General features: G+C 62.1%; 50 protein-coding genes and 1 pseudogene. 30 read left to right on the forward strand and 21 right to left on the reverse strand.

Annotation, left to right across the window (positions count from 1 at the left end; all coding sequences use genetic code 11):
- Positions 1-428: 428 nt before the first annotated feature.
- The gene (locus HBO11_RS27145; protein WP_169955141.1) at positions 429-1,376 is read right to left on the reverse strand and encodes a LysR family transcriptional regulator; all 948 of its coding nucleotides are present in this window, start codon (positions 1,374-1,376) and stop codon (positions 429-431) included.
- A gap of 131 nt (positions 1,377-1,507) precedes the next feature.
- Between HBO11_RS27145 and HBO11_RS27150 the strand changes: the two genes are divergently transcribed.
- Positions 1,508-3,034, forward strand: coding sequence for a CoA-acylating methylmalonate-semialdehyde dehydrogenase (locus tag HBO11_RS27150; RefSeq protein WP_170043672.1), 1,527 nt, complete (start codon positions 1,508-1,510; stop codon positions 3,032-3,034).
- A 14-nt stretch (positions 3,035-3,048) separates the two neighbouring features.
- The gene (mmsB, locus tag HBO11_RS27155) at positions 3,049-3,936 is read left to right on the forward strand and encodes a 3-hydroxyisobutyrate dehydrogenase (protein ID WP_169955139.1); all 888 of its coding nucleotides are present in this window, start codon (positions 3,049-3,051) and stop codon (positions 3,934-3,936) included.
- Between the two features lie 48 nt (positions 3,937-3,984).
- Here mmsB and HBO11_RS27160 read toward each other — a convergent pair whose 3' ends face one another.
- Positions 3,985-4,329, reverse strand: coding sequence for a cupin domain-containing protein (locus tag HBO11_RS27160; RefSeq protein WP_076962673.1), 345 nt, complete (start codon positions 4,327-4,329; stop codon positions 3,985-3,987).
- A gap of 363 nt (positions 4,330-4,692) precedes the next feature.
- On the opposite strand from HBO11_RS27160, the gene kynB reads away from it, so the two are divergent.
- Positions 4,693-5,343, forward strand: a complete 651-nt coding sequence (kynB, locus tag HBO11_RS27165; RefSeq protein ID WP_169955138.1) for an arylformamidase — start codon at positions 4,693-4,695, stop codon at positions 5,341-5,343.
- Positions 5,340-6,197, forward strand: a complete 858-nt coding sequence (gene kynA / locus HBO11_RS27170; protein ID WP_032862811.1) for a tryptophan 2,3-dioxygenase — start codon at positions 5,340-5,342, stop codon at positions 6,195-6,197. Before kynB ends, kynA begins: the two co-directional genes overlap by 4 nt.
- A 218-nt stretch (positions 6,198-6,415) precedes the next feature.
- Here the strand turns inward: kynA and HBO11_RS27175 are convergent, their stop codons facing one another.
- A complete protein-coding gene (locus HBO11_RS27175; protein ID WP_169955137.1) occupies positions 6,416-7,819 on the reverse strand; it encodes an amino acid permease in 1,404 nt (467 codons plus the stop codon).
- 71 nt (positions 7,820-7,890) lie between these two features.
- Positions 7,891-8,898 (reverse strand): anthranilate 1,2-dioxygenase electron transfer component AntC, encoded by a 1,008-nt coding sequence (antC, locus tag HBO11_RS27180; RefSeq protein ID WP_099169834.1) that lies wholly within the window; start codon positions 8,896-8,898, stop codon positions 7,891-7,893.
- A gap of 12 nt (positions 8,899-8,910) precedes the next feature.
- On the opposite strand from antC, the pseudogene HBO11_RS28750 reads away from it, so the two are divergent.
- Positions 8,911-9,030, forward strand: a pseudogene (locus HBO11_RS28750) (outer membrane lipoprotein carrier protein LolA); the annotation flags it as partial.
- Positions 9,031-9,048: 18 nt separating this feature from the next.
- Here HBO11_RS28750 and antB read toward each other — a convergent pair.
- Positions 9,049-9,540 carry an anthranilate 1,2-dioxygenase small subunit gene (antB, locus tag HBO11_RS27185; protein WP_169955136.1) on the reverse strand — a complete coding sequence of 164 codons (492 nt, stop codon included), beginning with the start codon at positions 9,538-9,540 and terminating at the stop codon, positions 9,049-9,051.
- Entirely contained in the window at positions 9,540-10,931 is a 1,392-nt protein-coding gene (gene antA, locus HBO11_RS27190; RefSeq protein WP_169955135.1) for an anthranilate 1,2-dioxygenase large subunit, read from the reverse strand. Before antA ends, antB begins: the two co-directional genes overlap by 1 nt.
- A gap of 309 nt (positions 10,932-11,240) precedes the next feature.
- Here antA and HBO11_RS27195 point away from each other — a divergent pair, with 309 nt between their 5' ends.
- Positions 11,241-12,242, forward strand: coding sequence for a helix-turn-helix domain-containing protein (locus HBO11_RS27195; protein ID WP_169955134.1), 1,002 nt, complete (start codon positions 11,241-11,243; stop codon positions 12,240-12,242).
- 133 nt (positions 12,243-12,375) lie between these two features.
- Here HBO11_RS27195 and HBO11_RS27200 read toward each other — a convergent pair whose 3' ends face one another.
- Positions 12,376-13,251: a LysR family transcriptional regulator gene (locus HBO11_RS27200; protein ID WP_169955133.1), complete on the reverse strand. Its 876-nt coding sequence runs from the start codon at positions 13,249-13,251 to the stop codon at positions 12,376-12,378.
- Between the two features lie 114 nt (positions 13,252-13,365).
- On the opposite strand from HBO11_RS27200, the gene HBO11_RS27205 reads away from it, so the two are divergent.
- Genes HBO11_RS27205 through catA form a run of 3 tightly spaced genes read left to right on the forward strand, consistent with a single transcriptional unit; the run spans position 13,366 to position 15,769 of the window.
- Complete coding sequence (locus HBO11_RS27205; protein WP_169955132.1) at positions 13,366-14,493, forward strand: muconate cycloisomerase family protein; 1,128 nt, start codon at positions 13,366-13,368, stop codon at positions 14,491-14,493.
- A gap of 13 nt (positions 14,494-14,506) precedes the next feature.
- A complete protein-coding gene (catC, locus tag HBO11_RS27210; protein ID WP_029299901.1) occupies positions 14,507-14,797 on the forward strand; it encodes a muconolactone Delta-isomerase in 291 nt (96 codons plus the stop codon).
- A 42-nt stretch (positions 14,798-14,839) separates the two neighbouring features.
- Positions 14,840-15,769, forward strand: a complete 930-nt coding sequence (gene catA, locus HBO11_RS27215; RefSeq protein WP_169955131.1) for a catechol 1,2-dioxygenase — start codon at positions 14,840-14,842, stop codon at positions 15,767-15,769.
- 153 nt (positions 15,770-15,922) lie between these two features.
- Here the strand turns inward: catA and HBO11_RS27220 are convergent, their stop codons facing one another.
- Positions 15,923-16,396, reverse strand: a complete 474-nt coding sequence (locus tag HBO11_RS27220) for an Lrp/AsnC family transcriptional regulator (RefSeq protein ID WP_017531067.1) — start codon at positions 16,394-16,396, stop codon at positions 15,923-15,925.
- A 143-nt stretch (positions 16,397-16,539) separates the two neighbouring features.
- Here HBO11_RS27220 and kynU point away from each other — a divergent pair, with 143 nt between their 5' ends.
- Positions 16,540-17,790 (forward strand): kynureninase, encoded by a 1,251-nt coding sequence (kynU, locus tag HBO11_RS27225; protein ID WP_169955130.1) that lies wholly within the window; start codon positions 16,540-16,542, stop codon positions 17,788-17,790.
- 151 nt (positions 17,791-17,941) lie between these two features.
- Entirely contained in the window at positions 17,942-19,348 is a 1,407-nt protein-coding gene (locus tag HBO11_RS27230) for an amino acid permease (protein ID WP_169955129.1), read from the forward strand.
- Here the strand turns inward: HBO11_RS27230 and HBO11_RS27235 are convergent.
- The gene (locus tag HBO11_RS27235) at positions 19,294-20,190 is read right to left on the reverse strand and encodes a LysR substrate-binding domain-containing protein (RefSeq protein WP_169955128.1); all 897 of its coding nucleotides are present in this window, start codon (positions 20,188-20,190) and stop codon (positions 19,294-19,296) included. The genes HBO11_RS27230 and HBO11_RS27235 overlap by 55 nt on opposite strands.
- A gap of 190 nt (positions 20,191-20,380) precedes the next feature.
- Between HBO11_RS27235 and HBO11_RS27240 the strand changes: the two genes are divergently transcribed.
- The 4 genes from HBO11_RS27240 to HBO11_RS27255 all read left to right on the forward strand — a co-directional run bounded on the left by HBO11_RS27240 (position 20,381) and on the right by HBO11_RS27255 (position 24,401).
- Entirely contained in the window at positions 20,381-21,145 is a 765-nt protein-coding gene (locus tag HBO11_RS27240) for a sulfite exporter TauE/SafE family protein (protein WP_169955127.1), read from the forward strand.
- 123 nt (positions 21,146-21,268) lie between these two features.
- Positions 21,269-21,859 (forward strand): NAD(P)H-dependent oxidoreductase, encoded by a 591-nt coding sequence (locus HBO11_RS27245; RefSeq protein ID WP_169955126.1) that lies wholly within the window; start codon positions 21,269-21,271, stop codon positions 21,857-21,859.
- Between the two features lie 41 nt (positions 21,860-21,900).
- Positions 21,901-22,797, forward strand: coding sequence for a LysR family transcriptional regulator (locus tag HBO11_RS27250; protein ID WP_169955125.1), 897 nt, complete (start codon positions 21,901-21,903; stop codon positions 22,795-22,797).
- A 158-nt stretch (positions 22,798-22,955) separates the two neighbouring features.
- A complete protein-coding gene (locus HBO11_RS27255) occupies positions 22,956-24,401 on the forward strand; it encodes a SulP family inorganic anion transporter (protein ID WP_169955124.1) in 1,446 nt (481 codons plus the stop codon).
- Between the two features lie 23 nt (positions 24,402-24,424).
- On the opposite strand, the gene HBO11_RS27260 is transcribed toward HBO11_RS27255, so the two are convergent.
- On the reverse strand, positions 24,425-24,805 hold the full coding sequence (locus tag HBO11_RS27260) for a lysozyme inhibitor LprI family protein (protein ID WP_169955123.1): 381 nt from the start codon (positions 24,803-24,805) through the stop codon (positions 24,425-24,427).
- 186 nt (positions 24,806-24,991) lie between these two features.
- Between HBO11_RS27260 and HBO11_RS27265 the strand changes: the two genes are divergently transcribed.
- From HBO11_RS27265 to HBO11_RS27285, 5 genes are all read left to right on the forward strand, one after another.
- Positions 24,992-26,395, forward strand: coding sequence for a gluconate:H+ symporter (locus HBO11_RS27265; RefSeq protein WP_169955122.1), 1,404 nt, complete (start codon positions 24,992-24,994; stop codon positions 26,393-26,395).
- A 26-nt stretch (positions 26,396-26,421) separates the two neighbouring features.
- On the forward strand, positions 26,422-27,282 hold the full coding sequence (locus tag HBO11_RS27270) for a MurR/RpiR family transcriptional regulator (RefSeq protein ID WP_169955121.1): 861 nt from the start codon (positions 26,422-26,424) through the stop codon (positions 27,280-27,282).
- 1 nt (position 27,283) lies between these two features.
- Entirely contained in the window at positions 27,284-28,747 is a 1,464-nt protein-coding gene (locus HBO11_RS27275) for a D-aminoacylase (RefSeq protein ID WP_169955120.1), read from the forward strand.
- Between the two features lie 107 nt (positions 28,748-28,854).
- Complete coding sequence (locus tag HBO11_RS27280) at positions 28,855-31,311, forward strand: DUF6543 domain-containing protein (protein WP_169955119.1); 2,457 nt, start codon at positions 28,855-28,857, stop codon at positions 31,309-31,311.
- An 89-nt stretch (positions 31,312-31,400) separates the two neighbouring features.
- The gene (locus HBO11_RS27285; protein WP_169955118.1) at positions 31,401-31,769 is read left to right on the forward strand and encodes a glyoxalase superfamily protein; all 369 of its coding nucleotides are present in this window, start codon (positions 31,401-31,403) and stop codon (positions 31,767-31,769) included.
- 638 nt (positions 31,770-32,407) lie between these two features.
- On the opposite strand, the gene HBO11_RS27290 is transcribed toward HBO11_RS27285, so the two are convergent.
- The 4 genes from HBO11_RS27290 to HBO11_RS27305 form a co-directional block, all read right to left on the reverse strand.
- Entirely contained in the window at positions 32,408-34,327 is a 1,920-nt protein-coding gene (locus HBO11_RS27290) for a methyl-accepting chemotaxis protein (RefSeq protein WP_169955117.1), read from the reverse strand.
- Between the two features lie 162 nt (positions 34,328-34,489).
- The gene (locus HBO11_RS27295) at positions 34,490-36,310 is read right to left on the reverse strand and encodes a CocE/NonD family hydrolase (protein ID WP_169955149.1); all 1,821 of its coding nucleotides are present in this window, start codon (positions 36,308-36,310) and stop codon (positions 34,490-34,492) included.
- Between the two features lie 19 nt (positions 36,311-36,329).
- The gene (locus HBO11_RS27300) at positions 36,330-37,769 is read right to left on the reverse strand and encodes a Na+/H+ antiporter NhaC family protein (RefSeq protein ID WP_169955116.1); all 1,440 of its coding nucleotides are present in this window, start codon (positions 37,767-37,769) and stop codon (positions 36,330-36,332) included.
- A gap of 211 nt (positions 37,770-37,980) precedes the next feature.
- A complete protein-coding gene (locus HBO11_RS27305; protein ID WP_169955115.1) occupies positions 37,981-38,874 on the reverse strand; it encodes a LysR family transcriptional regulator in 894 nt (297 codons plus the stop codon).
- Positions 38,875-39,115: 241 nt separating this feature from the next.
- Between HBO11_RS27305 and HBO11_RS27310 the strand changes: the two genes are divergently transcribed.
- Positions 39,116-40,270 (forward strand): OprD family porin, encoded by a 1,155-nt coding sequence (locus HBO11_RS27310; protein ID WP_262381132.1) that lies wholly within the window; start codon positions 39,116-39,118, stop codon positions 40,268-40,270.
- A gap of 3 nt (positions 40,271-40,273) precedes the next feature.
- Here the strand turns inward: HBO11_RS27310 and HBO11_RS27315 are convergent, their stop codons facing one another.
- Positions 40,274-41,689, reverse strand: a complete 1,416-nt coding sequence (locus HBO11_RS27315; protein ID WP_169955113.1) for a glycosyltransferase family 39 protein — start codon at positions 41,687-41,689, stop codon at positions 40,274-40,276.
- Between the two features lie 195 nt (positions 41,690-41,884).
- Between HBO11_RS27315 and HBO11_RS27320 the strand changes: the two genes are divergently transcribed.
- The 3 genes from HBO11_RS27320 to HBO11_RS27330 all read left to right on the forward strand — a co-directional run bounded on the left by HBO11_RS27320 (position 41,885) and on the right by HBO11_RS27330 (position 45,189).
- A complete protein-coding gene (locus HBO11_RS27320; RefSeq protein WP_169955112.1) occupies positions 41,885-42,343 on the forward strand; it encodes a GNAT family N-acetyltransferase in 459 nt (152 codons plus the stop codon).
- A 90-nt stretch (positions 42,344-42,433) separates the two neighbouring features.
- Positions 42,434-43,933: a PLP-dependent aminotransferase family protein gene (locus HBO11_RS27325; protein WP_169955111.1), complete on the forward strand. Its 1,500-nt coding sequence runs from the start codon at positions 42,434-42,436 to the stop codon at positions 43,931-43,933.
- A gap of 53 nt (positions 43,934-43,986) precedes the next feature.
- On the forward strand, positions 43,987-45,189 hold the full coding sequence (locus HBO11_RS27330) for a benzoate/H(+) symporter BenE family transporter (protein WP_169955110.1): 1,203 nt from the start codon (positions 43,987-43,989) through the stop codon (positions 45,187-45,189).
- On the opposite strand, the gene HBO11_RS27335 is transcribed toward HBO11_RS27330, so the two are convergent.
- Positions 45,186-45,689 (reverse strand): hypothetical protein, encoded by a 504-nt coding sequence (locus HBO11_RS27335; RefSeq protein ID WP_169955109.1) that lies wholly within the window; start codon positions 45,687-45,689, stop codon positions 45,186-45,188. The two genes, HBO11_RS27330 and HBO11_RS27335, sit on opposite strands and share 4 nt — an antisense overlap.
- A gap of 157 nt (positions 45,690-45,846) precedes the next feature.
- Between HBO11_RS27335 and HBO11_RS27340 the strand changes: the two genes are divergently transcribed.
- From HBO11_RS27340 to HBO11_RS27350, 3 genes are all read left to right on the forward strand, one after another.
- Positions 45,847-46,356, forward strand: coding sequence for a sigma-70 family RNA polymerase sigma factor (locus tag HBO11_RS27340; RefSeq protein WP_057440199.1), 510 nt, complete (start codon positions 45,847-45,849; stop codon positions 46,354-46,356).
- Between the two features lie 2 nt (positions 46,357-46,358).
- The gene (locus HBO11_RS27345; RefSeq protein ID WP_346266883.1) at positions 46,359-47,321 is read left to right on the forward strand and encodes a DUF4880 domain-containing protein; all 963 of its coding nucleotides are present in this window, start codon (positions 46,359-46,361) and stop codon (positions 47,319-47,321) included.
- Positions 47,322-47,426: 105 nt separating this feature from the next.
- Positions 47,427-49,835 carry a TonB-dependent siderophore receptor gene (locus tag HBO11_RS27350; RefSeq protein ID WP_169955107.1) on the forward strand — a complete coding sequence of 803 codons (2,409 nt, stop codon included), beginning with the start codon at positions 47,427-47,429 and terminating at the stop codon, positions 49,833-49,835.
- On the opposite strand, the gene dapF is transcribed toward HBO11_RS27350, so the two are convergent.
- From dapF to HBO11_RS27370, 4 genes are read right to left on the reverse strand one after another with little or no spacing between them, the layout of a single operon-like run.
- Positions 49,832-50,632, reverse strand: coding sequence for a diaminopimelate epimerase (gene dapF, locus HBO11_RS27355; protein WP_169955106.1), 801 nt, complete (start codon positions 50,630-50,632; stop codon positions 49,832-49,834). The genes HBO11_RS27350 and dapF overlap by 4 nt on opposite strands.
- Before the next feature lie 44 nt (positions 50,633-50,676).
- Positions 50,677-51,612, reverse strand: coding sequence for a DNA-binding transcriptional regulator DsdC (gene dsdC, locus HBO11_RS27360; RefSeq protein WP_169955105.1), 936 nt, complete (start codon positions 51,610-51,612; stop codon positions 50,677-50,679).
- A gap of 33 nt (positions 51,613-51,645) precedes the next feature.
- Positions 51,646-53,001 carry a D-serine ammonia-lyase gene (locus tag HBO11_RS27365; protein ID WP_169955104.1) on the reverse strand — a complete coding sequence of 452 codons (1,356 nt, stop codon included), beginning with the start codon at positions 52,999-53,001 and terminating at the stop codon, positions 51,646-51,648.
- A gap of 26 nt (positions 53,002-53,027) precedes the next feature.
- Positions 53,028-54,371: a gluconate:H+ symporter gene (locus tag HBO11_RS27370; RefSeq protein WP_169955103.1), complete on the reverse strand. Its 1,344-nt coding sequence runs from the start codon at positions 54,369-54,371 to the stop codon at positions 53,028-53,030.
- 189 nt (positions 54,372-54,560) lie between these two features.
- Here HBO11_RS27370 and HBO11_RS27375 point away from each other — a divergent pair, with 189 nt between their 5' ends.
- Positions 54,561-54,860, forward strand: a complete 300-nt coding sequence (locus HBO11_RS27375; RefSeq protein ID WP_169955102.1) for a hypothetical protein — start codon at positions 54,561-54,563, stop codon at positions 54,858-54,860.
- Here the strand turns inward: HBO11_RS27375 and HBO11_RS27380 are convergent.
- Entirely contained in the window at positions 54,854-55,507 is a 654-nt protein-coding gene (locus HBO11_RS27380; RefSeq protein ID WP_169955101.1) for a TetR/AcrR family transcriptional regulator, read from the reverse strand. The genes HBO11_RS27375 and HBO11_RS27380 overlap by 7 nt on opposite strands.
- Positions 55,508-55,623: 116 nt before the next feature.
- Between HBO11_RS27380 and HBO11_RS27385 the strand changes: the two genes are divergently transcribed.
- Complete coding sequence (locus tag HBO11_RS27385) at positions 55,624-55,977, forward strand: gamma-glutamylcyclotransferase family protein (protein ID WP_169955100.1); 354 nt, start codon at positions 55,624-55,626, stop codon at positions 55,975-55,977.
- Between the two features lie 94 nt (positions 55,978-56,071).
- On the forward strand, positions 56,072-56,500 hold the full coding sequence (locus tag HBO11_RS27390; RefSeq protein WP_169955099.1) for a TOBE domain-containing protein: 429 nt from the start codon (positions 56,072-56,074) through the stop codon (positions 56,498-56,500).
- Positions 56,501-56,746: the final 246 nt, after the last annotated feature.

The raw sequence follows: 56,746 nt of genomic DNA on the forward strand, positions 1-56,746 counted from the left end.
CTGTGGGAGCGGGCTTGCTCGCGAAGGCGGTGGTTCAGCCGGGTATGTATTGACTGACCCAGCGCTATCGCTGGCAAGCCAGCTCCTACAGTTTTTTGTGGCGCCCCAAAATTCTGCGCCCGACGCCACTCAACTGTGGGAGCGGGCTTGCTCGCGAAGGCGGTGGTTCAGTCGGGTATGTATTGACTGACCCAGCGCTATCGCTGGCAAGCCAGCTCCTACAGTTTTTGTGTCGCCCCAAAATTCTGCGCCCGACGCCACTCAACTGTGGGAGCGGGCTTGCTCGCGAAGGCGGTGGTTCAGCCGGGTATGTATTGACTGACCCAGCGCTATCGCTGGCAAGCCAGCTCCTACAGTTTTTGTGTCGCCCCAAAATTCTGCGCCCGCCGCTACTCACTTGTGGGAGCGGGCTTGCCCGCGATAGCGGTTCAGTCGGCAAACACCATCTCTCGCGTCTCACCCATCAAAAGCCCCTGGTTCTGCTCCGTCACCTCACGGATGTAATCCCACAACAACGTAATCCGTTTCAACTTGCGCAAATCCTCCCGGCAGTACATCCAGAACTGCCGCGTAATATTGATCTCCTCCCCCAACACCGGCAGCAGTCGCGAGTCCTGTGCCGCCAGGAAGCACGGCAAGATCGCCAGCGAACGCCCCTGCTGCGCCGCTACGTACTGCGCGATCACGCTGGTGCTGCGCAGGCTGGCGCTGGCGCCCGGGACGACATTGGCCAGGTACAGCAGCTCTGAGCTGAACGCCAGGTCATCCACATAGCTGATAAACGGATGGTCGGCCAGGTCGGCGGGGCGGCGGATGGGTGGGTGTTGGTCGAGGTAGTCCTGGGTCGCGTACAGCTGCAACTTGTAGTCGCACAGTTTGCAGCACACGTAGGGCCCGTGCTCCGGGCGCTCCAGGGCGATGACGATGTCGGCTTCGCGCTTGGACAGGCTGATGAAGTGGGGCAGGGGCAAGATATCCACCGAGATCGCCGGGTAGGTATCGACGAAGTGGCTCAGTTGCGGGGTGACGAAAAAGCTGCCGAAACCTTCGGTGCAACCCATGCGCACATGCCCCGACAGCGCCACGCCGGAGCCGGAGACTTGCTCGCAGGCCATGTGCAAGGTGCTTTCGATGGACTCGGCGTAACCCAGCAAACGCTGGCCTTCGTTGGTCAGGACGAAGCCGCTGGTCCGGGATTTCTCGAACAGCAGGGTGCCCAACGAGCCTTCCAGCGAGTTGATGCGCCGCGACACGGTGGTGTAGTCCACCGCCAGGCGCTTGGCGGCGACGCTGGCCTTGCGGGTGCGCGCCACTTCGAGGAAAAACTTCAGGTCATCCCAGTTCAGCGACCCTAAGGAGGTGATGTTTTTTTGCATGTTGGACCGGCTTTTATGTGGGTTCTTATTGGAAGTTTGCACATCTATACTCCAAAAATCGTCCGAACGCCTCATCCTCAAGGCGCTTCACGCCTTGGCTCTCTGCATAACTACAAGATCTGGAGACCACAATGAACGCATCGCTTACGTCTGCCGATACCACCGTGAAACAGGCCAAACTGTTGATCAACGGTGAATGGGTCGAGTCCAAGACCACCGAGTGGCAAGACATCGTCAACCCGGCGACCCAACAAGTCCTGGCCCGTGTGCCCTTCGCCACGGCCGATGAAGTCAACGCGGCCATCGACGCTGCCCATCGCGCCTTCCAGACCTGGAAGCTGACGCCGATCGGCGCGCGCATGCGCATCATGCTCAAGCTGCAGGCGCTGATCCGCGAGCACTCCAAGCGCATTGCCGTCGTCCTCAGTGCCGAGCAAGGCAAGACCATTGCCGATGCCGAGGGCGATATTTTCCGTGGCCTGGAAGTGGTCGAGCACGCCTGTTCCATCGGCACCCTGCAAATGGGCGAGTTCGCCGAGAACGTTGCCGGTGGCGTCGATACCTACACCCTGCGCCAACCCATCGGCGTCTGCGCCGGCATCACCCCGTTCAACTTCCCGGCGATGATCCCGCTGTGGATGTTCCCGATGGCCATCGCCTGCGGTAACACCTTCGTGCTCAAGCCTTCGGAACAGGATCCGCTGTCGACCCTGATGCTGGTGGAGCTGGCGCTGGAGGCTGGCGTGCCAGCGGGCGTGCTGAACGTGGTCCACGGTGGCAAGGATGTGGTGGATGCCCTGTGCACCCACAAAGATATCAAGGCCGTGTCCTTCGTTGGCTCGACCGCCGTTGGCACCCACGTCTACGACCTGGCGGGCAAGCACGGCAAGCGCGTGCAGTCGATGATGGGCGCGAAGAACCATGCGGTGGTGCTGCCCGATGCCAACCGCGAACAGACCCTCAACGCGCTGGTTGGCGCCGGTTTCGGGGCGGCTGGCCAGCGCTGCATGGCCACCTCGGTGGTGGTGCTGGTGGGCGCGGCCAAGCAGTGGCTGCCGGACCTCAAGGCCCTGGCGCTGAAGCTTAAAGTCAACGCCGGCAGCGAAGCCGGGACCGACGTGGGCCCGGTGATTTCCAAGCGCGCCAAGGCACGCATTCTCGACCTGATCGCAAGCGGCGTGAAAGAAGGCGCCAAGCTGGAGCTGGACGGCCGCGACATCCAGGTGCCGGGCTTCGAGCAAGGCAACTTCGTCGGCCCGACCCTGTTCTCGGGCGTGACCACCGACATGCAGATCTACACCCAGGAAATCTTCGGCCCGGTGCTGGTGGTGCTGGAAGTCGATACCCTCGACGAAGCCATCGCCCTGGTCAACGCCAACCCGTTTGGCAACGGCACCGGCCTGTTCACCCAGAGCGGTGCGGCGGCGCGCAAGTTCCAGAGCGAAATCGACGTCGGCCAGGTGGGCATCAACATCCCGATCCCAGTGCCAGTGCCGATCTTCAGCTTCACCGGTTCCCGTGGCTCGAAACTCGGCGACCTGGGCCCGTACGGCAAGCAAGTGGTGCAGTTCTACACCCAGACCAAAACCGTCACCAGCCGCTGGTTCGACGACGACAGCGTCAATGATGGCGTCAACACCACCATCAACCTGCGTTGATCAAGGAGACGACCATGAAGATTGCATTTATCGGCCTGGGCAACATGGGCGCCCCCATGGCCCGCAACCTGATCAAGGCTGGCCACGCGCTGAACCTGTTCGACCTGAACCAGACCGCGCTCAAGGAGCTGGCCGAATTGGGCGGCACCATCAGCGCCTCACCGCGCGCGGCAGCAGAAGGCGCCGAACTGGTGTTGACCATGCTGCCCGCTGCCGCCCATGTGCGCAGCGTCTGGCTGAACGAAGACGGCGTGCTCGCCGGCATCGGCAAAGGCGTGCCCGCGGTAGATTGCAGCACCATCGACCCGCAGACCGCGCGTGACGTGGCGGCTGCGGCAGCCAAGCACGGTGTGGCGATGGCTGATGCGCCGGTCTCTGGCGGCACGGGCGGGGCGCAGGCCGGGACGCTGACGTTTATGGTCGGCGCCACCCCGGAACTGTTCGCCACCCTGCAACCGGTGCTGGCGCAGATGGGCCGCAACATCGTGCATTGCGGTGAAGTCGGCACCGGGCAGATCGCCAAGATCTGCAACAACCTGCTGCTGGGGATCAGCATGGTCGGCGTCAGCGAGGCCATGGCCCTGGGCGATGCGCTGGGCATCGACACCCAGGTGCTGGCCGGCATCATCAACAGCTCCACCGGGCGTTGCTGGAGTTCGGACACCTACAACCCATGGCCGGGCGTGATCGAGACCGCGCCGTCGTCCCGGGGCTATACCGGTGGATTTGGCGCTGATCTGATGCTCAAGGACCTGGGCCTGGCGACCGAAGCAGCACGCCAGGCGCACCAGCCAGTGATCCTGGGGGCGGTCGCGCAGCAGTTGTATCAAGCCATGAGCCAGCGTGGGGAAGGAGGCAAGGACTTCTCGGCGATCATCAACAGCTATCGCAAGCCTCAATAGGGGATTTTCCGGGAGCCCGCGTCGGGTGGGCTCCCGGGTTTTTCGTGCTCAGGCAAACACGAAGTACTTACGCACTGTCTCGACCACTTCCCACGTGCCCTTCATGCCGGGCTCCACCACAAAGATATCCCCCGCGCGCAAATGGATCGGCTCCAGGCCGTCCGGGGTGATCACGCAGTAGCCTTCCTGGAAATGGCAGTATTCCCACTTCACGTATTCCACGTACCACTTGCCCGGGGTGCAGATCCAGGTGCCCATGATCTTGCTGCCGTCTTCGCTGGTGTAGGCGTTGAGGTTGACGGTGTGCGGGTCGCCCTCGAGTTTCTGCCATTTGCAGGCATCCAGGACCGGCAGGGGATGGGTATCGCGCAGTACGGTGATCGGCTGGGACATGATGGCTCCAAGGCAGGGAAGTGAAGCCCAACCCTATAGCCCCGGGCCGGATGCCAGTGGTCTGAACTCGACACTGGGATGCCCAGAAGCGCATTGGCATACGATCTTAAAACCTACGCCGACCCTGTGGGAGCGGGCTTGCCCGCGATGGCGGTGTGTCAGGTGCCGCATTTTTCACTGGTCCACTGCCATCGCGGGCAAGCCCGCTCCCACATTTGATCTGGGGTGGCTGATGGATCCATTCACTAATCAGACGATTCTTCGCAGTAACTACGAAAGAAATCAGCCTTTGCGCTGGAATTCGCAAGAATATTTACCGCTGGCCCTCGTATCATTCACTTTAGAAACAACCGAGAGCCTCGTATGAATCCAATAAAAACGTGGTGGGATATCAGCCCGCCCTTGAGCACCGCCACCCCGACCTGGCCGGGCGATACGCCCTTCCAGGAAGAACGCGTCTGGCAGTTCGGCCCCGAATGCCCGGTGAACGTCGGGCGCATCACCCTGTCGCCCCACACCGGCGCCCATGTCGATGCGCCGTTGCACTACAGCGCCGACGGTGCGCCCATCGGCGAAGTGTCGCTGGATGTTTACCTGGGCCCGTGCCGGGTCCTGTATTGCCTGGGCAGCGGCGCGCTGGTGCAGCCCGAGCAGTTGCAAGGTCGCCTGGATAACCTGCCGGAACGGGTGCTGCTGCGCACTTATCAACAGGCGCCGCTGACCACCTGGGATTCGAACTTCACCGCCGTCGCCCACGAAACCGTCGAGCTGCTGGCCAGCCTCGGCGTGCGCCTGATCGGCATCGACACGCCGTCCCTGGACCCGCAACAGTCCAAGACCATGGATGCCCACAACGCCGTCGCCCGGCATGGCATGGCGATTCTCGAAGGTATTGTGCTCGACGACGTGCCGGAGGGCGATTACGAGTTGATCGCGCTGCCGCTGCGTTTTGCCAACCTCGATGCCAGCCCGGTACGAGCAATCCTGCGCCCGCTCAAGGAGCCCACGCGATGAGCCAGTGTCCTTTTTCCCCTGATTACCAGCCGCCTGAAGAGTGGCATAACGCCGAGCTGAATTTTTCCGAGTCCATGAGCTACGGCGATTACCTGGACCTGGGCAAAGTGCTCACGGCCCAGCACCCGCTGTCGCCGGACCACAACGAGATGCTGTTCATCATCCAGCACCAGACCTCCGAGTTGTGGATGAAGCTGATGCTCCACGAACTCAAGGCCGCCCGTGAGCACGTGCGCCTGGGTGAGCTGGCGCCGGCGTTCAAGATGCTGGCGCGGGTGTCGCGGATTTTCGACCAACTGGTGCATGCCTGGGCCGTGCTGGCGACCATGACGCCATCGGAGTACAAGGCGATCCGCCCGTACCTGGGGCAGTCGTCGGGTTTCCAGTCGTTCCAGTACCGGGAAATCGAGTTCATCCTTGGCAATAAAAGCGCGGCGCTGTTGCGGCCCCACGCCCATCGCCCGGAGTTGCTCAAGGAGCTGCAAGTGGCGATTGCCACGCCGTCGCTGTATGACGAGGCGATCAACCTGATGATCAAGGCGGGCCTGGCGATTGACCCGCAGCGTGCGCAACGCGACCCGACGGCGCCCACGGTTCACGACGAATCCGTGGAGGCGGCATGGCGCGAGGTGTATCGCGATCCGAACCGTTACTGGGACTTGTATCAGTTGGCCGAGAAGTTTATCGACCTGGAAGACTCGTTCCGCCAATGGCGTTTCCGCCATGTGACCACGGTGGAGCGGATCATCGGCTTCCAGCCGGGCACCGGTGGCACTGAGGGCGTGGGGTACTTGCGCAAGATGCTCGATACGGTGCTGTTCCCCGAGCTGTGGCGGGTGCGCTCGACGCTCTGATTGAAACCCAACAAAAAGCCCCGGCACTCATTGAGTACCGGGGCTTTTTGTTGGCAATGCATTCCTATTGTGACCCTGTTCATGTGGGAGCCGGGCCCTAATGCCCGTCAGTCAAGCGCAGATCCCCTGTAGGAGCGGGCTTGCCCGCGATGCAGGCGGCGCGGTCATTCAGTTAGACCGAGTCGATGCCATCGCAGGCAAGCCAGCTCCTACACAGGTTATTGTGCGACGGCGACGGCCTTGGCCTTCTTCGAACGCAGCCAGTACGCCGCAAAGAGAATCCCCACCCACACCGGCATCGCATACACCGAGGGGCGCATGTCCGGGATGGCCAGCATCACGCCAACGATCACCAGCATGAACGCCAGGCACAGGTAGTTGCTGAACGGGAACCAGAAGGTCTTGAACGACGGCACCACGCCTTGCTCGCCCATGGCCTTGCGGAACTTGATGTGCGTCAGGCTGATCAGCGCCCAGTTGATCATCAGCGAAGCAACCACCAGGGCAAACAACAGTACCAGTGCATCCTTGGGTGCCACGTAGTTGATCACCACGCACAGCAACGTCACCAAGGCCGAAATGCCCAGGGCGCGCAACGGTACGCCTTGTTTGTTGAGCTTCATCAGCGCCTTGGGCGCGTCGCCTTGCTCGGCCAGGCCGAACAGCATGCGGCTGTTGCAGTACACGCCGCTGTTGTACACCGACAGTGCGGCGGTCAGCACCACGAAGTTGAGGATGTGCGCGGCGGTGTCGTTACCGATCAACGAGAAGATCTGCACGAACGGGCTGGCACTGTAGGCATCGCCGGACGCGCCGAGGGTTTGCAGCAGTTGATCCCATGGGTACAACGACAGCAGCACGGTCAGGGCGCCGACGTAGAAAATCAGGATCCGGTACACCACCTGGTTGATCGCCTTGGGGATCACCTTGCGCGGCTCGCTGGCTTCGGCAGCCGTAATACCCACCAGCTCCAGGCCGCCGAACGAGAACATGATGAACGCCATCGCCATCAGCAGGCCCATGCCGCCGTTGGGGAAGAAGCCGCCGTGGTCCCACAGGTTGCTGATCGAGGCCTGCGGGCCGCCGGTACCGCTGAACAGCAGGTAGCAGCCGAGCACGATCATGCCGATGATCGCCACTACCTTGATGATCGCGAACCAGAACTCGGTCTCACCGAAGAACTTCACGTTCAGGGTGTTGATCAGGTTCACGGCGATAAAGAACACCACCGCGCTGACCCAGGTCGGTATTTCCGGCCACCAGAACTGGATGTACTTGCCCACCGCCGTTAATTCGGCCATGCCCACCAGCACATACAGCACCCAGTAGTTCCAGCCGGCGAGGAAGCCTGCATAGCCGCCCCAGTACTTGTGGGCGAAGTGGCTGAAGGAGCCGGCGACCGGTTCCTCGACGATCATCTCGCCCAGCTGGCGCATGATCAGGAACGCGATAAACCCGGCTATCGCATAGCCCAGGATCATCGACGGCCCCGCCGACTTCAGCACCCCGGCCGAACCGAGGAACAAGCCCGTACCAATCGCCCCGCCCAGGGCAATCAGCTGAATATGCCGGTTTTTCAGGCCACGCTTGAGGCCCACCGGGTTAACCATGTCATCCGCCATTAACATTCCCTTCTACTTGTTTTTTTCAGGGTTGATCCTGCACGCCAGACCCGCCCCTCACTGCTGAGGGGTCAGATATTACTCTCGGTAAACTTTTCGTAATACAGCTGAACGCCATCAAGTGCCTGTTCTTGCAGCCACTTCTTGATCGATTCGACCATTGGAGGGGGGCCGCAGACGTACATATCGGCCGATCTATCCCGCAATTCGGCCAGGTCGAAATGCTCGGTCAAATAGCCGCGCTTGCCAGGCCACTGCGGCGATGGGTCGCTGAGCACTTCGGTGTAGCGAAAACCGCGCAAGGTTTGGGCATACGCCTTGATGCGCTCGGCCTCGCACAAATCCTCGGCCCCGCGCACCCCGTAATACAGGTGCACCGGTTGCTCGCAGCCGCGCTCGGCTAATTCATCGAGCATCCCCAAGAGTGCCGACAACCCGGTGCCGCCGGCCACCAGCACCAGTGGCTGGGTGACGTGCCGCAGATAAAACGCACCCAGCGGTGCTTCCAGGGTGATTTCATCGCCGACCTGGCAGCGCTCGCGTATGTAATTGCTCATCACCCCGTCCGGCAGCAAGCGGATCAAAAACTGCAAGCGGTTGCCCGGGCGGTTGGCGAAGGAGTAGGAGCGCTGGTGCTCGGTGCCGGGGATCGACAGGCGCGCATATTGCCCCGGCAGAAAGTCCAGGGCCTGCTCCAGTTGCACCGCCAGAATCGCGGTGCTGGCCGACACCTGTTGCACCTCGCAGACCCTGGCGCTGACCTGCACCGGCCCTGGCGCATTGCACAGGCTCGAATCGAAATCGAAGTAAAACGCCGCATCCGATTGGACTCGGGTCTGGCAACTGAGCATCTTGCGCTGTTGCAGGTCGAGGCTGGACAAGGCCTCGTCATCCACATAATCCTGGCTGTAGTCGCCGGACTCGCAACGCCCCTGGCAGGTGCCGCACACGCCTTCGCGGCAATCGAGGGGGATCTTGATGCCACTGCGCAATGCTGCATCCAGCAGGATTTCGTTGCTGCCCACCGCAAAGAACAAGGTCTTGCCATCGGCAAAACTGAAGGCCACTTTGTGATTCATCCACCGTTCTCCATGGATTGGGTAATACCTGTAGGCGCGAGCTTGCTCGCGAAAAACGTTAACGATGGCGCGGGCATCCTGAATGCACGCGCAGCCCTTGGTTTTTTCGCGAGCAAGCTCGCTCCTACAGTTGAAGGGAGGGCGTCAACGTCAGAGGTGGTAGAAATCCAGCACCGAGTTGATCGTGTCATTGAGCAGCAGCGCATGCTTGCGCGTGATCAGCCAGCTGTCGCCGTGGGGCTTGAGGGTGTAGGTGGCGTGACCATAGAACTGCTCCGACATCGCCAGCCGATAAAACAGCGTGTGCCAGTTCAACCGCACCTGCAGGCAGCCATCAGCCTGCTCGGCGATCCGCACGTTATTGATCAGGTGCAAGGTGCGCGGCATTGGCGTGGCGGATGCGGCCTTGCCGGTGCGCAGGCGGAACACCCGGTCTTCCAGGCCCGAACGGTTGGCGTAGTAGATCAGCGACATCTCGCGCTTGGGATCGCGGGTGTAGACGTGCTCCGAGTCCCACTGCGGCAGGTGGAACTCACTCTGCGGGTCGAACAACTGCACGTAGGCGTCCCAGTCCTGGGCGTCGCACAGCTCGGATTTGCGGTAGAAAAACTGCTCGATCTGATACTGCAATTGCGCGCTCATCATTTCACCTCGTGCAGTTTCAACGATTGTGCGTCCAGACCGTCCAGCAGGAAGGTCTGCCAGTTGCGGTGCTGGTTGACGTACAGCCCTTCGTGGGTGAATTCGGTACCGGTCATGGCCGGTTGGATGCCGATGGCTTCGCTGTTGGGCGTCGGCCCGGTTTCCCAGCGATGGCTGCCCCGGGAGATATCGCTCCAGCGTTCCAGGCGGCCCTGGAAGCCGCGCTGGGCTTCGCGAAATTCCACCAGGTCATCCGGGGTGCCCATGCCGGACACGTTGAAGAAGTCTTCAAACTGGCGGATGCGGTTTTCGCGGTCGGCGTCGGACTCGTGCTTGACCCCCAGGCACTGGCTGATGATCTCGGTCTTGTTCCACGCCACCGGGCGGATGATGCGCAGTTGCGAGCTGATCTGGTCGAGAAAGAACAGGCTCGGGTAGACGTTCAGGTTGCGCAGGCGGTGCATCATCCACTCGGCCTTTTGCTGGCCGTGTTCTGCCACCAGGCGCGGCATGATGGTGGCGTAGCCGGAGCGCACGCTGGGGTTGGGCATGTCGCTGAACAACACGCTGTGGCCGTTGTTGAAGGCAAACCAGCCGTCATCGGTATTGGCATCGCCGGCGCCGAGTTTGCTGTAGTCCAGGGTGCTGCCGCAGGCGCTGCCGTTCTCTGTGTTGACCTGCTGGCGATGCTGCACCGTGGCCACGTAGTTATAGTGCACGGTGCTGACGTGGTAGCCGTCCAGGCCGTTTTCGTTCTGCAGCTTCCAGTTGCCGTCGTAGGTGTAGGCCGACTTGCCGGGCAGCACTTCCAGCTCACCGGTGGCGGACTGCGCGACCATCATGTCGAAGAACACTTTGGAATCGCCGAGGAAGTCTTGCAGGCTGTCGGTGCCAGTCACATCGAGGCTGATAAACACAAAGCCCTTGTAGCTCTCGATGCGCGCCTTCTTCAGGCCGCGGGTGGCCTTGTCGAAACCCTCCGGGTATTCCCCCGGCGCCTTGACCTTCACCAGGCGCCCGTCGCTCTTGTAGCACCAGGCGTGGAACGGGCAGGTGAAGGTCGACTGGTTGCCCTTGCCGACACGGGTCAGGGTGGTGCCGCGGTGCTGGCAGGCGTTGATCAGGGCGTTGAGCTGGCCTTCGCCGTCGCGGGTGATGATCATCGGCTGGCGCCCGGCGCGCATGGTTACGAAGTCGTGGTTATTGGCCAGTTCGCTTTCGTGGCAGGCGTAGATCCAGTTCTTTTCGAAGATCAGTTCCATCTCCAGGTCGAACAGCTCGGGCTCGGTGAACATGTCCCGGGCGATGCGGAACACACCCTCGGCCGGACGAAAATCCAGGCAGCTTTCGATAAACGTTTTCCACTGCTCGACGCTTCTTGCACCACTCATGGGAGGCACCTTTTATTGGGTAGCTAATCGGTGGTTCATTAGAGGCGGGCAGGGGGGCGGCCAGCTATCCGCTTAATGGGGGAAGATGGGCCGCATAGTTGGGGAGCAAGTACCCACTCAGGTGCAACGGCGCCGGGGAATGCGCTACTGTCTGGCCAGGCAATTGTCGCAAAAGCCGGCTTCTTATCCACATAGTCGACGCTCGCTATCCACCCAGTGGACAAGTGCCCGACGTGGCGCAGAACTTGCCTTGATCCACCGGACGCGCCGTCAGAGCGCGCTGGCCACAACCGCCGTGAGTGCACCCTGATGAGTAGCCATACACGCGATATCCGTATTGAACGTTTCGACCTTGAAGGCGCCCGCAGCTGGATGTCCGGCATCTGCGGGCCCCATCGGCTGGAAACCGCCACCCCGGAGCGCCTGCGCTTCCACCACAGTGCCAATGTGTTCAAGTCCCGCGCCACCACGCTTGGGGTGATTGAGTACGGCACTGACGTGACCATCGATATCGAAGACGCCGAGCACTTTCGCAGCTACAGCCTGAGCCTGCCGCTGGTGGGCGAGCAGGAGTTGAGCAAGGGAGGCCAGCGCCTGAGCTCCAACCGCGACCAGGGTGTGATCATCTCGCCCAATGAACACCAGGTGCTGGCGATCTCCGGCGACTGCCGCAAGCTGCAAGTGGTAATCACCCGCGCGGCGATGAGCGAAACCCTGGAGGGCCTGTTGCAGCGCCCGATTGATGCGCCGCTGCGCTTTGAGTCGGTGATGGATGCGGTGCAGGGTGCACCGGCGGCGTGGTGGCGCATGGCGCGGCACTTTATCGCTGAGCTGGAGCACAGCAGCGAGCTATACGACCAGGCCGCGTTTACCCGCGACCTGGAAAGCTCGCTGATCAAGGGCCTGATCCTGGCCCAGCCGAACAACTACTCCGAAGAGCTGCGCGACGTGCTGGGGGTCAAGCTGCCTCACTACCTGGTCCGCGCTCGCCAATACATCCACGACAACGCCCGCGAAGCGCTGCACCTGGAAGACCTGGAGGCGGCCACCGGGGTGTCGCGGTTCAAGCTGTTCGATGCGTTTCGCAAATACTTCGCGCTGTCACCCATGGCCTACTTGAAGAAGTACCGCCTGAGCGCGGTGCGCCAGGAAATTCTCGAGCATGGCGCCACCCGCACCATCTCTGAAATCGCCCTGGGCTGGGGCTTTACCCACCTGGGAAGATTCTCGGCGGAGTACCGCAAGCTGTTCGACGAATCCCCCAGCCAGACGCTGCAGCGTAACGACGCCCGACGCATGCGCGGTGCCTGAACACACTACAGATCAAAATGTAGGAGCTGGCTTGCCTGCGATAGCGGTAGGGCAGTCAAAGAATCTGGTGACTGATCCACCGCTATCGCAGGCAAGCCAGCTCCCACAGGGTATTAGTGGTGGCTGGGCTGTTTCAGATCAGCTCTTCCACCAATTGCAGGCAATGACCCAGCCCCGGCGACTGATCATTGATCCGCCGGCTGAGAATGATCGGCGAGGTCGCTGTAACCTCGACAATCGGCGTGTAGCCGATATCCGCCCGGTGCAGCATCTGCACCGACGCCGGCACCAGCGTCACCCCCATGCCCGCCCCGACCAGGCCAATGGCGGTCTGCAACTCGTTGGTCCATTGCGCGACCTTGATCGCCAGGCCGTGGGTGTCGAACAGTGCGATCACATGGTCGGCGTAGCTGGGGCGTGGGTTGCCGGGGTAGAGCACCAACGGCTCGGCGGCCAGTTGCGCGAGGGTCACCGGTGCGCCCAGCAGCGCATGCCCGGCCGGCAACACCGCCACCAGCCGATCCTCGACCAACACGCGCTGGACGATGGCCGGGTCATCAATGCGAATCCGCCCGAAGCCCACGTCGATACGCCCGGCCTTGAGCGCTTCGACCTGTTGCAGGGTGGTCATCTCCGACAGCCCCAGCTCCAGTTCCAGCGCGTCATGGCTGCGCAGGCGGCGAATCAGCTCCGGCAACACGCCGTACAGGGTCGAGGGGGCAAAACCGATGCCCAGCCAGGTCTTCTGCCCCAGGCCGATGCGCCGGGTGTTGTCGCAGGTCTTGGCCAATTGCTCCAGCAGCACATTGGCGTGCTCATAGAAGTACCGCCCGGCTTCGGTCAGCCGCAGCGGGCGGCCACGCTCCAGCAGGACCACGCCCAGTTCGTCTTCCAATTGCTGGATCTGCCGACTCAACGGCGGCTGGGCGATGTGCAGGCGTTCGGCGGCGCGGGTGAAGTTCAGGGTTTCCCCCAGCACCTGGAAGTAACGCAGGTGGCGCAGTTCCATACGGGTTCCTCTCATACCTTGAGGGTATTGTTCGAGACCAATTCTATATTGGAAGCCAGCAACAATGGGCGACAGAATCGGGCAAGACCTATAAAGAACCCAACGGGTATTGCCATGCCGATTTGCGCCATCGAGTCGATCGAGACCATCATCGTCGATCTCCCCACCATCCGCCCGCACAAGCTGGCGATGCACACCATGCAAAACCAGACCCTGGTGATCATCCGCGTGCGGTGCGCCGACGGCATCGAAGGGATCGGCGAGTCCACCACCATCGGTGGCCTGAGCTACGGCAACGAAAGCCCCGACAGCATCAAGGTCAATATCGACCAACACTTCGCGCCGCTGTTGATCGGCCAGGATGCCAGCAACATCAACGCCGCCATGTTGCGCCTGGAGCGCAGCATCCGTGGTAACACCTTTGCCAAGTCCGGCATCGAAAGCGCCTTGCTCGATGCCCTCGGCAAGCGCCTGAACCTGCCGGTCAGCGAGCTGCTCGGCGGCCGCGTGCGCGATGCCTTGCCGGTGGCCTGGACGTTGGCCAGCGGCAATACGCAAAAAGACATCGAGGAGGCCGAGAAGATGCTCGACCTGCGCCGCCACCGCATCTTCAAGTTGAAGATCGGCGCCGGTGAAGTCAGCCAGGACCTGGCCCATGTGGTCGCGATCAAAAAAGCCCTGGGCGAGCGTGCCAGCGTGCGCGTCGACGTCAACCAGGCCTGGGACGAAGCCGTGGCCCTGCGCGCCTGCAAGGTGCTGGGCGATAACGGTATCGACCTGATCGAACAGCCCATCTCGCGCAATAACCGTGGAGGCATGGCCCGGCTCAACCTCTCGAGCCCGGCGCCGATCATGGCCGACGAGTCCATTGAATGTGTCGAAGATGCCTTCAACCTGGCCCGCGAAGGTGCGGCCTCGGTGTTCGCCCTGAAGATCGCGAAAAACGGCGGCCCGCGCGCAGTATTGCGCACGGCGGCGATTGCCGAGGCGGCGGGTATCGGCCTGTATGGCGGCACCATGCTTGAAGGCGGTATTGGCACCCTGGCCTCGGCCCACGCGTTTCTCACCCTCAATAAACTGGCGTGGGACACCGAGCTGTTCGGGCCACTGCTGCTGACCGAGGACATCCTCAGCGAGCCGTTGGTGTATCGCGATTTCCACCTGCATGTCTCGACCGCCCCGGGCCTGGGCCTGGCCATCGATGAGGAACGCCTGGCGTTCTTCCGTCGCGACAAACATTAAGAGGACGCCTGCGATGTTGTTTCACGTAAAAATGACCGTAAACCTGCCCGTGGACATGAACCCCGAGCGTGCGGCGGCCCTCAAGGCCGACGAAAAAGCCCTGGCCCAACGCCTGCAAGCGCAGGGCAAATGGCGCCACCTGTGGCGCATCGCCGGGCTGTACGCCAACTACAGCGTGTTCGATGTCGACAGCGTGCAGGAACTGCATGACCTGCTGATGCAACTGCCGCTCTATCCCTACATGGCCATCGAAGTGAATGCCCTGTGCCGGCATCCGTCGTCGATCCATGAGGATGATCGCTGAGTCTGTCTAGCCACCTAATAATTACAAGATGAGGATTGCACCATGTCCATTCGACTGTCCCAGACTGCCCACGCCCAACGCTTCCTCGAAGAAGCCAGCGGCAACCTCAATGACGCCGGCAACCCACGGGCCAAGGCGCTGATCTACCGGATCCTGCGCGATACGGTAAATATCATCGAAGACCTGGAAGTGACCCCGCAAGAGTTCTGGAAGGCGGTCAACTACCTCAACGAACTGGGCAAGAACCAGGAAGCCGGGCTGCTGGCCGCGGGCCTGGGCCTGGAGCATTACCTGGACCTGTTGATGGACGCCGCCGACGAGCAAGCCGGCAAATCCGGCGGCACCCCGCGCACCATCGAAGGGCCGCTGTACGTGGCGGGTGCGCCGCTGTCCAAATACGAAGCACGCCTGGACGATGGCCTGGATGCGGCCGTGCCGCTGTTTATGCGCGGGCAAGTGCGCGATATCAACGGCAAGCCGTTGGCCGGGGCGATTGTGGATGTGTGGCAGGCCAACACCGGCGGTACTTACTCCTGGTTCGACCCATCGCAATCGGAATTCAACCTGCGTCGCCGGATCGAGACCGATGCCCAGGGCAATTATCGTTTCCGTAGCATCGTGCCGTCTGGCTACGGCTGCCCACCGACCGGCCCGACCCAGCAGTTGCTCGATCAACTGGGGCGCCACGGCCAGCGGCCGGCGCATATCCACTTCTTCATCTCGGCACCGGGGCATCGGCACCTGACCACGCAGATCAACCTGTCGGATGATCCGTATCTGCATGATGACTTTGCCTACGCGACCCGGGATGAGCTGATTGCCGAAATTCGCTTCAGCGAAGACCCGCAGCTGGCGCGGGAGTTTGGCGTGGAGGGCAAGTTTGCGCAGATTGATTTCGACTTCGAGTTGCAGCCGGCGGCCGCGCCCGTGGAGCAAACACGCATGCAACGCGTACGCGCCCTCGAAGACTGAATGCAGTAAACAATGTGGGAGCAGGCTTTTGTGGGAGCTGGCTTGCCTGCGATGGTGTCGCCTCGGTATTGCAGATAAACCGAGGTGTCTGTATCGCGGGCAAGCCCGGCTCCCACAAAAGCTAGCTCCCACAGGTGATCAGCGGTGTGTTGGTTATTTGCGTACAACCAGGTCCAGCACCTCATCCCGGTCCTTGATCTTCTGCAACACGATCTCCGAGCGGATATCCATCACCCCCGCCGTGCGGTTCAGGTGGTTCACGATAAAGTCCGAGAAGTGCTTGAGGTTGCGCGCCTGCACCCGCAGCACATAGTTACTGGCGCCGGTGATCACGTAGGCACTGGCCACTTCCGGCCAGCCTTGGACCTTCTTGATAAACGTCTCGTGCCAGTCCTCCACATCCTGGCGTAACGACAGGTGGACGATGGCTTCCAGCTCGATCCCCAACTGCTCGGCATTGAGCACCGCGCGATAACCGCTGATCACCCCCTCACTTTCCAGCAGGCGCAAGCGGCGCAGGCAGGCGGACGGCGACAGGGCGACTTTCTCCGCCAGTTCCTGGTTGCTGATACGGCCATCCTGTTGCAGGAAATGCAGGAGGCGCAGGTCGGTGGCGTCGAGAATCATGCTTAGAATTAATCCGCGTATTTGGAGGTTAAATTCGAATTTCCTACAGCTTATTAAGCCAGTTGTAGCGCACTTTGCACGAAAATTCTGCAAATCTTCGTTCATTATTTGGTCCATCGTCACCTATAAAAACAGGACTTTTCATGACCAGCCGAAATCATTGCCAGACCCTCGACGCCCAAGACCCGCTGGCGCCACTGCGCCATCAATTTGCGCTGCCGGAAGGGGTGATCTACCTCGATGGCAACTCACTCGGCGCACGCCCGGTGGCGGCGCTTGCGCGGGCACAAGCGGTGATTGCCGAGGAGTGGGGCAATGGTTTGATCCGCAGCTGGAACAGTGCCGGCTGGGCCGACCTGTCCCAGCGCCTGGGCAACCGCCTGGCGCCGCTGATCGGCGCGGGCGAGGCCGAAGTGGTGATTACCGATACCACTTCAATCAACCTGTTCAAGGTGCTCAGCGCCGCCCTGAGCGTGCAGCGCCAACGCCAGCCGCAGCGCAAGGTGATTGTCAGCGAAGCAAGCAACTTCCCCACTGACCTGTACATTGCCGAAGGCCTGGCGGCACTGCTGCAACAGGGCTACAGCCTGCGCCTGGTGAACAGCCCGGACGAACTGCCGGCGGCCATCGACCAGGACACCGCCGTGGTGATGATCACCCACGTCAACTACAAGACCGGCTACATGCACGACATGCAGGCGCTGACCGCCCTGAGCCACGAGTGCGGCGCGCTGGCGATCTGGGACCTGGCGCACTCGGCGGGCGCGGTGCCGATTGACCTGCACCAGGCCGGCGCCGACTACGCCATTGGCTGCACCTACAAATACCTCAACGGCGGCCCGGGTTCCCAGGCGTTTGTCTGGGTCAACCCGGCGCTGGTCGAGTTGGTGACGCAGCCGTTGTCGGGCTGGTTCGGCCATAGCCGCCAGTTCGCCATGGAGTCCAACTACGTGGCCGGCAAAGGTATCACCCGCTACCTGTGCGGCACCCAGCCGATCACCTCGCTGGCGATGGTCGAGTGCGGCCTGGATATCTTCGCCCAGACCGACATGGCCAGCCTGCGCCGCAAATCCCTGGCGCTGACCGACCTGTTTATCGAACTGGTGCAAAGCCGCTGCGCGGCCCATGACCTGACGTTGATCACCCCGCTCGAGCACGCCAGGCGCGGCAGTCATGTGAGCTTTGAACACCCTGAAGGCTACGCCATCGTCCAGGCGCTGATCGCCCGTGGGGTGATCGGTGACTACCGTGAGCCGAAGATCATGCGCTTTGGTTTTACCCCGCTGTACACCAGCTTTACCGAGGTGTGGGATGCGGTAGAAATCCTTGGCGAAATCCTCGATGAAAAAACCTGGGACCAGCCACAATTCAAGGTGCGCCACAGCGTCACCTGAAAACACCACAAAACCCTTGTAGGAGCTGGCTTGCCAGCGATGAAATCGCCTCGGTCGCACTGACCTACCGAGGTGTCTGCATCGCAGGCAAGCCAGCTCCCACAGGTGCTTGGCCAGCAGTAACAATCACAATAATAAAAGGGGCACGCACGTGACCACGCCAGACAACGGCTTTGCAGCAATCACCAACCGCGAACTGGGCCTGCGGCGCCAGCTCACTTCCGGGCAGATGAGCATGATCGCCATCGGTGGCGCCATCGGTACCGGGCTGTTCATGGGCAGTGCCTACGCCATCGGCTATGCCGGGCCCAGCGTGCTGGTCAGCTACGCCATCGGTGCGTTGATCACCTTGTTGTTGATGGGCTGCCTGGCGGAAATGACGGTGGCCCATTCCACCTCCGGCTCTTTTGGCGCCTACGCCGAGTTCTACATCAGCCCCCTGGCCGGTTTTTTGGTGCGCTATGCCTACTGGGCGGCGATTGTGCTGGCGGTGGGCGCCGAGGTCACGGCGGTGGCGATGTACATGAAGTACTGGTTCGCCAACGTGCCGGAATGGGTGTGGATCGTCTCCTTCTCCAGTGTGCTGATCGTGCTCAACGCCATCAGCGTCAAGACCTTCGGCAACTTCGAATACTGGTTCTCGACGATCAAGATCAGCGCGATTGTCGGCTTCATCATCCTCGCGGTGTATGTGGTGTTTGGCTCCGGCAACCCGGATTACGGGGTGCAGAACTACACGGCCCATGGCGGGTTTTTCCCCAATGGCCTGAGTGGCATGTGGATCGCGGTGATCGTGTCGATTTTCAGCTACCTGAGCGTGGAGATGATCGCGGTGGCGGCGGGCGAAGCGGCCGACCCTGAGCAGGCGGTGAAAAAAGCCTTCCGCGCGACGATTGTGCGGCTGGTGGTGTTCTACCTGCTGACCCTGGCGCTGATGCTGGCCATCGTGCCCTGGAACCAGTCCGGGCAGAGCCAGAGCCCGTTTGTCACGGTGATGCAGACCATTGGCATTCCCGGCGCTACCGGGGTGATGAACTTTGTGATCCTGATTGCCGCGCTGTCGGCCATGAACAGCCAGCTCTACATCACCACGCGCATGATGTTCAGCCTGTCGCGCGCCGGCTTCGCGCCAAAATCCATGGGCGCCCTGAGCAAGAACGGGATCCCGCTCAATGCGCTGTTGCTGTCCAGTTCGGGCATCGCCCTGGCGACCCTGCTCAACGTGGTGTACCCGGAAAGTTCCTTCACCTTGATGATGGCCATCTCGATGTTTGGCGCGATCTTCACCTGGTTCATGATCTTCCTCACGCACCTGTTCTTCCGCCGCTATCGCAAGCGCCACGGCGGGCCGAAGTTGTCGTTCCAACTGCGGCTGTTTCCCTACAGCACGCTGCTGGGGCTGGTGCTGATGGGCGCGGTGATGATCACCACGTTCTTCACCGAAGCGTTCAAGATGACCCTGGTGTTTGGCGTGCCGTTCCTGTTGATTCTCTCGGCGGTGTATTACGTGTTTTTCCGCAAAGGCACGGACAAGGCATCGAGCAAGGCCCTGGCGTAACCCGGTAACTGCTCGAACGAGCGCGCGCACAACAGCAGTTTGCGACAGGCCCAGTCCTCCGTCAGGGGCTGGGCCTGGAATGGCCGCGCGCGGGGCCAGCGCTGCAACGCGGCCAGCGGCACAATTCCCAGGCCCGCGCCACGGGCGACCATGCGCATCACCCCATCAAAACCATCGGCCCGCACCCGGGTCTGCAAGCGAAAGCCTGCGTGCAGGGCCTGTTCCTCCAGGTACACCGCCAGCGCGCTGTCGGCGGCCAGGCCCACGTAGTCGTAGGGCAGGCTGTCGATAAAACTCAGCGCGCCGGCCGTCAGCGCGTGACCCGTCGGCAGGATCAACACCAACGGGTCATCGCGAAACGGCCGGGTCTGCAAGCCATGGGTGTCCACCGCATCGGAAATAATCCCCAGGTCCGCCGCGCCCTGGCGCAGGGCGTGGGTGATGCGCAGGCTGGGCAGCTCTTGCAGGTCGATATCGAGGTTGGGGTGGGCGCAGAGAAAATCCGCCAGCAACTCCGGCAGGTATTCGCTGAGGGCGGTGGTGTTGCACAGCAGGCGCACCTGGCCTTTGACGCCGTTGGCGTATTCCGCCAGCTCCTGTTGCAGGCGTTCGGCCTGTTGCAACAGCAGGCGCGCGTGCCGGGCCAGGGCGTTACCGGCGGCAGTCGGGGTCACGCCACGGCGGCCGCGCTGCAGGAACTCGACGCCCAGTGAGGCCTCCATTGCGCGGATGCGCGCACTGGCGGCGGCCAGGGACAAGTGGCTGCGGGCGGCGCCGGCGGTGATGTTGCCGGTGTCGAGGATGTGCAGGTAGAGGCGCAGGTCGGTCAGGTCAAAGTGCATGGCTGGGGTTCTCGGGTGCCTGGACGGGCCTTATCGCAGGCAAGCCAGCTCCCACATTTGGAAGGGTGAACACATTCAGAATGTGGGAGCTGGCTTGCCTGCGATAGCGGTCTGAGCCTCACGCAAAACAAGAGGCTGCCTCAGTATATGGCGAATTTCCAACCCCAAGGCAAACCCGCAAACTCCCCCCATGACTACCTTCCTCGCGTTCTACCAAAACCTGGGTTCAGCCCTGACTCTGCTGGTGATCGGCACCTTCCTGCTGGCCGGTGCCGTCAAGGGCGTGATCGGCCTGGGCCTGCCCACCGTCGCCATGGGCCTGCTTGGCCTGGCTATGTTGCCGGCGCAGGCTGCGGCTTTGTTGATCATCCCTTCGACGATTACCAACCTCTGGCAGCTGAGCTTCGGGGGGCACCTGGGCGCATTGAGCAAACGCCTGTGGCCCATGCTGCTGCTGGTTTTCTTGGGAACCGGGCTCGGTTCGCTGTGGCTGGGCATGGACGGTGGCCCCTGGGTGGTGCGGGCCTTGGGCGGGGCGTTGCTGGTGTATGCGCTGTGCGGGCTGTTGCTGCCGACGTTCCGTGTGCCTGCCCGCACCGAGCGCTGGCTGGGCCCGCTGTGTGGGCTGCTGACGGGGATCATCACCTCGGCCACCGGCGTCTTCGTGATCCCGGCCGTGCCCTACCTGCAAGCACTGGGCTTGAGCCGTGACCAACTGGTGCAGGCGCTGGGCCTGTCCTTCAGCGTGTCGACCCTGGCCCTGGCAGGCGGTCTGTTCTGGCGCGGCAACCTCGGGGCCGGCGAACTCAATGCTTCGTTGCTGGCGCTGGTGCCGGCGCTGCTGGGCATGTGGCTGGGGCAAAAGCTGCGCCAGCGCATCAGCGCTGTGCTGTTCAAGCGCGTGTTCTTTATAGGCATGGCAGCCCTGGGCGGGCACCTACTGATAGGCGGCTGACGCAACAATCAATTGAGCACTCGTGCCTGAAGGTCAAAAGTGTTTTGCCGATTCGTGGCTTACTCCCCCGAGGAGTTGCCCGTAGCCTGCGCTCATACATTTTCAACCTTCAGGTAAACCCCCATGAAAAAAGTTCTGTTGCTCAACGGTGGCAAGAAATTCGCCCACTCCGATGGTCGCTACAACAACACCCTGCATGACGCCGCCCTGGCGGTGCTGGACCGGGGTGGTATCGACGTGAAAGTCACTCATATCGACGCCGGCTACGACGTGGCCGAAGAAGTCGCCAAGTTCCTCTGGGCCGACGTGATCATCTACCAGATGCCCGGCTGGTGGATGGGCGCCCCGTGGATCGTCAAGAAGTACATCGACGAGGTCTTCACCGAAGGCCACGGCAGCCTGTACGCCAGCGATGGCCGAACCCGTTCCGATGCGTCGCAAAAATACGGCAGCGGCGGCCTGATCCAAGGCAAGCAGTACATGTTGTCGCTGACCTGGAACGCGCCGCAGGCCGCATTCGACGACCCCAGCGACTTCTTCGAGGCCAAGGGCGTGGACGCGGTGTACTTCCCGTTCCACAAGGCCAACCAGTTCCTCGGCATGAGCGGCCTGCCGACGTTCCTCTGTGTGGACGTGATGAAACGCCCCTCCATCGAGGCTGATGTGCTGCGCTACGAGCAGCATCTGGCCCAGGTGTTTAACCTGGCGCCGTAATACGGCTAGTATCCACGCAGCCGTATTCACGAGGATGCACGTTGAAAGCCCGATCCGATGAGCTACAGATCTTCGTCTGCGTGATTGAATGTGGTTCGATTTCCGCCGCCGCCGAACAAGTCGGGCAGACGCCCTCGGCGGTCAGCCGCACCCTGTCGCGGCTCGAAGCCAAGCTCGACACCACCCTGATCAACCGCACCACGCGGCGCATGGACCTGACCGAAGAGGGCAAGTACTTCTTCGAGCAGGCCAAGCTGATCCTGGAACAGATGCAAGCGTTGGAAGAGCGCCTGTCGTCGCGCCAGAAAACCCCGTCCGGGCGCTTGCGGATCAATGCCGCGTCACCGTTCATGCTGCACGCCATCGTGCCGTACGTCGCCGAGTTCCGCCGCCTGTACCCGGATATCCAGCTGGAGCTCAACAGCAACGACCTGATCATCGACCTGCTGGAGCAGAGCACCGATATCGCCATCCGCATCGGCGCCCTGGCGGATTCGACCCTGCACGCCCGCTCCCTGGGTTGCAGCCCGCTGCATATCCTTGCCAGCCCGGCCTATCTGGCACAACACGGCACGCCAGCGACCGTGGCCGACCTGGCCAACCATACGTTGCTGGGCTTTACCCAGACCGAAACCCTCAACCACTGGCCGCTGCGCCATGTGCAGGGCGACCGCTGGCAGATCGAGCCGGGCATTGCCGCGTCCAGCGGTGAAACCCTGCGCCAACTGGCGTTGGAGGGGCAGGGGATCGCCTGCCTGTCGCACTTCATGACCATCGAAGACATCAACGCCGGCCGATTGCAGACGGTCCTGGCTCCGTTCAACAGCGGTTACCGCCAGCCGATCCACGCGGTGTACTACCGCAACTCGCAACTGGCCCTGCGTATCCAATGCTTCCTCGACTTTATCCAGGAAAAACTGGCGCGCTACGCCTGTTGACCTACCCGTTGTAGGAGCCGGCTTGCCGGCGATAGCGGCCTGAAGGTTGCGGGGTGATGCAACTGGCCTCATCGCCGGCAAGCCGGTTCCTACTGGTTCGGTTTCGTGGTTTTGCGTACCATCGCCGCCTCATCCCCCGCAACTCCCCCGGTAAACCCATGAAGCTCTCTCGTCTGCGCGCCGACGCCCTGGCCGGACTCACCACGTCTTTTGCCTTGTTGCCCGAATGCATCGCCTTTGCCCTGGTAGCCCACCTCAACCCGCTGATGGGCCTGTATGGCGCCTTTATCATCTGCACCTTGACCGCGTTGTTCGGCGGCCGGCCGGGGATGGTCTCGGGGGCGGCAGGGTCGATGGCGGTGGTGATCGTCGCGCTGGTGGTGCAACACGGGGTGGAGTACCTGCTGGCGACGGTGGTGCTCGGCGGCCTGATCATGATTGCCTTCGGCCTGCTGCGCCTGGGCAAGTTGGTGCGCATGGTGCCGCACCCGGTGATGCTCGGTTTCGTCAACGGCCTGGCGATCATCATCGCCCTGGCGCAACTGGAGCATTTCAAAAGCGCTGAGGCCTGGCTCAGCGGTACACCGTTGTACGTGATGACGGGGTTGGTGGCGGCGACCATGGCCATCGTCTACCTGCTGCCCCGCCTGACCCGCGCGGTGCCGCCGGCGCTGGTGGCGATTCTTGGTGTGGGGCTTGCGGTGTACCTGCTGGGCTTGCCCACTCGCACGCTGGGCGAAATGGCCCACATCGCCGGCGGCCTGCCGACGTTTGCCCTGCCGCAGATCCCCTGGACCCTGCAAACCCTGGGCATCATCGCGCCTTATGCGTGTTTGATGGCCATGGTCGGGCTACTGGAAACCTTGCTGACCCTCAACCTCACCGACGAAATCACCGAGACCCGTGGCTACCCCGACCGCGAAAGCGTGGCCCTGGGCGCGGCGAACATGGTCAGCGGGGTGTTTGGCGGCATGGGCGGCTGCGCGATGATCGGGCAGACGGTGATCAACCTCAGCTCGGGCGGGCGCGGGCGGTTTTCCGGGGTGTTTGCCGGGGTGATGATCCTGCTGTTTGTTTTGTTCCTGTCGCCGCTGATCGAGCGCATTCCCCTGGCGGCGCTGGTGGGGGTGATGTTCGTGGTGTCCCAGCAGACCTTTGCCTGGGCGTCGCTACGGGTGATCAACAAGGTGCCGCTCAATGATGTGCTGGTGATCATCGCGGTGACGGTGATCACGGTGTTCACCGACCTGGCCACGGCGGTGCTGTGCGGGATTGTGATTGCCGCGCTCAACTTTGCCTGGCAACAGGCGCGGGAGCTGTATGCCGATGAACATCTGGAGGCCGATGGCAGCAAGCTCTATCGCCTGCACGGCACCCTGTTCTTTGCCTCGACCACACCGTTCTTGAACCAGTTCGACCCGGCCAACGATCCGGCTCAGGTAACGCTGGACTGCCGGCACCTGAGCTTTGTCGACTACTCCGCCATCGCCGCGTTGATGACCTTGCGCGAGCGCTACGCCAAGGCCGGCAAGCACCTGCGGGTGCTGCACTTGTCGGAGCGCTGCAAGAAACTGCTCAAGCGTGCGCGGGTGCAGCACGACTGATCCTGGCGGGATAGGCGAGGGGGTTAGGGGCCGACGAGGTTTTCCAGTTCCTCGGCGCGGGTCTGGGTCATGTCCAGCACACAGCCGGAGCCGTTGACCTGATCGATGCTGCCCCCGGTCGCGGAGCCGACGAAGGCGCAATTGGCATCGCGGTATTTGATCCACAGGCGTTGCACATCCTGCAGTTGTTGCTTGCGCTGGCCCTGGGCATCCAGCGCGGCTTTATAGGCGTTGTTCAGGCGCAGGTCCTGAATCCTGGTTTGTTCAACGTTGCAACTGACCATCGCCGCCGTGGTGTTGGCAGCGTCCAGGCATTTTTGCAGGGCCGGGCTGCTGTCGGCGGCCACTGCGGCGCCGCACAAGGCCAGCCACAGCGTGCTGGCGGTGAAAGTTCTCAGGTTCATCTTGGGCTTCCTGGCGGTTATTGGGTTGCAGTTTAGGCCAGCAGTCGAGTTTCCCGTATCTGCTCTGTGTTGCATGTAAGAACTATCCCCCGATTTTCATCCTGGCTCTGCGGGCATGTCCCAAAGCGACAGCGCTTACCTGTGGGCGAAAATTACTTTCATAAAATTTGAAAACCTTCCTCGGTAATGATTTATGAGTTTCACAACCAATTCGACGTGACCCTTTCCGAGGAGTACCGCATGGCCGCATCACCGGGCGTCTGGCTGTTGGCATACGCTGCCATCGCCATCATTGCATTGATCGTGCTGATTGCACGTTACCGGCTCAACCCGTTTATCGTCATCACCCTGGTATCCATCGGCCTGGCGCTGCTGGCCGGGATGCCGGCGGATACGATCATGGGCTCCTACGAGGCGGGCGTCGGCAAGACCCTGGGGCATATCGCGCTGGTGGTGGCCCTGGGCACGATGCTCGGCAAGATGATGGCCGAATCCGGCGGCGCCGAGCAGGTGGCGCGCACCCTGATCAACCGTTTCGGCGAGCGCAATGCCCACTGGGCCATGGTGTGCATTGCCTTCCTGGTGGGGCTGCCGCTGTTTTTCGAGGTCGGTTTTGTACTACTGGTGCCGATTGCCTTTACCGTGGCCCGGCGTGTGGGCGTGTCGATCCTGATGGTCGGCCTGCCGATGGTCGCCGGCCTGTCGGTGGTGCATGCCCTGGTGCCGCCGCACCCGGCGGCGATGATGGCGGTGCTGGCGTATAACGCCTCGGTCGGGCAAACCGTGCTGTATGCGATTTTGATCGGCATCCCCACCGCGATCATCGCCGGCCCGGTGTACGCCAAGTTCATCGTGCCGCGCATCCATTTGCCCGCCGAAAACCCGCTGGAGCGCCAGTTCATCGAGCGCGAGCCGCGCACCCGCCTGCCCAGTTTCGGCCTGACCATGGGCACCATCCTGTTGCCGGTGGTGCTGATGATGATCGGCGGTTGGGCCAACCTGATCTCCACGCCTGGCAGCGGCTTCAACCAGTTCCTGTTGTTTATCGGCAACTCGGTGATCGCCTTGCTGGTAGCGACCCTGGTCAGTTTTTGGACCCTGGGCCTGGCCCAGGGCTTCAACCGCGAGTCGATCCTCAAGTTCACCAATGAATGCCTGGCGCCGACCGCCAGCATCACCCTGCTGGTGGGCGCGGGCGGCGGCTTGAACCGGATCCTGGTAGATGCCGGCGTGACCCATGAAATCCTCGGCATGGCCAATGCCTTCAACCTGTCGCCGCTGGTGATGGGCTGGTTGTTCGCTGCATTGATGCGCATTGCCACCGGCTCGGCGACCGTGGCCATGACCACCGCGTCGGGCGTTGTCGCCCCCGTGGCCCTGGGCCTGGGTTACCCACACCCGGAATTGCTGGTGCTGGCGACCGGTGCCGGTTCGGTGATCTTTTCCCACGTCAACGACGGCGGCTTCTGGCTGATCAAGGAATACTTCAATATGACGGTGATCCAGACCTTCAAGACCTGGACCGTACTGGAGACTTTGATTTCAGTGGTCGCCTTCGGCCTGACCTACGGCCTGTCTCTTGTTTTATGAGCCTCATCCTGTAACCCGGAGACCCCATGGACATCCTCTACCAGATCCGCGCCCGCCAGGATTCCTTCAGCGCTGGCGAAGGGCGTATCGCCCGGCTGATGCTCGATGATGTGGGTTTTGCCGCATCCGCCAGCCTGGAAGAGCTGTCCCAGCGGGCCGAGGTCAGCACCGCCACCTTGTCGCGCTTTGCCCGCAGCGTCGGTTGCCGCGACTTGCGCGACCTGCGCCTGCAACTGGCCCAGGCCAGTGGCGTGGGCAGCCGTTTTCTGGACCCGGCGGGGTTGCCCGAGCAGTCGGCGTTTCATCGCCAGATCCTCGGTGATATCGAAGCGACGTTGCGCCAGCACCTGTCGGGCTTCAACCAGGCCGGGTTTGTCGATGCGGTGAACCTGCTGGGCAAGGCGCGGATGATCCACGCGTTTGGCATGGGCGGCCCGTCGAGCCTGTGCAGTGAAGAGTTGCAGGTGCGCCTGGTACGCCTGGGCTACCCGATTGCCGCCTGCCGCGACCCGGTGATGATGCGGGTCACGGCCGCCACGTTGAGCGCCGAACACGCACTGATTGTCTGCTCCCTCACCGGCCTGACGCCCGAGCTGCTGGGCGTGGTGGAACTGGCCCGCAATTATGGCGCGCGGGTCGTCGCCATCACCCTGGCCGATTCGCCGCTGGCGCAGTTGGCTGACGTACTGCTGCCGCTGCAACCAGCGGAAACCAGTTTTATCTACAAACCCACGGCGGCGCGCTACGGCATGTTACTGGCCATCGATTTACTCGCCACCGAACTGGCCCTGGCCATGCCGGACGACAACCAGGAACGCCTGCGCCGGATCAAGCTGGCCCTGGACGACTATCGCGGCGGCCCTGACAGCCTGCCGCTTGGAGATTGAAATGAAGTACCACACGCTGATTCGCCAGGCGCTGATCATTGATGGCAGCAACACGCCGGGGTATCTCGCCGACGTGGGGCTGCGCGAGGGGCGGATCGAGAAAATCGGCGACTTGTCGGCCGCCCGGGGCGAGCATGAGATCGAGGCCAATGGCCGTGTACTGGCGCCGGGTTTTATCGACGTGCACACCCACGACGACACCGTGGTGATCCGCCAGCCGCAGATGCTGCCCAAGCTCAGCCAGGGCGTGACCACGGTGATTGTCGGCAACTGCGGCATCAGCGCCGCGCCGGTCAGCCTGCGTGGTGCCCCACCGGACCCGATGAACCTGCTGGGCAAGGCCGAGGCGTTTGCCTATCCGCGTTTCCTCGATTACCGCGCGGCGGTGGAAAACGCTCACCCGGCCCTCAACGTCGCGGCATTGATTGGCCATACCGCTTTGCGCAGCAACCATATGGACGACCTGCACCGCACCGCCACCGCCACCGAAATCGCGGCGATGCGCGAGCAACTGCAGGAAAGCCTGGCGGCGGGCGCCCTCGGCTTATCCACAGGGCTGGCCTACGCCAGCGCGTTCAGCGCCGACACCGACGAAGTGCTGCAACTGAGTGAAGAGCTGACGGCGTTTGGCGCGGTGTACACCACCCATCTGCGCAGTGAGTTCGAGCCGGTGCTGGAGGCCATGGACGAGGCGTTTTTGATCGGCCGCCACGCCAAGGCACCGGTGATCATTTCCCACCTCAAATGTGCCGGCGCCGGCAACTGGGGGCGTAGTCCACAGCTGCTGGCGTCCCTGGAACAGGCGGCGAAGAGCCACCCGGTGGGTTGCGATTGTTATCCCTATGCCGCCAGTTCCTCGACCCTGGACCTCAAGCAAGTCACCGATGCATTTCGCATCACCATCACCTGGTCGACGCCGCACCCGCAAGTGGGCGGGCGCGATCTGCAGGACATCGCGGCCGAATGGGGCGCATCCCTGCTGGACGCCGCCCGCCGCCTGCAACCGGCGGGGGCGGTCTATTACGGCATGGATGAGGCCGATGTGCAGCGCATCCTCGCCCACCCACTGTCGATGGTCGGCTCCGATGGATTGCCGGAAGACCCGTTCCCCCATCCGCGCTTGTGGGGCGCATTTCCACGGGTGCTCGGACATTTCAGCCGCGACCTGGGACTGTTCCCGCTGCACACAGCCGTACACAAAATGACCGGCCTGTCGGCCGCGCGCTTTGGCCTGGCCGGGCGTGGCGAAATCCGCGAGGGGCATTGGGCTGACCTGGTGCTGTTCGACCCGTTGCGGGTAAGGGATGTGGCGGACTTCAAGGACCCGCAACGTGCCGCCGAGGGGATTGATGGGGTGTGGGTCAATGGTGTGTTGAGCTACTGCGAGGGGCAGGCGAATGGTCACAGGGCTGGGCGCTTCCTGGCGCGTAGCGGGGATTTGCGGCGGGGTTTTGCCCAGGTGTGATCGGCCGTGAGGTGTGTCGGATTGTGGTCAATGAGGGCTTACAAAAGGTAGGTTGTGACGGTGGAAGCGCTATCTAATATGGGCAGGACTTCTTACGGAGAGCCTGTATGCCAAATCAATATGATAGCGTCAGTCGTTTCGGTAACCCGCCCAACGTTGCGGCCGCGTTGTACGCCAGTGGCCCTGCTGCCAGCATTCATGCGGCGACCGCCAATGCGCTGACAGCCTTTCCTTTCCCCCGCGATACGATCAAAGGCTGGATCCAGGAAAAGGTCTGGAACCTGACCAACCAATGGATCGACCCTGACAAGGTCTACCTGCATAAATTTTCGTCGGCGCACAGCACGCACAATCCCAGTGCGGTGACGGGCTGGGAGCACAACGGGGCTCCCGAATCCTCCATGACCCTCACCGAGGCCGTCGCCAGCGATTTTTTCTCGGCGCAGCGCTATGGCGCTGCCGGGAAGGCCCAGGCGGTAGCCCATTTCCTGTCTTCGAACACAAGCCCGTTCTCCCTGTTTGAAAGTGAAAGCGTCACGGACTTTTTCAGCCGGCTGGGCCGGTTCGTTCTTGATCGAACCGGGCCTGGCTACATTTACTCGAAAATTCATGATGATGTACCCAATGCCCGGGAGGCCTGGCGGGACCTGGATTCAGTCTACGGCCTCTATCTGGATGGCCCGCAAAAGGGCAGCTACAACGCGGACAATCAACTGCGCATGAAGCCCAGCGAGTTGTTGGATTTGGTGCGCGAGGGCGACTTGCAGAAGAAGGTGATTGCCAAGCTGGACGACTTCTGGACCCAGCACGGCAGCGAGTGGCGCACGCTGGCGAAAAAGCAGTTTGTAATGCAAGCCCGAGCCGCCCGGGGCCTGAACCAGAAAGATCCCAGCCAGGGCTTGAGCCCGCAGGCGTATGCCAGCGTCATGCAGGCGGCCGCGCCCGACGTGCCGCTCGAAGGCCCGGTGTCAAAAGAACAGTTACAGGCCGAGGCGGCGCCAGGGCCGGACACCCGGGTGTTGTGCTTCGACATCAATGGCTACCGCTCCAACAACATCCTGCGGTTTGTCGCGAAGGATGGCAGCGAAACCTTGTATATCCCCGGGGGCCAACCCTCCTTGCTGGCGTTCAAGGACCGTGCCGAAGTGGACCAGTGGGTACTTGCGCAGAGCAAGGACCCGGCGAAGGCCACGGCGCTGGAGGCGCATTTTTCCTTGCGCGATCGCCAGCAGGGGGTATTCGGCGCCCTGAGTGCCAGCGGTGTGGACAGTACCCTGAAAAAACTAGGTTCTCGTGACCTGGCGGCCAACGAAAGCCATATCGACACCCTGAATTACCCTGTCGGTGGTGATGTGTTTTCCTTCATGGCCAGCCAGACACGTGAGCGCATCAACAACGATGCCGATACCGAAATGAAGTCCAATGCCGAGGTGTACAAGGACGATGCCCTGGGCCTGTTGCAAGCGGGCAATGCGGTCTTTGCCATCCCGATGGCATTGCTCGGGCCGATTGGCCTGGCGCTTGGCACTGCATTGTTTGGAGCACAGGTGGGGCTGGAAATCGACACGGCTGTGCAAGGCGATACCCAGGCCGAGCGCGCGAGTGGCTTGCATGCTGCGGTGATGGACGTGGCGACGATGGGGTTTTTTCATGCGCTGGGCAAGTCTGTTCCCCTCACTGCCGATCCCGCCGTCGAGGCGGCCTCACCAGCGGGCCAGGGCGAGGCTGCAAACGGCGCGGGAGCCAGACCTTTTTTCAATTATCGACGAGTGAACGGCAAAATTGGCGTGCTGATGAGCCCCGACGGCCCGCCACGTTTACCCGCGCCGCTGGGGGGCAAGCTGAATCCTGCGTGGGATCCCTCCATGGAAATTTACCTGCAGTCGGGATCCCGGCGGCCGCAGGTTCAGCCCAGGTATGAGACCCCACAGCCCAGCCCCAAAAGACCCAGGCTTGACGACTCGGAGGGGGAACTGTCGGAGGATGAGCAGTCGCCACCTTCCGTGGCTTCGGATGCCACGTCATCCGGGGATTACGATCCCTATGAGGATAATGTCATCAAGACCAACCCCTTCAAGGCCGGCGTCACCCTGCCTGCCGGTGGGTATTTCAACAGTCGGGGCATGATCGAGCGCACCGACCGGCCCAAGTTGTATCGCGTCGAAAAGGCCGAGCGCGTGGAGCGCCGGGGGGACCCGTTGGATGTTGGTTTTCGGGACTCAAACTTCTTTTCCGGGCCCGAAAAGATGATGGATGGCAAGGTGCTGGTGGCCTCTGGCTCCAAGGCAGCGGCCATGCATTTTGGCGAGACAGAGTTCAGCGGCGATTACCATTTGTACGAAATCGACAGCCGCGGCATTCCTGCCGTGTCCTTCAATGAAAACATCGACGCCAACCCCCAGTTCGTCGAGGCCCGCCAGTGCGTTGCACCCGGTACCCTTGAGCGTCTGCGCAACGAGGGGCGCCTGGATGAGTTTGCGGCCAATGCCTATAGGTTCGATGAGGTGCATGTGTCCAATGAGGATCTGTCGAACGCGCGGATCACCAAAATCCCCCATGGTTGAACGCAGCGTCGTCAGGCATTCACAGTGGACGGGCTATGGGGTAGGGTGATGGCGCCTCAACAGGGAGTATTCTGGATTTGGAGAGTCTTATGCGGTTAGGAAACGTCACCCCCATCCTGCGGATTTTCGACGAGGCCAAGGCGCTGGAGTTCTACGTCGATTTCCTGGGATTCAAGGTCGATTGGCAGCACCGGTTCGAAGCGAATTTTCCGTTGTACCTGCAAGTGTCGTTGGGCGAGTGCGTGCTGCATCTATCCGAGCACCATGGCGATGCCTCACCGGGCGCAGCGGTGCGGATTCAGGCACCAGGGGTGGATGGGTTCCAGCAGCAATTGCAGGCCAAGAATTATCGCTTTGCCAAGCCTGGAGTGGAGGAAACTCCCTGGGGCTCGCGGGAGATGAGCATCAAGGACCCGTTTGGCAATCGGCTGGTGTTTGTCGAGGAAGGGCAAGCCTGATCGACAAATTTCAGGCAATAAAAAACCGCCTTGGTAGGGCGGTTTTTTATTGCAATCCCAGTTAGTGGCTGGGGTTGCTGTCTCAAAAGACGCAATCGACCTGCCCGCGAATATTAACGTTGACCATATCGGTTCGCAAGGTTCAACGATGATCGGCACCGATCGCTTCTGAAGCTTTTCTCGCGTCAAAGCTGACTGCAAAAAGCTGCAATAAATCTACCGTCAAATACTGGATGCTTGACCACTATTGGTCACACCTTTGGCCTAAATGTTGGTTAGGATCTCCCCCGTTCTGCGTCTGTCGCTTTTAGGTGAGTCGGGTATGCGGGCGAATTCCGGACCGGCCGCCACGGGCTAGTAATCCGTGCCGGATTCATGCGGAAGGACCATTAGCCCGGCCACCTCAAGAGACGTAATCGACCTGCGTTCAAAGGCTCACGTGTTCCGGTAAGTGCGCTGGAGGTAAGGCCCAACTCTTAGGAGGGCCGAGTATGTCCAAGTTTGCACGACGTACGTGGGACCTCGTAGTGAATTGCCTGCGTGTTTATCACGTCTGGAAATTCCTGCGAGACAGCTTCGATGACCGTTAAGGCCTGAGAAGTGGAGCCGCCCCGGTTTCGGCCGGGGCGGCTTTTTGCTTAGACCCGGAAATGGCTGACCATCTGCTGCAACTGGCTGCCCAGCCGTGCCAGTTCGACGCTCGACTTGGCAGTCTCGTCGCTGGCCGTTGCGGTCTGTTCCGATACGTCACGTACATTGACGATGCTGCGGCTGATCTCTTCGGCCACGGCGCTTTGCTGTTCGGCGGCGGCGGCGATCTGTTGGTTCATCGACTGGATGTTCGACACCGTGCGGGTGATGTTCTCCAGGGAGACGCCGGCCTTGCGGGTCAGTTCGACGCTGCTGTCGGTCAGGCTGCGGCTGTTGTTCATCACAGCGGCCACTTGCTGGGTGCCGTTCTGCAAGCCGGCGACCAGGCCTTCGATTTCTTCGGTGGATTTTTGCGTGCGCTGGGCCAGGCCACGTACCTCGTCGGCGACCACGGCAAACCCACGCCCGGCTTCACCGGCGCGCGCCGCTTCAATCGCGGCGTTGAGCGCCAGCAGGTTGGTCTGCTCGGCCACGGCCTTGATCACGTCCATCACGCTGCCGATCTTGTTGCTCTCTTGTTGCAGGTGGGCCATGGCGTCAGTGGAGCGTGCCACTTCGTCGGCCAGGCGTTCGATCTGGGCGATGGCTTCGGCCACCACCTTGTCGCCTTCGCGGGCCTGGCCATCGGCGGCGGATGCGGCCTGGGAGGCTTGTTCGGCGTTGCGCGCCACTTCCTGCACGGTGGCGGTCATTTCATGCATGGCGGTGGCCACTTGATCGGTTTCGATTTTCTGGCTGTTGACCCCGGCGCTGGTCTGCTCGGTCACGGCCGACAGCTCTTCGGCTGCGCTGGCGATCTGCGTGACGCCGTCGCGGATCCCGGAAATCAGCTCGCGCAAGGTGGTGCCCATGCGCTGGATGCCTTGTTGCAGCACGCCCAGTTCGTCGCGGCGGGTCACTTGGATGTTGTGGCTCAGGTCGCCGGAAGCGATGCGCTCGACCACGGCCAGGGTTTCCTGCAGCGGGCGGGTGATCTGCCGGGTGATGACCAGCGCGGCGATAATCCCCACCAGCAGCGCCAGCACGGTGCTGATCAGTTGCAGGCTGCGGGCCTGGACGCTTTCGGCGTCGCGGCGTTGCAGCTGGATGTCATACAGCGCTTCGCTGCGCGACACGATATCGGCACCCTGCACGGTCATTTCCTGGCGAGCGAGGACGATATTGGCGTTGGCCGCTTTATACGCCTGTAGCGCATTGCGATAGGCGCCCAGGGCATTTTCCAGGGCGATCAGCTCGGCTTGCTGGGACTCACCAAACACGTTCTTCAAGCCTTTGAGGCCATTGATCGCCGATTCAATCTGCGCCGCTGCACGGGCTTCGGTGTCCGGGTTGACGTTGCCGGTGTAGCCGCGCACTTCATAGCGGGCCACCTGGAACTCTTCCTTGGCGTGGTTGACGGCTTCGTACTGGGCGAAGCGTTCACTGCTTTCAGGCAACTGCCGCACGCTCTGGTCCAGTGCCGCAATCACCAGGCCGGCGGCGTCGGCGCGTTCGCCCATGGTCTGGCGAGCCGCGTTGCCGTTACGGTAGGCCTCGCGCATTTTGTTCAGCGACTGCCGGTAGGCGGTGATGATGTCTTTCTGCTCGTTGAGCAGCTTGAGGTTTTCCGGGCTCTTGAAGCTGTTGACCAACTGTTGCTGCTGCGCGGCAAAACTGTCGAGGGTGGTCTGGACGTTCTGCGCCACGGTTTCATCGCCGTTGGCGAGCATGTATTGCAGGCGCACGATCCGCAGTTTGGTCAGCGAGGCGTTGAGCTGGGTGATGTCGCTCATCCAGTTGCTGCGGTCGATCAGGCTGCCCAGGCTGGTCCAGCCGGTGAGCGCGAGGATCGAGGTGAGCACCAGTACCAGGCCGAAGCCCAGGCCCAGTTTCAAGTTGACGCTGATGTTGCCAAACCATGTATTCATCGAATTCCTCCAGGAACAGATTGCGTGTACATCAGTTGCTGGAAGATCGCCCAGCCGATGGATAGTCAGGAGATATCGGCAGGCAGGGCGAGAGCTGAAACGGTTTTTTAGCCAATGTGGGATTGGCGGATGAGCGGTCATTACTCCCGATGTAGGCGCTCTTCACCCGTTGGGCAGGATGCTCAGGACCAGACACGATGCGGCATCCCGGCTGAGGTGGATGCGATTGTGGGCAATGCGCGGGTCGTGGGCCTGGCCCTCGGCTTCGCCGCTGTTGGGGTTGACGTCGAAGCGCGGGAAATTGCTACTGGAAATGTCCAGGCGCAGGCGATGGCCCTGCTTGAACAGGTTGCAGGTGGCAAATGGCTCGATGTTCACTTTCACCCGTTCGCCGGGTGTCAGCGGTTTGGGCTGCTCCCACGCGTCGCGATAACGGCAGCGGCGGATGCCGTCGGTGATGTTCATCGCAAAGCCTTGCGGGTAAGCGGCGCTCGGCGGGTAGACATCCACCAGCTTGGCGGTGAAGTCGGTGTCCGGCGCGTCGCTGTCGATCCATAGCTCGATCTGCACCGTGCCGGCGACGATCAGGTCTTCGGTCAGGGGCGGGGTCTCAAAGCTCAGCACATCGTCGCGTTCGCACAGGGGGCGATTGTCACCATGGGTGCCAAAAAAGTCCGCGCGCTCACGCTGGTCGAAGGCGCCACCGACGAAGATCGGCGCACCGGATGTCAGTGCGCCGCCCACGGTCGGCACCGGGTTGGCGGGGTCGGCGTAGTAACCCAGGACGGCCTCGTCAGCGCTGGGCGCAACCTCGGTCAATTGCCGTTGTTCATCCAGGTACAAGGTCAGCGCCTGGGTGCCGGGCAGCGGCCATTGCTCGGCCTGCAACCAGCGGCCGCCGTGTTGCAGGCGCCCCTTTTCATCCGGTAAGCCGCTACCGCCGCCCATCAGGAACACCTGCACCTGGGCCTGCGGTGGCTGCGTCCCAGGCTTGAGGGACTGCTCGAACCATTGCAGGCGGCAACTCAACCAATCCTGCGCCACCTGGCCGTCAAACGCGGCCTGGGCGCCGAACTCCACATCGCCGCTATGGCTGATGTTACGGTCACCGTGCAGCCACGGCCCCATGATCAACTGTTGCGGTGCACGGTTGGCGCGGGTGAATGCGGCGTAGTTGGCCAGGGTCGAGCTGACATAAGCGTCATACCAACTGGACATGAACAACACGGGAATATCCGGCAAGTCCGCGTAATGACCTTCGGCATAAATTCCCGACTTCTGCCAGTAGGGGCCGAAAGTGCCCTGGGCCCACTGCTCCAGCAGATAGGCTTCGTACTCGGGCACATGGCGCAACGGTGATTGGCCCGCCTGCCAGGGCATGCGGCGGAACCACTCATGGATGTCTTCGTCTTCCAGCGCCTGGCGTACTTGCGGGTCGGCCAGGGCTAGCGGGCTTTCCTTGGCCTGGCGAAAGGCCCAGGTAGCCTGCTTGAGTTCAAACGCACCGCCCTGGCGAATCCCGCATTGGTAGGCGTTGGCGAAGCCGCCGCTGTCGAGCACCATGCTGCTCAGGCCCGGCGGGTGCAGGCAGGCCATCGCCAGCTGGGTGTGGGCCGCGTAGGACAGGCCCATGCTACCGATCTTGCCGTTGCACCATGGCTGGCGAACGATCCAGGCCAGGGTGTCGAAGCCGTCTTCGCCCTCGGCGGTGTATTTGGTGAACACCCCTTCGGAGGCGTAGCGCCCGCGGCAATCCTGGAAGATCGCGACAAACCCCTGGGCGGTAAAACACGCCGCCATCTGCTCGCGGGAGATGTGCTGGCCGTCGAGCTGTTTTTCCGAGCGCGACGGTTTGCACTTGTCATAGGGCGTACGTTCGATCACCACCGGATACGGCCCTTCGCCGCCCGCCGGCAGGTAAATATCGGTGGCCAGGTGGATGCCATCGCGCATGGCGATCATCTGGTTGTGCAGGGTTTGCATAGGTAAAACACTCATTGGCTCAATATCCGGTTTGCACGGCAATGGCCAACAGCACCATCGCCAGCACCGCGTAGATCAGGAACAGCGGCAGGATGTAGCGCGCCCATTGGCCCCAGCCGACGTTGGCGGTGGCCAGCAGCACCAGCAGGCCGCTGGAGGTCGGGGTGATCATGTTGGTCAGGCCGTTGCCCATCAAAAAGGCAAACACCGTGGTTTGCGGGCTGACCCCGGACAACTGGCCCAGCGGCCCGAAGATCGGCATCGTCACCGCCGCCTGGCCTGAGGTGGACGGGATCAGCACGTCCAGCCCCAGTTGCGCGAAGAACATGCCGTAGGCCGAGACCACCGGCCCGTGGTCGCCCACCAGGTTGGCCAGGCTGTTGACGATGGTGTCCAGCACCTGGCCGGTGCTGAGGATGATTTCCACGGCGGTCGCCAGGCCGATCAATACGCCGGCGATCAGCACCTTTTTCATGCCATCGACAAACGCGCTGGCGGCAGTGCTGGCAGCCAGGCCGGCGATCACCGTAAAGGCCACGGTCAGCAGCAGGTAGAACGCCGACAGTTCATGGTATTTCCAGCCCCAGCGGTTCGAGGCATACACCAGAAAACCGATCCCGCCGCCCAGCACCAGCAGGTTCAGCAGGTGGCGAATCGGCAGGGGTTTGCTTTCAAAGGTGATCTGCGCGCTGGCATCAAAGCCGTGTTTGCGAATGCTCCACAGCACAAACGCGATACCCACCAGCAGGAAGGTGCAGTAAGCGGCGACGCGCATGCTCAAGCCGCTGAAGATCGGCAGGCCGACCATCGGCTGGGCCACGGACAACGCCACCGGGTTGGAGATGGACGCCAGGTAGCCGATCTTCACCGAGATGGTGACGATGGCCAGGCCAATCAGGTTCGACAGCCCCAGGCGGTTAGCCATGGCCACCATCAACGGCACGATCAGGATGAATTCCTTGGCCAGCCCCATGAAGGTGCTGCCGGCGGAAAATACCAGCATCAGGCTCGGCACCAGCACGTAGATATTGCCCCGCGTCAGGCCCAGCAGGCGCTCCAGCCCGGCGTCGATTACCCCGGCCTTGTTCAGCACGCCGAACATGCCGCCGATGAACAGCACCATGAAAATCAGCGCCGCACGCTTTTCGATGCCTTGGGGGATGGCCATGAAACCTTCCACCAACGACACCGGGCGCGCGGTTGTGTCGCCGGCCTTGCGCGGTTCCAGGGAGAACAGTTGGCTGAAGGAGTCCTGCTTTTCCAGCACCTGGTACGAGCCCGGCACCACCAGGCCATTGTGACGCTGGAATTTGCCGGCATTCACCGCATAGGTGAAGGCGACGGCGAGCAGGACGATACTCAGCAGAATGATCGCTGGGTTGATTTGCTTGCGTTGCACGGGTTTGTCTGCGGCCGCCTCGGTGGGCGGCGGGGTACGGAGGATCTGCGGTTCGGTCATGCTGGCGGCCCCGGCGCGACCCCGTCTGGGCGGGGTGAGTGCGCTGTTATTGTTGTGGTGGGCGGACACTAGGGCAAAGCGCGCAGGCCCACAACGTTATGCGTGGGGCGGGTTGGGGTATGCGTTTTACACACAGATTGCGCGCAACGACGAGCGGTTCGGCTGGGAGGCTGTGGTGTTGGCGCGGCTGTCATCGCCGGCAAACCGGCTCCTACAGTGGGGTGGCGAGGCAGCTTTTGAGGTGGTCGGCGAAGGCCGTTACCAACTGTGAGCGTGGCTCGTCGGCACGAAATGCCAGGCCAAATTCATAGGGCAACGCCGGGCGAAACGGCCGGCTGACAATCGGCAGATGCATGAAGTGGCTGGCCAGCAAACCGTTGACGATCGACACCCCTAGGCCTTCGGCGACAAAGCTGCAGGCGGCGCCCACCGAGTGCACCTCGACCCGCACCTGGGGCGTCAGGTTGGCGGCGCGGAACATCTGGTTCAACTCGGTACGCACCGCCCGTTGCCGGCCCAGCATCACCAGCGGCACGTTGCGCAGATGCTGCACCTCGATGAACTCTTGGCGACTCAACGGGTGATCGGCTGGCATCACGCACACACCTTCGGTGTGCAGCACCGGCTCGATATCGAAGTCGGGAATCTCGGTGGGCAGGCGCACAAAACCCAGGTCGGCGGAGCGGTCCAGCACGGCGCGTTCGATCATGTCGTAGGAGCCGGTCAGCAGTTCGACCACGGTGTCGTCATGGTCCTTGAGAAAGTCCGCGACAATCCGCGGCAACAATTGCTGGGTCATGCTGGTGGGGACGCCGACCTTGAGCAGGCTTTTGCGCGAGCGGCCGACGCGCATTTCGTCGGCCAGACGCTGGATACGCTGCATGCCGTCCACCAGGCCGGCGACCTCGGTGAGCAACTCCTCGGCCTCTGGCGTGGCCATCAGGCGGCCCTTTTTGCGCAGGAACAGGGCAAACCCCAGGGCGTCCTCCAACTGGCTCAACAGGCGGCTGACCGCAGACTGCGACAAGCCCATGCGCGTGGCCGCGCCGATGGTCGAGCCGGTGGACATGATCGCCTTGAAGGCTTCGAGTTGCTTGAGGTTCACCGTGGATTTCCTGTCGAAGGGCGGCTTTGCGCATAGCGTCATGCGCTTCTCGCATAACGTTGTGGGGCGTTCGGCAAGCCGTTAGTGTCCGCCCCAATGTGACCTGGCGTCCAGCCTGGCACACGGAGCAACTGCCCATAAAAATCGACAATACGGCATTGAGGAAACACTGATGCGTGAGCTTTTCACGAGAGGCGGCGTAGTTACCGCCGGCTTGCTGGCGAGTCTGTCGCCGGCGCTGATGGCCCAGGGGTTCTGGGAGGATTCCCAGGGCAAGCTGAGCCTGCGCAATTACTATTTCAACGACGGTTATCGCGACGGTGGCGAGGACCGCAAGGAGTGGGCGCAAGGCTTTCTGCTCAACCTGCAGTCGGGCTACACCGAAGGCACCGTGGGGTTTGGCCTGGATGCCCAGGGGCTGTCGGGGATCAAGCTCGACTCCAGCCGCACCCATGCGGGCACCGGTTTGTTGCCGGTCCATGATGATGGGCGCGCCGCCAATGAATTCTCCAGCCTCGGCGTGACCGCAAAAATGCGCATCGGCGCGGCCGTGGTGAAAACCGGCACCCTGTTGCCCAAGATCCCGGTGCTGGTGCACAACGATGGGCGCCTGCTGCCCCAGACATTTCGCGGCACCCAGGTCGAATACACGGGCATCCGCAACCTGTACCTGCACAGCGGGCACCTGGATCAATTCAAGCTGCGTAACTCCACCGACAGCGTGGATATTTATCCACAGGGCTACAGCGGCAAGAAGGGCAGCGACTTCGATTTCGCCGGCGCCACCTATGCCTTCACGCCTACGCTCAGTGGCACCTGGTACTACGGGGAAATGCGCGAATTCTATCGCCAGCAATTCCTCGGCCTGGTGCATAAGCAGCCGTTGGGCCCGGGCAGCCTGACCAGTGATTTGCGCTACTTCATCAGCAATGAAGCCGGCAAGGCGCGCAACGGCAAGGTCGACAGCGACATGTTCAGCGGCCTGTTCACCTATCGCCTGGGGCCGCAGGCACTGGGCGTGGGCTACCAGAAAGTCAGCGGCGATACCGCGCTGCCCTATGCCAGCGTGTCGACGGTGTACTCGTTCAGCAACGCTGGGGTCGGCAAGTTCATCCAGGCCGGTGAGCAAACCTGGATGCTGCGCTACGACTATGACTTCGCCGCCGTGCTGCCGGGCCTGAGCTTCATGACCCGTTACTACAAAGGCCAGAACGGCGACTTCAAGGGCCGCGAAGCGCGCGAGTGGGAGTCCGACACCCACCTGCGCTATGTGATCCAGGACAGCACCCTCAAAGGCCTGGGCGTGGAATTGCGCAAGGCCACCTACCGTTCCACCTATGCCAGTGACCGCGATAACTACCGGGTCTACCTGACGTACGATCTGGCGCTCTGGTAGGCCTTACTGTTCGACAAACGAGTAGGGCCGGCTGCCCACGGTGATCTGCTTGAGAGCGGTGACCGGAGTCGTCAGTTGCTCGATACGGTCCAGCAACGCCACATTGCCCGGCCTGGCATCGAGATAGGTGCGCAGTTGTGCCTCCGTCTGCAGGATCGGCAAGTTGCTCTGGGTGTAAAACACGCTGGCGCCGGCCACACGCTCGTTGGGCTGGTACAGCACCACCGTGTGGCCCTGGGCTTGTAATTCCTGGATTTGGCGGGTCAGCGGCACGAAGGATTCTCGCCGGTCGGCCTTGGGCGCATACCAGATAGCAGCGCCCAGGTAGCCGGCAATCACCACGGCAAATACGCCGGTGATCAAGCCACGGCGATAGGCGGGCACGCGGCCAAGCAGGACCGCGCCATATTCGGCCGCGAGGACCGCCGCCGCCGGGGTCAGGGCCATCAGATACACGATGCGTTTGCTGGAGGCGAAGGTCAGCAGGGTAAATTGCGCCACCAGCCACAGGCTGAAAAACAGCCGGTAGCGATTGCTCGCCAGACTTTTGCGAAAGTGCCACAGGCCCAGGTACACCAGGATATTCCACGGCAAAAAGGCTTCGGGCAGTTTGGCCAGGTAGTAGTAGATCGGCTCGTAATGCCCGGCTTCGACGAAGGAGCCGCTGAAACGTCCGACACTGTTGGTCCACAACACCTCACCGACTGCCTGCATCCCACCCCGTTGATACAGAAACCCCAGCCAGATCAACAACGGCACCAGCGCCAGTAGGGTGAACATGCCGGGCCGCAGCCATTGGCCGGGCCGCACGCGCTTGTCCAACAGGCTGGTGCAGGCCAGGTAGGCAAAAATCACAATGCCCGGCATCGCCAGGCCCAGCACGCCTTTGCTCAAGGTGGCGATGGCCATCCCCAAGGTAAACAGCAGCCATGTGCCGATATTGGCACCGGGCTGGGATTCCGCGCGGGTGGCCTGGTAGAACGCCAGCAGGGCCAGGGTCACGCCGAGGCTGAGCAGCGCATCCTCACCTACGCCGCGCACGTTGCTCCAGTAACTGGCCATGGTCGCCAGCACCAGCGCGGCGCCAAACGCCAGGGGCTTGGGCCGTCCGAAGCGGCGCAACATGCCGTACAGCAGCATCACACTGAACAACCCGGCAAACGCCGAGGCCAGTCGGACCGCGCCGGTGCTGGCGCCAAACAGGCGAATCGCCCCGGCATCCAGCCATAGGCTCAGGGGTGGTTTTTCCAGGAACGGCTCAGCGAACAGGCGCGGCACCACCCAGTCATTATCCAGGTGCATGGCCATGGCAATCCCGGCCACCCGGGCTTCGGTGGAGCCTTGCAACTCATGATTACCCAGGGCCACGAAGAACAGCAGACCGGCAAGCAGCAGCAACAGCGGGGCAGGGCGTGTCATGGGGTGGGTTACCGGATGCTAGAGGGGGTAGTGTTGGAGTATACGAAGGCAATCCTTAACAAATTGTGAACGCAGAGCCTGTTGTGGATTGGCCTGCCAAGTAGCCTTGAAGTGGTCGGTTCGCCGCCGCCAGGGAAACCTACCATTGCCAGGTCCCGATCCACACTGGAGCGGGCTTCCCGATAGGAGAACGCGATGAGTAACGATCCACAGGCAATCGTGGTGAGAGCCTTGCAACCCGAAGACTATGAGCAATGGCTGCAACTGTGGCTGGCCTACCAGGACTTTTATCAAGTCACCCTGGATGAGACCACTACCCGCACCGCCTTCAGTCGCTTGCTCGATGCCGATGAAGCCATGGCCTGCGCCGTGGCGGTACAGGGCGATGAGTTGGTCGGGCTGGTGCATGCGCTGTTGCATCGTTCGACCTGGGCGGTCGCTGATTTTTGCTACCTCGAAGACCTGTACGTGGCCCCCACCGTGCGCGGTGGCGGCACCGGCAAGCTGTTGATCGAATGGGTCCAGCGCTATGCGCAACACCACGGCTGCGCCCGGTTGTACTGGCATACCCAGCAGACCAATAAACGTGCGCAGAAACTCTACAACTGGATCGCAGAAGACTCGGGCTGCATCGAGTATCGGATGGCCCTGTAGCGCCCGCCCGCAACGCTCGCCGATATTGCTCGTGGACATATCGGCGGCTTCGCACAAAGATGCATGGTTTTTTAGCCCTTGGCCAAGTCAATGACCCACAACCTGGAACTGGACACGCTGAAGATCCGCCTGACGGACCCCAAGCTGGCCTCGCTGGATTTGCGGGTGCGGGTGCAACGGGTGCTGCGCCAGTTGATCCTCGAGGGCATCCTCGCGCCCGGCAGCCGCTTGCCCGCCACGCGCACGCTGTGCAAGTCACTGGGCATCTCCCGGGATACCGTGGAAATGGCCTACGTCCAACTGCAATTGGACGGTTACCTGTGTCGGCGCGAAGGCTCGGGCAGTTTTGTCTCCGAGAAAATCGGGCCGAGCCTGCTGGGGGCGCGCAAGCGCCAGCCGGTGGTGGCGAACCAGGCGGCGCTGAGTGCCAGGGGCGCGCAGATCCTCGCCAGCGGCGGCGTTACCGACCAGCAAGTGGTCAAGGCGTTTGCCACGGGGCTGCCGGAAACGCGCACCTTTCCCGTGGGCATCTGGGAGCGCCTGCACCGCCAGGCATTGAAGGATTATCGCCCGAACCTGCTGTTGCACGGCGACCCGCAAGGCGCCGAACCCCTGCGCCAGGCCATCGCCGACTACCTGAACCTGGAGCGCGGCGCGCGGGTTACACCGGATCAGGTGCTGGTGCTGTCGAGTACGCGCCAGGCCCTGTATTTGTGCGCGCAGGTGCTGGTGGATGAAGGCCAGCCGATCCTGATGGAAGACCCCGGCTACTTCGGCGCCCGCAAGGCGTTTGAAATGGCCCAGCTCAAGGTGGTACCGGTGGCGGTGGACGCCAAAGGCCTGTGTATCGACGCCTTGCGCGCCGACCGCAGTGGCGCCAATGCCGTGTATGTCACGCCGTCCCATCAATACCCCACTGGCGCCACCCTCGCGCTGGAACGGCGCCTGGACCTGATCGCCTGGGCCGAGCAGCGCCAAGGCTGGATCATCGAGGACGACTACGACAGCCAGTTTCACTACGAAGGCCTGCCGACCGCCTGTGTACAAGGCCTGGATAGTTACCAGCGCACGCTGTACCTCGGCACCTTCAGCAAATCCCTGTACCCCGGCTTGCGCATGGGCTTTATGGTGCTGCCCCGGGAGTTGGTCAAGCCCATGACTTACGCCCGCAGCATTCTCGACGGCCACACCCCGCAAATCGCCCAGTTGACCCTGGCGCGCTTTATGAGCGACGGGCATTTCGGCAGCCATATCCGCGCGATGCGCAAAGTCTACGGCGAGCGACGTGATGCCATGGCCGAGGCGGTCGGGCGCCACTTGAGCCATGTGGTCACCGCCAGCTTGCCGCCCGGGGGCTTGCAATTGCCTTGCGTGCTGCATGAGGGATGGTCGGAGCTGGAGACGATTCGCCAGGCGGCGCGGGTGGGTATCCAACTGCCTGGCCTCACGCGGCTCTACGCCCAGCCGCCGGCAAGGGGCGGATGGCTGCTGGGGTTCTCGGCGCTGACGCCCGGTGAAATCGACAGCGCCAGCCGGCAATTGGCCAAGGTACTCAAGGGTGGTCTGGTGCAAGGTCGGGAAGTGGACTGAACGGGCGGTCCGGTGCTTGTTAGCCTTTGCGGCCTCAACCAAAGGAATGCGCCATGAACCGACCCGCCTCACGCCTGCGTCTTGCCGACTACCTGTCACCGAGCATCAGTGCGCTGATTTCCGTCATCGTCAATTACGCCGGGACCTTTGTCCTGGTGTTCCAGGCCGCGCACCTGGCGCAACTGAGCGCGGCGCAAACCGCGTCCTGGGTCTGGTCGGTGAGTATTGGCGTGGGCGTGACCGGTGCGTGGTTGAGCTACCGCTACCGCGAGCCGATCATCACGGCGTGGTCGACGCCGGGGGTGGCCTTTCTGGCGACGGTCATGGCGTTTACGCCGTATGCCGAAGTGATCGGTGCCTATGTGATGTGCGCCATCGGTTTTATCGTGCTGGGCCTGAGCGGTGCGTTCGAGCGTTTGGTGCGGCTGATCCCCGGTGGCATTGCGGCGGGTTTGCTGGCGGGGATCCTCCTGCAATTTGGTGTGGCGGCGTTTGGCGGGGCCAACGCGGACCCGCTGCTGGTGATTGTCCTGGTGGTGTCCTACGCGGTGCTGCGCCGTTTCACTTCACGTTATGCGATGGTCGGAGTTCTGTTGATTGGCCTGGGGTTGCTGCTCGCCCAACAGCGGCTTGACCTGCACAGCCTGGAGCTGCAACTGGCCGCCCCGGTGTTTGAAATGCCGCACTTTTCCATCGCGGCGTTTTTTGGCGTGGCCTTGCCGCTGTTCGTGATTACCCTGACCGGGCAATACATCCCCGGCATGCTGGTGCTGCGCAACGACGGGTTCCAGACCAGCGCCAACCCGATCATCACTATCACCGGCCTGGGTTCTTTGCTGATGGCGCCGTTCGGCGCCCATGCATTCAACGTCGCAGCGATCACGGCGGCGATCTGCACCGGGCGCGATACCCATCAGGATCCGTCCAAACGCTACATCGCCGGGTTGGTGTGTGGGGCGCTGTACATCCTGGTCGGGGTGTTTGGCGTGACGTTGGCGACCTTGTTCATGGTCCTGCCGCGCGCGTTTATCACCACCTTGGCGGGCCTGGCGCTGCTCGGGGCCATCGGTTCAAGCCTGGCCAATGCCATGGCCGATACACGCACCCGGGAAACCGCGTTGATCACCTTTTTGGCGACGGCGGCCAATGTCACGCTGCTGGGGATTGGCGGCGCGTTCTGGGGGCTGGTGGCGGGGTTGTTGGTGCATGGGGTGATTCACGGTGGGCGCGGGGTTCAGACGCGCGCGGCGGGCTAAAGGAGTTCGGCGCGTTTCACCGCGATACCCAACGGGCCGCTGAGCTTTTCGACCCTGACCTTGCCACCCGCCCGAAGCGCATCCGGGTGGCAGATTCTTATACGTTTTTCGAGTTCTCGATCGTAGACCTTTAACCCGCTACAGCCCTTGCCGGCGGAGGTGTATTCGTAGCTGGCGATGTAGTCGCCCGGCCTTGTGCTTGAAAAAAACACAAGCAATGACAACACGAAAAATTCGGCCACGGCGATAACGGCGAGCAGCGAGATCGCTTCTTCCAACGAGTCCATTATTGTAAATCTGAGGCGCGGATTCCTGCGCCGTACCCCCAGCACAAATACCACGGCAGCCAATAGGGGCGATGTCACCAGGCAGATCATCACGCTCAACGTATTGAAGTACACGATGCGGTCGAGCCAGAACACCCATAACCCGATGGTTGCCACGAAAAGTACTACGCCCAGGCCGACGAGCAGGCGTGTAGAGGTCAGCGGTCTTCTCAATTCAAATGGCTTCCATGCAGTGAAGCAAAGGGGTAAACGCGACAGGCACTGTGTTTGGGTCGGATAAAACAGCAGGGAGTATAAACTTCTACTTGTCTCTAATGAGAAGTATTATCATACGCGCCTCCCGTCAGCTGCCAGTCCGGAAATCACCTCGATGGCCTCATCCTCTTCCTCCCACCGTGCTGTGGGTGAACTCTACGCCCAGCATCACGGCTGGGTGGTGCAGTTGCTGCGGCGCAAGCTGGGTGGGCAGGAGCAGGCACTGGACCTGGCTCAGGATACCTTCGTGCGCATCCTCAGCAGTGGGCCCTTGCCGCTGTTGCGTGAGCCGCGGGCTTATCTCACCACGGTCGCCAGCCGTCTGTGCGGCCAGTATTTTCGCCGCCAGGCCCTGGAGCGTGCGTACGAACAATCCCTGTTGATCCTCGAGCCGGAACACGCGCCGTCGCCGGAGACCCGCTTGTTGGTACTTGAAGCACTGGATGCGGTCGGGCAGGTGCTGGACGGGTTGGGGAGCAAGGTGCGGGAGATTTTCCTGCTGTCGCAGTTGGACGGCCTGACTTATCCACAGATCGCCGAGCAACTGGGCCTGACCGTGAATGTTGTGCAAAAGGCCATGCTCAAGGCCTATCGGCATTGTTACCTGGCGGTGTACCAGGCATGACGATGTTCCAGCCAACCGACGATCAATTGTTGGATGAATACGTGCTGGAACAGGCGCTGACGTGGATGGTCACCCTGCAATCGGGCGTCAGCGGCGCCGCCGAGCAACGCGCGTGTGCAGCCTGGCGCAATGCAAATCCCCAGCATGAACTGGCCTGGCAGCGCTTGACCGGCTTGAGCCGCGACCTGCGTAGCAGCACCGTTGCCCTGCCGGCGCCCGCCGCCCGCCAGTTGTTGCGGGCGCGCAGCCTGACCTCGCGGCGCACGCTGCTCAAGGGTTTCGCCGGCCTGGGGATGGCGGCGGCCATGGGCCTGGGTGTGCGCGAGCGCGTGGTGTTGCCGCAGTTGTTCAGTGACTACCGCACCACCACCGGCGAGCGGCGGCCCTTGCAGTTGGCCGGCGCTGGCGCGGTGCAACTGGACACCCAGACGGCGGTGGATGTGCGCGGCCCGCAATTGGCCCTGAACCAGGGGCGCTTGCTATTGGCGACGGCGGCGGACACCTTCGTCGGCGTCAAGACCGCCCATGGCTGGGTGCGGCCGGTGGCGCTGTCGCGGCTGATCATCAGCCAGGATCTGCCAGGCCAGCGCGGGACCCTGGTGCAAGTGCTCGCAGGCCATGTCTGGATCGAACCGCAGCAAGGTGGCCGGGTGTCGATCGGCGCCGGCCAGCAGTTGGCCTTCGACAGCCGCCAAAGCGGCCCGGCACAACCCCTTGCGCCCGCCGCCGATGCCTGGAGCCGTGGCTTGCTGATTGCCGAGCGCATGCCGCTGGCCCAGGTGGTCGATCAGCTCAACCGTTACCGGCGCGGGGTGTTGCGCTGTGACCCGGCGGTTGCCGGTCTGCAAGTTTCGGGTTCGTTCTCCCTCGACCGCCCGGATGCCAGCCTCGACCTGCTGGCCAAGGTGCTGCCGGTGCGCGTGCAGCGGGTCTTCGGCTACCTGGCGACGGTGGTGGAGGCCTAGGTAAAAAAAATTCCATGGGGCCGGCAGTATTTGCCATCTCGTGCATCAAGACAGGGAAGACGCTGAATAAGAGCGCCCCCAACCTTTCACCACAGGACAGTCTTTATGCACAGCCGCGTCACTCCGCTTGCCAGCGCCCTGCGCGCCATAATCGTTGGTTTAACCGTGGCCACGGCCAGCCACGGCGCCATGGCCGCCACTGCGCAACCGGCTACCGAACAGGCCCCGCGCCAGTCCTACGACATCGCTGCCGGCAGCCTGGACCGCGTGCTGGGTGCTTTCGGCAATCAGGCGGGCGTGATGATCGCCATCGATTCGGCGCTGGCCAAGGGTGTGCACAGCCAGGGCTTGCACGGCAGTTTTGCCCTGGCCGAGGGGCTTGAGCGCCTGCTGGCACCGCTGGGCCTGCAGGCCGAGTATGAGCAGGGCAGCTATCGCGTGGTGGCGCGGGCCGTCGCAGACGGGCAAGTGCAATTGCAGGCCACGCAGATCAGCGCCAACCAGTTGGGCTCGATCACCGAAGGCACTGGCTCCTACACCCCGGGCACGATTGCCACCGCCACGCGGATGGTGCTCACCCCACGGGAAACGCCGCAATCGATCTCGGTGGTCACGCGCCAGGTGATGGATGACTTCGGCCTCAATGCCATCGACGACGTGATGCGCCACACGCCCGGCATCACCGTGTCGACCTACGACACCGAGCGCACCAACTACTATTCCCGTGGTTTTTCCATCGTCAACTTCCAGTACGACGGCATCCCCACCCTGCGCGACGCCCAGTACTCGGCGGGGCAGACCCTGACCGACATGGCCCTGTATGACCGCGTCGAAGTGCTCAAGGGCGCCACCGGCCTGCTCACCGGCGCGGGCGGCCCGGGCGGTACCATCAACCTGATTCGCAAGAAGCCGACCTCGGAGTTCAAGAGCAGCATCGAACTGGGCGCCGGCTCCTGGGACAACTACCGCTCGCAGATCGACGTCAGCGGCCCGTTGACCGAAACCGGCAACGTGCGCGGCCGGGCGGTGGCGGCGTACCAGGATAAAAAATCGTTCCTCGACCACTATTCGCGCAAAACCGGCGTTTACTACGGCATCCTTGAATTCGACCTTGATCCCGACACCCTGCTGACCCTGGGCGCCGACTATCAGGACAGCGACCCGAAAGGCTCCAGCTGGACCGGTACGCGGACCATCTTCGACCCGGCCGGCAACAAACTGGACCTGCCGCGCTCGTTCAACAACGGGCCGAAGTGGAGCAGTTGGGAGCAGTACACCCGCACCCTGTTCGCCACCTTGGAACACACCTTCGACAATGGCTGGGTGACCAAGGGCCAGTACAACCATCAGATCAACGGCTACAACGCGCCCCTGGGCTACATCTCCCAGGACTCCCTGACCGCCAGCTCGATCTTTGCGCGTAAATACACCGGCGAGACCACCAGTGACAGCGTCGATGTGTACGCGTCCGGGCCGTTTGAGTTGTTTGGTCGTGAGCATCAACTGGTGGTGGGCCAGTCGTTGTCCATCTCCAAATGGAAGGGCAAGGACTACGGCAGCGCGACCTATTTCGACAACTCCTACGACTTCTACAAGTGGCACGGCGAAGCCATCGAGCCGCTGTGGAACCAACCGACCAGGATCAGCGACGAAACCACGCGCCAGACCGGCAGCTACATCACCGGGCGCTTCAGCCTGATGGAGGACCTGCACTTGCTGCTGGGCACGCGCATCGCCAACTACCAGGTCACGGGCACCAGCGACACCCGGGAAAGCGGCAAGGTCGTGCCCTATGCCGGCCTGACCTACGACCTCAACGACAACTTCACGGCCTACGCCAGCTACACCGAAATCTTCCAGCCACAAACCCAGTATCGCGACCGTACGCGCACCATGCTTGATCCCAACGAAGGCAAGAACTACGAACTGGGCCTCAAGAGTGAGTTCTTCGACGGGCGCCTGAACGCCAGCCTGGCTTACTTCGAGGTCCACGAAAAAAACCGCCCGGTTGCTGATACGGCCTACAACTCCCAGCCGGGCGTGGACTACTCCTACATCGGCACTAAAACCGAGACCAAGGGCTACGAAGCGGAAATCTCCGGTGAACTGAGCCCCGGCTGGCAGCTACAGGCCGGCTACACCCACAAGATCGCCCGCGATGCCGACAAGAAAAAGGTCGCCACCTGGGAGCCGGAAGATCAACTGAGTTTCTACACCAGCTACAAACTCCAGGGCCGCCTGGACAAACTCACCCTGGGCGGTGGCGCGCGTTGGCAGGCTGCCGGTTGGCAAAACGTCAACAACCCCGGCACGCGCCAGAGCGAAAAATTCACCCAGGACCCGTACTGGCTGGTGGACCTGATGGCCCGTTATCAACTGACGGAAAACCTGTCGGCCACGCTCAACGTCAACAACCTGTTCGACAAGGCGTACTACACCAACATCGGCTTCTACGACTCGGCGTATTACGGCGACCCGCGCAATGTGATGGTGACTACGCGCTGGGATTTCTAGGCCGCAAACGTCCCTGAAAACACCCATTCAACCGGCCCGGTAAGCAGCACCGGGCCGGTGCCACGCCATTGCACCGTGACGCTGCCCCCATCACATTCAACCTCAACGCAATCGTCCAGCAGCCCCCGACGTATCCCATTGATCGCCGCACCACACGAGCACGAGCCAGACCCCAACGGCACGCCACCACCGCGCTCCCAAATGCGCAGCCGGATATGCCGGCGGTTGATGACTTTGACGAAATGCACATTCGTGCGCGCGGGAAACAGCGGGTTGGTTTCAATCAACGAGCCGACGGCCGCGATGTCAATGTTCGCCAGATCATCGACAAAATAGGTGCAGTGCGGATTACCAATGCTGCATGCGGTGGGCTCTCCGGCCAGTGGCAGCCGTAGGCTATCCATGGCCGTGGCCAAGGGGATCTGCGACCAGTCGAGCAGCGGTTCGCCCATGCTCACGGTAATCGCGCCGCTGCTGGTTTGTTCGCAGGTAAGCAGGCCACGGTTGGTTCGCAGTATCACCGAGGTGCTGTTGGATTCGCGCATCAAGCGCTCGGCAACCCCTCGCGTGGCGCTGCCACAGGTATCCAGCGCAGAACCATCGGCATTCCAGAACTCCACCCGCGCCTGTGCATCGTCGCAATCGAGCATCACCGCCAGTTGGTTGAAGCCAACCCCACGGTGGCGATCCCCCATGCGCTTGGCCAGGGCGCTGGTGATAGGGTTGGTGGCGTTGCGTGCGTCGACAACGACAAAATCATCGCCATTGGCGTGCATCTTGTGAAAGTTCAGCGGCATGGCGAAGTCCTGAGGTCAGCGTGATTTGCGCGCGGGTAGAGGCGTCAATTGTCCGCTTGCTCGACCAGCCAGTCGATCAGCGCCTTGAGCCGTCTGGGCAGGGTTTCGTGGGCGGGGTGGACCAGGTAGTAACCGTAATTGACCGCCTCGCTGAACCCGCCGAACGGCAGTACCAACTCGCCATCCTGCACGCGCTTGCGCACCAGTTGCTCGCGGCCGATGGCGACGCCCGCGTGGTTGATTGCCGCGAGAGTGCTCAAGTCGGAGCGGTCAAAGGTCATGAAGCGGCTTGGCAATGGGCTGCTGTCGCCCACCGCATCCAGCCATAAACGCCATTCTGCATCGAATGAAATGTTGTCCCATGCCGCCACATCGTGCAGCACCGTGCACTGTGCCAAGCGTTCCGGGTGCCCCATCAGGCCATGGGCCTGGGCATATTGCGGGCTGCACACCGGGGCAATCCGCTCGGGCATCAGGCGCAGGCTTGCCAGGCCCGGATGCTCGCCGTTGGAGTAGCACAGCACCAGGTCGATGCGCCGGGTGCGATAGTCGATCGGTTCGTTGCCGACCCGCACATCCAGTTGAATCCCGGGATAGCGGGCGGTGAAATCGGCCAGCCTTGGCACCAGCCAGCATTGCGCGACGGAAGGCCTGGCGTAGAAGCACAGCTGGCCTTCGATCTGCGTATCGGAACGCTCCTGCACAGCCTCGGACAGGGTGTCCATGGTGTGCTGCATGACCTTGAAAATGCGCTCGCCGTCATCAGTCAGGTCGACCTTGCGCGGCAAGCGATGGAACAGCTTGAGCGACAGTTCTTCTTCCAGGCGCGCTATGCGGTGGCTGACCGCACTGGCGGTCAGGCACAGCTCGTCAGCGGCGCGGGCGAAGCTGAGGTGGCGGGCGGCGACCAGGAACGTATGCAGGTTGGACAGGTGGGCGCCGTTGAGCTTGGGCGCTTTGCTCAGGCCAAGTACTGCCATGTGGGTATCCCTCTTCGCGTCAACCGCCGGCGATCAGCGGTGGATTGTCGTTTGCAGAGCACGCCCCTTATCCAGATAAGTCGCGTACTCCTGCGCAGGTACCATGCTGCCGCCGGTACCCCAGATCAAGTGCGTGGCGTTGGCCAGTTGTGCGGCACCGACGCCAATGCGCTGCAAATACTGCGCGTCCTTGAGTACCCGCACAATGCCTGGCGCGCCGGCCAGGGCCGAAGGTTCGAGTTTTACCCCTTCAAGGTCGTGGGCGAGGAACATCAGGCGGTAGAGCTCTTCGTCGGTGACGGTGTAGTAGCCATCGATCAGGCGCTGCATCGCCTTGCCGACGAAGCCGGAGGGGCGGCCCACTGCCAGGCCGTCAGCCGCGGTGACGTTGTCGATGCCGAAGTCCTGCACGCTCACCTGGTCGTGCAGCCCGCTGTACACACCGAGCAGCATGCATGGGGAGTGGGTCGGCTCGGCAAACACACAATGCACCGCATCGCCAAACGCCAGCTTCAAGCCAAATGCCACGCCACCAGGGCCGCCGCCAACACCGCAGGGCAGATACACGAACAGCGGGTGCTCGGCGTCTACCCGCACCCCGGCCACTTCAAATTGCCGGGCCAGGCGCTCGGCGGCCACGGCATAGCCGAGGAACAGGTGGGGCGAGTTTTCATCATCGATGAAATAGCAGGCCGGATCGTTTTGCGCCTGCAGGCGGCCGTTTTCCACGGCAACGCTGTAGTCAGAGGCGTATTCCACCACCGTCACGCCGCTGGCGCGCAGTTTGTCCTTCTTCCATTGGCGGGCATCGGAGGACATATGCACCGTCGCCTGGAAACCCAGCTTGGCGCTGATGATGCCGATGGACAGGCCCAGGTTGCCGGTGGAGCCCACGGCGATTTTGTACTGGCTGAAAAACGCCAGTGCGCGCTCGCTGGCCAAGGCTGCGTAGTTGTCGTCGAGGGTGATCAGGCCTGCCTGCAGGGCCAGGTCTTCGGCGTGCTTGAGCACTTCATGGATACCGCCACGGGCCTTGATCGAGCCGGAGATCGGCAGGTCGCTGTCTTTTTTCAGCCACAGCGCGCCGCTGTCGGGGAGGGCGGCCTCGCTCAACAGCGCGTGCTGCATGGCCTTCAGCGGCTGGATCGCGGACTCGATGATGCCGCCCGCCGCCGCCGTCTCCGGGAACACCTTGGCGAGATAGGGCGCGAAGCGAAGCAGGCGCGCGCTGGCGTCTTGTACATCGTCCAGGGTCAGGCCGACATCCCCCAGCCCTACAGCGGCCGGGGCGATCGCGGGGTTGAACCAACTGACCGGCTCAAGCGCGACCAGTTGCTGGATAACGGGATGACTTGCATACCAGGCGTCTAAGGTTTTGCCTTGAATCATGGGAACTGCCTTTGGGGTGGGGTTCATCACACAAACCGGGAAAGAATCAGGGTAAAGACCAGGGCCGCTACCGAGGCGAGCACGGTGGCGCCGGTGAATTTCTTGAGGGCCTCGGAGAGGGAAATCCCCAGGTACTCTTTTACGACCCAGAACGCCGAGTCGGTCACGTGGGTCCAGCCGATGGCGCCGGCACCGATGGCGATCACCAGGATCTCGGGGCTGTATTGCGGGTTCTGTCCGAGGATCGGCAGCACCATGCCGGCGGTGCTGATCATGGCGACGGTGGCCGAGCCCACGGCGAAGTGCATCAGCCCGGCGATCAGCCACGCCAGGAGGATCGGGTTGATGTTGGACTGGCCCAGCACGTCCGCCAGGACTTTGCCGATGCCGCTGCCGACCAGCATGTCGTTGAACGCCCCACCTGCACCGATCACCAGCAGAATGCCGGCCAGTGGCGGGAAGCAGCGGTGGGTCAGGTCAAGCAGGTCGCCCATGCCCAGCCCACGGCGCAGGCCCAGGGACCAGTAGGCAAAGCAAATCGACAGTACGAGCGCAATCAGCGGGTTGCCTATAAAAGATACCCACTCAAACGCCATCGAGCCTTTGGCCAGCAAGGGGGTGGCCAGGGTTTTGCCCACCATCAGCGCCAAGGGCAACAGCACGGTGATCATCGCAATCGCGAAGCTGGGGGATTGGCTGTCGTCGATGTTCCCTTCGCCGCGCTCGGCCAGGAACTGCGCCTGGCCGGCCGGGGCCTGCCGCGCGCAGGTCAGCTTGACCCAGATCGGCCCGGCGATCACGGCAGTGGGCAACCCGACGATCAGCCCGTACAGAATCACCTTGCCGATATCGGCATTGAGCATGCCGGTAATGGCCGTGGCGGCAGGGTGCGGCGGCAGGATGCAGTGCACCACCATCAGCGAGGTCGCCAGCGGCACGCCCAGGTACAGCAGGTTGATCCGGGTCTGACGGGCAACCACATAAATCAGCGGGATCAGCAGCACAAATCCCACCTCGAAGAACACCGGAATCCCGGCAATAAAGCCCACCAGCATCATCGCCCACGCGGCGTTCTGCTCACCCAGCAGCCGCAGCAGCGTGGTCGCAATGCGCTTGGCGCCGCCAGACTCTTCCAGCAACTTGCCGAGAATACTGCCCAACCCAATGATGCCGGCGAGAAAGCCGAGCGTGCTGCCCATGCCCTTCTCAAATGCCGAGACAATCGCGGTGGGGGTCATTCCCGTGCCGACACCCACCAGCAGGCTGGCGGCGATCAGGGCGAGGAATGGATGGACGCGACATTTACCGATCAGCATGACGATCAACAGGATTGACGCGCCAAGGATCAATAGAGAAAAGGTAGGGGACATGGGTGGGTCTGCTCCATCGCAGTTATTGTTAGTTGTTTGCGATGGATTAGATTTCAGGCCTATGGCGGGGACAAACGATGATTCGTCAGGCGCTAGTTGAAGCCTGTTCACTTATGGCCAGGGGCTGGCGATTGCTCGACAATGCGCGGCGCCTGCGCAATCGTCAGGCCCTTACAGGAGTTCGAGCACTTGAAAGCATTACTGTTAACCGGATGTATTGCCCTGGCCCTGACGGGTTGCACCTTCACCGGCGTCAATGAAATCGCTCCCGGCCAATACATGATCACCAGCCACGGCAGCATCTTTAACTCCCGCGAAGGCTTGTTGGAAAACATCAACCAAAAGGCCGCCAAGGCCTGTGATGGCAAGCCATATCATCTGGAAGGTGATACCGGGGCCAATATGGTGGTTGCCACGCAGACGCATATTGGCAGCACGCCGACCACCGTCTTGGGGTTGAAGGCTGTTTGTGAAGAGGGCGGTCAGTAACCTGGCGGTGTACCGGGGATTACCCCGCGCAGCACCATTCGCGTAATAGTCGCGGCCGCGCACGCATAGTCGGCGTCGTCGGGTGTTGGCTTGCCGGTAATCAACGACATTTGCCAGCCGAGGTTGGTGTAGGTCCGCGTTGCCGACCAGATGAACAGCATCAAGTGTTCCGGATCAAAAGGGCCGAGCAGGCCACGGTCGATCCAGTTGCGCAGGCATTCGACATTACGCCGCACCTCGGCCTGGAGCAGGTCCCTGCATTCATCCGGGAGTTGCTTGCCTCCAAGCAGCAGTTCGTGGCTGAAGACCTTCGAGGTCAGCGGGTTTTGCTCAAGGATGCGAATCCTGGCATGGACATAGGCCTGTAGTGCCACCACCGGATCGTCGCTGGCGCGCAGTTCTGCAGACGCCTGGAGCAGGGGCTCTACAAAGCTGAGCAGCACCTGGGCGTACAGGTTTTCTTTACTGTGGAAGTAGTAATAGAGGTTTGCCTTAGGGACCCCGGCGCGTGCGGCGATGGTGCGGGTCTGGGTCGCGTCGAAGCCTGTGGCGGCGAATTCCTCGCAGGCAGCCTGCAGGATCACACGTTGATGATGCTCACGGGTGCGGCAACGCTCGGCACCGTCTTGCGCGCTAGAGGTGGTCATGATGAGGGCTCATGGCTGTATCATTGACGAATATCGCAATATACAAAACTACATAGCGAATAACCTGCGCTTTCTAACAGCGGCAGGTTTTATGAAGACTTACCCAAGGAAACCCCATGACACATGACATCGAGCAAGCGGTTCTGTTGTTTTCCTACGGCACCTTGCAGGACAAGGCCGTGCAGCTGTCCAATTTTGGCCGCGAATTGAAGGGCCGCCCCGATACGCTGCCCGGTTACACGCAACAACTGGTCGAAATCACCGACCCCGCGGTGTTGGCCGCTAGTGGGAAAACCCATCATCCCATCGTGCAGGAGAGCGCCAACCTGCAGGATGAAATCGCCGGCACTGTTTTCGAGATTACCCAGCAGGAACTGATTGCCGCCGATGCCTACGAGGTGGCGGACTACAAACGAGTCAGCGTGGCCCTCAAATCGGGCAGCCGGGCCTGGGTGTATGTACGGGCTTGAGCCTGCTGCGCGAATCGCTGTCGTTGTCTTTACACAGCGCTAAGCGTAATGATGGCTGGAATTCTTAACTGAAAAGTCAAAAAAGGCCTCTCTCATGAAAGTCAGTGCACGCAACGTATTCAACGGCCGTGTCAGCCAGGTCCAGGCAGGGGCCGTCAACGCCGAAGTGGTATTGACCCTACCGGGCGGCGAGCAACTGGTTGCCGTGGTGACCATGGAAAGCATCCGCAACCTCGGGATTGCGGTGGGTAAAGACGCAGTCGCCCTGATCAAGGCACCGTGGGTGATGCTGATGACCGAATCCAGCGACATTCGCCTGTCGGCGCGCAACTGCCTGGAAGGCAAGGTGTTGAGCGTCAACGATGGTGCGGTCAACGCTGAAGTAGTTATCGAGCTGGCAGGAGGGTCGAAGGTCTACTCCATCGTCACCCGCGATGCCGTTGCAGAGCTGGGGCTGGTGCCGGGCGTTGGTGCTACTGCGGTGATTAAGGCTTCGCATATTATTTTGGGGGTGCGGGGTTGAGGTTTTTTGGGGGGATGGGATTAATCGTGGGGTACAGGAAAGACGTCCTTGGACGTCTTTAGGCCGGGGGAAGCTGAAAAGCTTTCTCATCTTATTAATTTATATAAAGAATAATAATCTGTAGTGGTCAACTAATCCCGGACACGACGTTAAGTTTTTTCTCGGCCTGAGCCGGGGCCAGCCCATTATTGAACTGATGCGGTCTAATCCAGTTGTACCGATGCATCAGGTAATAGCTGATGTCGC

This window comes from Pseudomonas sp. WS 5010 (assembly GCF_012985565.1).
GTDB lineage: Bacteria > Pseudomonadota > Gammaproteobacteria > Pseudomonadales > Pseudomonadaceae > Aquipseudomonas.

Excerpts from the sequence above, each read along its gene's own strand:
- HBO11_RS27145 (WP_169955141.1), bottom strand. The coding sequence starts at position 1,376 with ATGCAAAAAAACATCACCTCCTTAGGGTCGCTGAACTGGGATGACCTG.
- HBO11_RS27150 (WP_170043672.1), top strand. The coding sequence starts at position 1,508 with ATGAACGCATCGCTTACGTCTGCCGATACCACCGTGAAACAGGCCAAA.
- mmsB (WP_169955139.1), top strand. The coding sequence starts at position 3,049 with ATGAAGATTGCATTTATCGGCCTGGGCAACATGGGCGCCCCCATGGCC.
- HBO11_RS27160 (WP_076962673.1), bottom strand. The coding sequence starts at position 4,329 with ATGTCCCAGCCGATCACCGTACTGCGCGATACCCATCCCCTGCCGGTC.
- kynB (WP_169955138.1), top strand. The coding sequence starts at position 4,693 with ATGAATCCAATAAAAACGTGGTGGGATATCAGCCCGCCCTTGAGCACC.
- kynA (WP_032862811.1), top strand. The coding sequence starts at position 5,340 with ATGAGCCAGTGTCCTTTTTCCCCTGATTACCAGCCGCCTGAAGAGTGG.
- HBO11_RS27175 (WP_169955137.1), bottom strand. The coding sequence starts at position 7,819 with ATGGCGGATGACATGGTTAACCCGGTGGGCCTCAAGCGTGGCCTGAAA.
- antC (WP_099169834.1), bottom strand. The coding sequence starts at position 8,898 with ATGAATCACAAAGTGGCCTTCAGTTTTGCCGATGGCAAGACCTTGTTC.
- antB (WP_169955136.1), bottom strand. The coding sequence starts at position 9,540 with ATGAGCGCGCAATTGCAGTATCAGATCGAGCAGTTTTTCTACCGCAAA.
- antA (WP_169955135.1), bottom strand. The coding sequence starts at position 10,931 with ATGAGTGGTGCAAGAAGCGTCGAGCAGTGGAAAACGTTTATCGAAAGC.
- HBO11_RS27195 (WP_169955134.1), top strand. The coding sequence starts at position 11,241 with ATGAGTAGCCATACACGCGATATCCGTATTGAACGTTTCGACCTTGAA.
- HBO11_RS27200 (WP_169955133.1), bottom strand. The coding sequence starts at position 13,251 with ATGGAACTGCGCCACCTGCGTTACTTCCAGGTGCTGGGGGAAACCCTG.
- HBO11_RS27205 (WP_169955132.1), top strand. The coding sequence starts at position 13,366 with ATGCCGATTTGCGCCATCGAGTCGATCGAGACCATCATCGTCGATCTC.
- catC (WP_029299901.1), top strand. The coding sequence starts at position 14,507 with ATGTTGTTTCACGTAAAAATGACCGTAAACCTGCCCGTGGACATGAAC.
- catA (WP_169955131.1), top strand. The coding sequence starts at position 14,840 with ATGTCCATTCGACTGTCCCAGACTGCCCACGCCCAACGCTTCCTCGAA.
- HBO11_RS27220 (WP_017531067.1), bottom strand. The coding sequence starts at position 16,396 with ATGATTCTCGACGCCACCGACCTGCGCCTCCTGCATTTCCTGCAACAG.
- kynU (WP_169955130.1), top strand. The coding sequence starts at position 16,540 with ATGACCAGCCGAAATCATTGCCAGACCCTCGACGCCCAAGACCCGCTG.
- HBO11_RS27235 (WP_169955128.1), bottom strand. The coding sequence starts at position 20,190 with ATGCACTTTGACCTGACCGACCTGCGCCTCTACCTGCACATCCTCGAC.
- HBO11_RS27240 (WP_169955127.1), top strand. The coding sequence starts at position 20,381 with ATGACTACCTTCCTCGCGTTCTACCAAAACCTGGGTTCAGCCCTGACT.
- HBO11_RS27245 (WP_169955126.1), top strand. The coding sequence starts at position 21,269 with ATGAAAAAAGTTCTGTTGCTCAACGGTGGCAAGAAATTCGCCCACTCC.
- HBO11_RS27255 (WP_169955124.1), top strand. The coding sequence starts at position 22,956 with ATGAAGCTCTCTCGTCTGCGCGCCGACGCCCTGGCCGGACTCACCACG.
- HBO11_RS27260 (WP_169955123.1), bottom strand. The coding sequence starts at position 24,805 with ATGAACCTGAGAACTTTCACCGCCAGCACGCTGTGGCTGGCCTTGTGC.
- HBO11_RS27265 (WP_169955122.1), top strand. The coding sequence starts at position 24,992 with ATGATTTATGAGTTTCACAACCAATTCGACGTGACCCTTTCCGAGGAG.
- HBO11_RS27270 (WP_169955121.1), top strand. The coding sequence starts at position 26,422 with ATGGACATCCTCTACCAGATCCGCGCCCGCCAGGATTCCTTCAGCGCT.
- HBO11_RS27275 (WP_169955120.1), top strand. The coding sequence starts at position 27,284 with ATGAAGTACCACACGCTGATTCGCCAGGCGCTGATCATTGATGGCAGC.
- HBO11_RS27280 (WP_169955119.1), top strand. The coding sequence starts at position 28,855 with ATGCCAAATCAATATGATAGCGTCAGTCGTTTCGGTAACCCGCCCAAC.
- HBO11_RS27285 (WP_169955118.1), top strand. The coding sequence starts at position 31,401 with ATGCGGTTAGGAAACGTCACCCCCATCCTGCGGATTTTCGACGAGGCC.
- HBO11_RS27290 (WP_169955117.1), bottom strand. The coding sequence starts at position 34,327 with ATGAATACATGGTTTGGCAACATCAGCGTCAACTTGAAACTGGGCCTG.
- HBO11_RS27295 (WP_169955149.1), bottom strand. The coding sequence starts at position 36,310 with ATGCAAACCCTGCACAACCAGATGATCGCCATGCGCGATGGCATCCAC.
- HBO11_RS27300 (WP_169955116.1), bottom strand. The coding sequence starts at position 37,769 with ATGACCGAACCGCAGATCCTCCGTACCCCGCCGCCCACCGAGGCGGCC.
- HBO11_RS27310 (WP_262381132.1), top strand. The coding sequence starts at position 39,116 with ATGGCCCAGGGGTTCTGGGAGGATTCCCAGGGCAAGCTGAGCCTGCGC.
- HBO11_RS27315 (WP_169955113.1), bottom strand. The coding sequence starts at position 41,689 with ATGACACGCCCTGCCCCGCTGTTGCTGCTGCTTGCCGGTCTGCTGTTC.
- HBO11_RS27320 (WP_169955112.1), top strand. The coding sequence starts at position 41,885 with ATGAGTAACGATCCACAGGCAATCGTGGTGAGAGCCTTGCAACCCGAA.
- HBO11_RS27325 (WP_169955111.1), top strand. The coding sequence starts at position 42,434 with ATGACCCACAACCTGGAACTGGACACGCTGAAGATCCGCCTGACGGAC.
- HBO11_RS27330 (WP_169955110.1), top strand. The coding sequence starts at position 43,987 with ATGAACCGACCCGCCTCACGCCTGCGTCTTGCCGACTACCTGTCACCG.
- HBO11_RS27340 (WP_057440199.1), top strand. The coding sequence starts at position 45,847 with ATGGCCTCATCCTCTTCCTCCCACCGTGCTGTGGGTGAACTCTACGCC.
- HBO11_RS27345 (WP_346266883.1), top strand. The coding sequence starts at position 46,359 with ATGTTCCAGCCAACCGACGATCAATTGTTGGATGAATACGTGCTGGAA.
- HBO11_RS27350 (WP_169955107.1), top strand. The coding sequence starts at position 47,427 with ATGCACAGCCGCGTCACTCCGCTTGCCAGCGCCCTGCGCGCCATAATC.
- dapF (WP_169955106.1), bottom strand. The coding sequence starts at position 50,632 with ATGCCGCTGAACTTTCACAAGATGCACGCCAATGGCGATGATTTTGTC.
- dsdC (WP_169955105.1), bottom strand. The coding sequence starts at position 51,612 with ATGGCAGTACTTGGCCTGAGCAAAGCGCCCAAGCTCAACGGCGCCCAC.
- HBO11_RS27365 (WP_169955104.1), bottom strand. The coding sequence starts at position 53,001 with ATGATTCAAGGCAAAACCTTAGACGCCTGGTATGCAAGTCATCCCGTT.
- HBO11_RS27370 (WP_169955103.1), bottom strand. The coding sequence starts at position 54,371 with ATGTCCCCTACCTTTTCTCTATTGATCCTTGGCGCGTCAATCCTGTTG.
- HBO11_RS27380 (WP_169955101.1), bottom strand. The coding sequence starts at position 55,507 with ATGACCACCTCTAGCGCGCAAGACGGTGCCGAGCGTTGCCGCACCCGT.
- HBO11_RS27385 (WP_169955100.1), top strand. The coding sequence starts at position 55,624 with ATGACACATGACATCGAGCAAGCGGTTCTGTTGTTTTCCTACGGCACC.
- HBO11_RS27390 (WP_169955099.1), top strand. The coding sequence starts at position 56,072 with ATGAAAGTCAGTGCACGCAACGTATTCAACGGCCGTGTCAGCCAGGTC.